The 56792-nt window shown below is 45.1% G+C and carries 60 protein-coding genes (1 of these 60 cut by a window edge); 26 read left to right on the top strand and 34 right to left on the bottom strand.

Annotated features, from left to right (window positions below):
* Both ACF8EG_RS22760 and ACF8EG_RS22755 read right to left on the bottom strand, forming a co-directional pair.
* Positions 1-62, bottom strand: the beginning of a protein-coding gene (locus tag ACF8EG_RS22760) for an outer membrane lipoprotein-sorting protein (RefSeq protein WP_005487829.1). It extends 685 nt beyond the left edge of the window; only the first 62 of its 747 coding nucleotides appear in the window; its start codon is at positions 60-62; its stop codon lies beyond the left edge, outside the window.
* Between the two features lie 116 nt (positions 63-178).
* Positions 179-1621, bottom strand: coding sequence for a diguanylate cyclase domain-containing protein (locus tag ACF8EG_RS22755; protein ID WP_069505821.1), 1443 nt, complete (start codon positions 1619-1621; stop codon positions 179-181).
* A gap of 477 nt (positions 1622-2098) precedes the next feature.
* Between ACF8EG_RS22755 and ACF8EG_RS22750 the strand changes: the two genes are divergently transcribed.
* Positions 2099-3442, top strand: a complete 1344-nt coding sequence (locus ACF8EG_RS22750) for a PAS domain-containing methyl-accepting chemotaxis protein (protein WP_065769646.1) — start codon at positions 2099-2101, stop codon at positions 3440-3442.
* Between the two features lie 28 nt (positions 3443-3470).
* Here ACF8EG_RS22750 and ACF8EG_RS22745 read toward each other — a convergent pair whose 3' ends face one another.
* Entirely contained in the window at positions 3471-3764 is a 294-nt protein-coding gene (locus ACF8EG_RS22745) for an alternative ribosome-rescue factor A (protein ID WP_005498401.1), read from the bottom strand.
* A gap of 367 nt (positions 3765-4131) precedes the next feature.
* On the opposite strand from ACF8EG_RS22745, the gene ACF8EG_RS22740 reads away from it, so the two are divergent.
* The 4 genes from ACF8EG_RS22740 to ACF8EG_RS22725 all read left to right on the top strand — a co-directional run bounded on the left by ACF8EG_RS22740 (position 4132) and on the right by ACF8EG_RS22725 (position 5976).
* The gene (locus ACF8EG_RS22740) at positions 4132-4341 is read left to right on the top strand and encodes a cold-shock protein (protein ID WP_005375625.1); all 210 of its coding nucleotides are present in this window, start codon (positions 4132-4134) and stop codon (positions 4339-4341) included.
* 90 nt (positions 4342-4431) lie between these two features.
* The gene (locus ACF8EG_RS22735; protein WP_005482675.1) at positions 4432-4977 is read left to right on the top strand and encodes a YaeQ family protein; all 546 of its coding nucleotides are present in this window, start codon (positions 4432-4434) and stop codon (positions 4975-4977) included.
* Complete coding sequence (locus tag ACF8EG_RS22730; RefSeq protein ID WP_069505819.1) at positions 4964-5506, top strand: hypothetical protein; 543 nt, start codon at positions 4964-4966, stop codon at positions 5504-5506. The genes ACF8EG_RS22735 and ACF8EG_RS22730 overlap by 14 nt, the downstream gene beginning before the upstream one ends.
* A gap of 110 nt (positions 5507-5616) precedes the next feature.
* The gene (locus tag ACF8EG_RS22725) at positions 5617-5976 is read left to right on the top strand and encodes a glutaredoxin (protein ID WP_020842304.1); all 360 of its coding nucleotides are present in this window, start codon (positions 5617-5619) and stop codon (positions 5974-5976) included.
* A gap of 91 nt (positions 5977-6067) precedes the next feature.
* On the opposite strand, the gene ACF8EG_RS22720 is transcribed toward ACF8EG_RS22725, so the two are convergent.
* Positions 6068-6694, bottom strand: a complete 627-nt coding sequence (locus ACF8EG_RS22720) for an OmpA family protein (RefSeq protein WP_069506022.1) — start codon at positions 6692-6694, stop codon at positions 6068-6070.
* Between the two features lie 290 nt (positions 6695-6984).
* Here ACF8EG_RS22720 and ACF8EG_RS22715 point away from each other — a divergent pair, with 290 nt between their 5' ends.
* On the top strand, positions 6985-7617 hold the full coding sequence (locus ACF8EG_RS22715; RefSeq protein ID WP_005482658.1) for a thiol:disulfide interchange protein DsbA/DsbL: 633 nt from the start codon (positions 6985-6987) through the stop codon (positions 7615-7617).
* A gap of 13 nt (positions 7618-7630) precedes the next feature.
* Positions 7631-8104 (top strand): FKBP-type peptidyl-prolyl cis-trans isomerase, encoded by a 474-nt coding sequence (locus ACF8EG_RS22710; RefSeq protein WP_005461979.1) that lies wholly within the window; start codon positions 7631-7633, stop codon positions 8102-8104.
* Between the two features lie 78 nt (positions 8105-8182).
* Here the strand turns inward: ACF8EG_RS22710 and cyoE are convergent, their stop codons facing one another.
* The 4 genes from cyoE to ACF8EG_RS22690 are packed head-to-tail and all read right to left on the bottom strand — an operon-like array spanning position 8183 to position 11483.
* Entirely contained in the window at positions 8183-9091 is a 909-nt protein-coding gene (gene cyoE, locus ACF8EG_RS22705) for a heme o synthase (RefSeq protein ID WP_020842307.1), read from the bottom strand.
* On the bottom strand, positions 9084-10103 hold the full coding sequence (locus ACF8EG_RS22700) for a heme A synthase (protein ID WP_069505817.1): 1020 nt from the start codon (positions 10101-10103) through the stop codon (positions 9084-9086). Before ACF8EG_RS22700 ends, cyoE begins: the two co-directional genes overlap by 8 nt.
* Before the next feature lie 10 nt (positions 10104-10113).
* Positions 10114-10650 (bottom strand): hypothetical protein, encoded by a 537-nt coding sequence (locus ACF8EG_RS22695; RefSeq protein WP_029795002.1) that lies wholly within the window; start codon positions 10648-10650, stop codon positions 10114-10116.
* Complete coding sequence (locus ACF8EG_RS22690; protein ID WP_069506019.1) at positions 10647-11483, bottom strand: SURF1 family protein; 837 nt, start codon at positions 11481-11483, stop codon at positions 10647-10649. The genes ACF8EG_RS22695 and ACF8EG_RS22690 overlap by 4 nt, the downstream gene beginning before the upstream one ends.
* Here ACF8EG_RS22690 and ACF8EG_RS22685 point away from each other — a divergent pair.
* A complete protein-coding gene (locus ACF8EG_RS22685; protein ID WP_021452551.1) occupies positions 11431-11667 on the top strand; it encodes a DUF2909 family protein in 237 nt (78 codons plus the stop codon). The two genes, ACF8EG_RS22690 and ACF8EG_RS22685, sit on opposite strands and share 53 nt — an antisense overlap.
* Positions 11668-11675: 8 nt before the next feature.
* Here ACF8EG_RS22685 and ACF8EG_RS22680 read toward each other — a convergent pair whose 3' ends face one another.
* The 4 genes from ACF8EG_RS22680 to coxB are packed head-to-tail and all read right to left on the bottom strand — an operon-like array spanning position 11676 to position 15969.
* Positions 11676-12560 (bottom strand): cytochrome c oxidase subunit 3, encoded by an 885-nt coding sequence (locus ACF8EG_RS22680; RefSeq protein WP_015313021.1) that lies wholly within the window; start codon positions 12558-12560, stop codon positions 11676-11678.
* A 51-nt stretch (positions 12561-12611) separates the two neighbouring features.
* Entirely contained in the window at positions 12612-13151 is a 540-nt protein-coding gene (locus ACF8EG_RS22675) for a cytochrome c oxidase assembly protein (RefSeq protein WP_023584661.1), read from the bottom strand.
* A 20-nt stretch (positions 13152-13171) separates the two neighbouring features.
* A complete protein-coding gene (gene ctaD / locus ACF8EG_RS22670; RefSeq protein ID WP_021450720.1) occupies positions 13172-14809 on the bottom strand; it encodes a cytochrome c oxidase subunit I in 1638 nt (545 codons plus the stop codon).
* Positions 14806-15969, bottom strand: a complete 1164-nt coding sequence (gene coxB / locus ACF8EG_RS22665; protein WP_024701413.1) for a cytochrome c oxidase subunit II — start codon at positions 15967-15969, stop codon at positions 14806-14808. Before coxB ends, ctaD begins: the two co-directional genes overlap by 4 nt.
* 329 nt (positions 15970-16298) lie before the next feature.
* Between coxB and ACF8EG_RS22660 the strand changes: the two genes are divergently transcribed.
* A complete protein-coding gene (locus ACF8EG_RS22660) occupies positions 16299-17993 on the top strand; it encodes a phospho-sugar mutase (protein WP_069505815.1) in 1695 nt (564 codons plus the stop codon).
* A gap of 103 nt (positions 17994-18096) precedes the next feature.
* Here the strand turns inward: ACF8EG_RS22660 and ACF8EG_RS22655 are convergent, their stop codons facing one another.
* Positions 18097-18519, bottom strand: coding sequence for a GNAT family N-acetyltransferase (locus tag ACF8EG_RS22655; RefSeq protein ID WP_025574570.1), 423 nt, complete (start codon positions 18517-18519; stop codon positions 18097-18099).
* A 79-nt stretch (positions 18520-18598) separates the two neighbouring features.
* Entirely contained in the window at positions 18599-19231 is a 633-nt protein-coding gene (locus ACF8EG_RS22650; RefSeq protein WP_005498379.1) for a LysE family translocator, read from the bottom strand.
* Positions 19232-19459: 228 nt separating this feature from the next.
* Between ACF8EG_RS22650 and ACF8EG_RS22645 the strand changes: the two genes are divergently transcribed.
* The 3 genes from ACF8EG_RS22645 to ACF8EG_RS22635 all read left to right on the top strand — a co-directional run bounded on the left by ACF8EG_RS22645 (position 19460) and on the right by ACF8EG_RS22635 (position 21388).
* Complete coding sequence (locus tag ACF8EG_RS22645) at positions 19460-20287, top strand: AraC family transcriptional regulator (protein ID WP_015313016.1); 828 nt, start codon at positions 19460-19462, stop codon at positions 20285-20287.
* A 79-nt stretch (positions 20288-20366) separates the two neighbouring features.
* Positions 20367-21077, top strand: a complete 711-nt coding sequence (locus ACF8EG_RS22640; RefSeq protein WP_069505812.1) for an AzlC family ABC transporter permease — start codon at positions 20367-20369, stop codon at positions 21075-21077.
* Entirely contained in the window at positions 21077-21388 is a 312-nt protein-coding gene (locus ACF8EG_RS22635; RefSeq protein ID WP_017447854.1) for an AzlD domain-containing protein, read from the top strand. The genes ACF8EG_RS22640 and ACF8EG_RS22635 overlap by 1 nt, the downstream gene beginning before the upstream one ends.
* Here the strand turns inward: ACF8EG_RS22635 and ACF8EG_RS22630 are convergent.
* Positions 21385-21999, bottom strand: a complete 615-nt coding sequence (locus ACF8EG_RS22630) for a fumarylacetoacetate hydrolase family protein (protein WP_069505810.1) — start codon at positions 21997-21999, stop codon at positions 21385-21387. The two genes, ACF8EG_RS22635 and ACF8EG_RS22630, sit on opposite strands and share 4 nt — an antisense overlap.
* A gap of 202 nt (positions 22000-22201) precedes the next feature.
* The gene (locus tag ACF8EG_RS22625) at positions 22202-23230 is read right to left on the bottom strand and encodes a porin (protein ID WP_021486983.1); all 1029 of its coding nucleotides are present in this window, start codon (positions 23228-23230) and stop codon (positions 22202-22204) included.
* A 613-nt stretch (positions 23231-23843) separates the two neighbouring features.
* On the opposite strand from ACF8EG_RS22625, the gene ACF8EG_RS22620 reads away from it, so the two are divergent.
* The 3 genes from ACF8EG_RS22620 (at position 23844) to ACF8EG_RS22610 (ending at position 26806) form a co-directional block, all read left to right on the top strand.
* Positions 23844-24815, top strand: coding sequence for a porin (locus ACF8EG_RS22620; RefSeq protein WP_069505808.1), 972 nt, complete (start codon positions 23844-23846; stop codon positions 24813-24815).
* 474 nt (positions 24816-25289) lie between these two features.
* Positions 25290-26147 carry a DMT family transporter gene (locus tag ACF8EG_RS22615; protein ID WP_005491704.1) on the top strand — a complete coding sequence of 286 codons (858 nt, stop codon included), beginning with the start codon at positions 25290-25292 and terminating at the stop codon, positions 26145-26147.
* 44 nt (positions 26148-26191) lie between these two features.
* Entirely contained in the window at positions 26192-26806 is a 615-nt protein-coding gene (locus ACF8EG_RS22610; RefSeq protein ID WP_069505806.1) for a glutaredoxin domain-containing protein, read from the top strand.
* An 86-nt stretch (positions 26807-26892) separates the two neighbouring features.
* On the opposite strand, the gene ACF8EG_RS22605 is transcribed toward ACF8EG_RS22610, so the two are convergent.
* The 3 genes from ACF8EG_RS22605 to ACF8EG_RS22595 all read right to left on the bottom strand — a co-directional run bounded on the left by ACF8EG_RS22605 (position 26893) and on the right by ACF8EG_RS22595 (position 28911).
* A complete protein-coding gene (locus ACF8EG_RS22605; RefSeq protein ID WP_005461920.1) occupies positions 26893-27027 on the bottom strand; it encodes a hypothetical protein in 135 nt (44 codons plus the stop codon).
* A 132-nt stretch (positions 27028-27159) separates the two neighbouring features.
* A complete protein-coding gene (locus tag ACF8EG_RS22600) occupies positions 27160-27507 on the bottom strand; it encodes a hypothetical protein (RefSeq protein WP_005461912.1) in 348 nt (115 codons plus the stop codon).
* A gap of 210 nt (positions 27508-27717) precedes the next feature.
* Positions 27718-28911, bottom strand: coding sequence for a multidrug effflux MFS transporter (locus ACF8EG_RS22595; RefSeq protein ID WP_025793915.1), 1194 nt, complete (start codon positions 28909-28911; stop codon positions 27718-27720).
* Between the two features lie 107 nt (positions 28912-29018).
* Between ACF8EG_RS22595 and ACF8EG_RS22590 the strand changes: the two genes are divergently transcribed.
* Positions 29019-29906, top strand: coding sequence for a LysR family transcriptional regulator (locus ACF8EG_RS22590; RefSeq protein ID WP_025633029.1), 888 nt, complete (start codon positions 29019-29021; stop codon positions 29904-29906).
* 248 nt (positions 29907-30154) lie between these two features.
* The gene (locus tag ACF8EG_RS22585) at positions 30155-31975 is read left to right on the top strand and encodes a bifunctional diguanylate cyclase/phosphodiesterase (RefSeq protein WP_069505804.1); all 1821 of its coding nucleotides are present in this window, start codon (positions 30155-30157) and stop codon (positions 31973-31975) included.
* A 53-nt stretch (positions 31976-32028) separates the two neighbouring features.
* Here the strand turns inward: ACF8EG_RS22585 and ACF8EG_RS22580 are convergent, their stop codons facing one another.
* Together ACF8EG_RS22580 and ACF8EG_RS22575 are read right to left on the bottom strand one after the other, a co-directional pair.
* The gene (locus tag ACF8EG_RS22580; RefSeq protein ID WP_011106286.1) at positions 32029-33312 is read right to left on the bottom strand and encodes a peptidoglycan DD-metalloendopeptidase family protein; all 1284 of its coding nucleotides are present in this window, start codon (positions 33310-33312) and stop codon (positions 32029-32031) included.
* Positions 33313-33436: 124 nt separating this feature from the next.
* The gene (locus ACF8EG_RS22575; RefSeq protein ID WP_069505802.1) at positions 33437-34066 is read right to left on the bottom strand and encodes a hypothetical protein; all 630 of its coding nucleotides are present in this window, start codon (positions 34064-34066) and stop codon (positions 33437-33439) included.
* Positions 34067-34226: 160 nt separating this feature from the next.
* Here ACF8EG_RS22575 and ACF8EG_RS22570 point away from each other — a divergent pair, with 160 nt between their 5' ends.
* From ACF8EG_RS22570 to ACF8EG_RS22555, 4 genes are all read left to right on the top strand, one after another.
* The gene (locus ACF8EG_RS22570) at positions 34227-34628 is read left to right on the top strand and encodes a GFA family protein (RefSeq protein ID WP_005487761.1); all 402 of its coding nucleotides are present in this window, start codon (positions 34227-34229) and stop codon (positions 34626-34628) included.
* A gap of 153 nt (positions 34629-34781) precedes the next feature.
* A complete protein-coding gene (locus ACF8EG_RS22565) occupies positions 34782-35453 on the top strand; it encodes a YoaK family protein (RefSeq protein ID WP_015313010.1) in 672 nt (223 codons plus the stop codon).
* Positions 35454-35921: 468 nt separating this feature from the next.
* Entirely contained in the window at positions 35922-37286 is a 1365-nt protein-coding gene (locus tag ACF8EG_RS22560; RefSeq protein ID WP_005462024.1) for a YjiH family protein, read from the top strand.
* Positions 37287-37732: 446 nt separating this feature from the next.
* Positions 37733-39604, top strand: a complete 1872-nt coding sequence (locus tag ACF8EG_RS22555; RefSeq protein ID WP_025503254.1) for a methyl-accepting chemotaxis protein — start codon at positions 37733-37735, stop codon at positions 39602-39604.
* A gap of 46 nt (positions 39605-39650) precedes the next feature.
* Here ACF8EG_RS22555 and ACF8EG_RS22550 read toward each other — a convergent pair whose 3' ends face one another.
* The 3 genes from ACF8EG_RS22550 to ACF8EG_RS22540 all read right to left on the bottom strand — a co-directional run bounded on the left by ACF8EG_RS22550 (position 39651) and on the right by ACF8EG_RS22540 (position 42376).
* Positions 39651-39980 carry a hypothetical protein gene (locus ACF8EG_RS22550; protein ID WP_069505800.1) on the bottom strand — a complete coding sequence of 110 codons (330 nt, stop codon included), beginning with the start codon at positions 39978-39980 and terminating at the stop codon, positions 39651-39653.
* Positions 39981-40195: 215 nt separating this feature from the next.
* Entirely contained in the window at positions 40196-41353 is a 1158-nt protein-coding gene (locus ACF8EG_RS22545; RefSeq protein ID WP_005462067.1) for an amino acid permease, read from the bottom strand.
* 711 nt (positions 41354-42064) lie between these two features.
* Entirely contained in the window at positions 42065-42376 is a 312-nt protein-coding gene (locus ACF8EG_RS22540; protein ID WP_025793905.1) for a hypothetical protein, read from the bottom strand.
* 143 nt (positions 42377-42519) lie between these two features.
* On the opposite strand from ACF8EG_RS22540, the gene ACF8EG_RS22535 reads away from it, so the two are divergent.
* Together ACF8EG_RS22535 and ACF8EG_RS22530 are read left to right on the top strand one after the other, a co-directional pair.
* Entirely contained in the window at positions 42520-42855 is a 336-nt protein-coding gene (locus ACF8EG_RS22535) for a helix-turn-helix transcriptional regulator (protein WP_005462056.1), read from the top strand.
* Positions 42856-42920: 65 nt separating this feature from the next.
* Complete coding sequence (locus tag ACF8EG_RS22530) at positions 42921-43685, top strand: hypothetical protein (protein ID WP_062905396.1); 765 nt, start codon at positions 42921-42923, stop codon at positions 43683-43685.
* A 76-nt stretch (positions 43686-43761) separates the two neighbouring features.
* On the opposite strand, the gene ACF8EG_RS22525 is transcribed toward ACF8EG_RS22530, so the two are convergent.
* The 7 genes from ACF8EG_RS22525 to ACF8EG_RS22495 all read right to left on the bottom strand — a co-directional run bounded on the left by ACF8EG_RS22525 (position 43762) and on the right by ACF8EG_RS22495 (position 51248).
* Positions 43762-44508 carry a phosphatase gene (locus tag ACF8EG_RS22525; protein WP_053815330.1) on the bottom strand — a complete coding sequence of 249 codons (747 nt, stop codon included), beginning with the start codon at positions 44506-44508 and terminating at the stop codon, positions 43762-43764.
* 25 nt (positions 44509-44533) lie between these two features.
* Positions 44534-45268 carry a nucleoside/nucleotide kinase family protein gene (locus ACF8EG_RS22520; protein WP_021450709.1) on the bottom strand — a complete coding sequence of 245 codons (735 nt, stop codon included), beginning with the start codon at positions 45266-45268 and terminating at the stop codon, positions 44534-44536.
* Positions 45269-45277: 9 nt separating this feature from the next.
* Positions 45278-45796 (bottom strand): MltR family transcriptional regulator, encoded by a 519-nt coding sequence (locus ACF8EG_RS22515; RefSeq protein ID WP_005462031.1) that lies wholly within the window; start codon positions 45794-45796, stop codon positions 45278-45280.
* A gap of 59 nt (positions 45797-45855) precedes the next feature.
* Positions 45856-47127, bottom strand: a complete 1272-nt coding sequence (locus tag ACF8EG_RS22510) for a zinc-binding dehydrogenase (RefSeq protein ID WP_069505798.1) — start codon at positions 47125-47127, stop codon at positions 45856-45858.
* 47 nt (positions 47128-47174) lie between these two features.
* Positions 47175-48602, bottom strand: coding sequence for a PTS mannitol transporter subunit IICB (locus ACF8EG_RS22505; RefSeq protein WP_392419814.1), 1428 nt, complete (start codon positions 48600-48602; stop codon positions 47175-47177).
* Positions 48603-48614: 12 nt separating this feature from the next.
* On the bottom strand, positions 48615-49058 hold the full coding sequence (locus tag ACF8EG_RS22500) for a PTS sugar transporter subunit IIA (protein ID WP_005391226.1): 444 nt from the start codon (positions 49056-49058) through the stop codon (positions 48615-48617).
* Positions 49059-49490: 432 nt separating this feature from the next.
* Positions 49491-51248, bottom strand: coding sequence for an SgrR family transcriptional regulator (locus tag ACF8EG_RS22495; protein ID WP_025507446.1), 1758 nt, complete (start codon positions 51246-51248; stop codon positions 49491-49493).
* A gap of 489 nt (positions 51249-51737) precedes the next feature.
* Between ACF8EG_RS22495 and ACF8EG_RS22490 the strand changes: the two genes are divergently transcribed.
* A complete protein-coding gene (locus ACF8EG_RS22490; protein ID WP_031850518.1) occupies positions 51738-52079 on the top strand; it encodes a helix-turn-helix transcriptional regulator in 342 nt (113 codons plus the stop codon).
* Positions 52080-52163: 84 nt separating this feature from the next.
* The gene (gene arsB, locus ACF8EG_RS22485; RefSeq protein WP_069488200.1) at positions 52164-53219 is read left to right on the top strand and encodes an ACR3 family arsenite efflux transporter; all 1056 of its coding nucleotides are present in this window, start codon (positions 52164-52166) and stop codon (positions 53217-53219) included.
* Positions 53220-53261: 42 nt separating this feature from the next.
* On the opposite strand, the gene ACF8EG_RS22480 is transcribed toward arsB, so the two are convergent.
* Both ACF8EG_RS22480 and ACF8EG_RS22475 read right to left on the bottom strand, forming a co-directional pair.
* Positions 53262-54041 (bottom strand): helix-turn-helix transcriptional regulator, encoded by a 780-nt coding sequence (locus ACF8EG_RS22480; protein WP_005482660.1) that lies wholly within the window; start codon positions 54039-54041, stop codon positions 53262-53264.
* 21 nt (positions 54042-54062) lie between these two features.
* Complete coding sequence (locus tag ACF8EG_RS22475) at positions 54063-54596, bottom strand: YbhB/YbcL family Raf kinase inhibitor-like protein (protein ID WP_029843641.1); 534 nt, start codon at positions 54594-54596, stop codon at positions 54063-54065.
* A gap of 188 nt (positions 54597-54784) precedes the next feature.
* Here ACF8EG_RS22475 and ACF8EG_RS22470 point away from each other — a divergent pair, with 188 nt between their 5' ends.
* Positions 54785-55576, top strand: a complete 792-nt coding sequence (locus tag ACF8EG_RS22470) for a PhzF family phenazine biosynthesis protein (RefSeq protein WP_025613129.1) — start codon at positions 54785-54787, stop codon at positions 55574-55576.
* A 92-nt stretch (positions 55577-55668) separates the two neighbouring features.
* Here the strand turns inward: ACF8EG_RS22470 and ACF8EG_RS22465 are convergent, their stop codons facing one another.
* The gene (locus ACF8EG_RS22465; protein ID WP_031850516.1) at positions 55669-56697 is read right to left on the bottom strand and encodes a lactonase family protein; all 1029 of its coding nucleotides are present in this window, start codon (positions 56695-56697) and stop codon (positions 55669-55671) included.
* Positions 56698-56792 lie beyond the last annotated feature (95 nt).

The following is a 56792-nucleotide window of genomic DNA, read 5'->3' as shown; positions in this document are numbered from 1 at the left end:
CTTTCGGCATACGAAAGTGAAGTGAAGAGCAGGAAAAACAGAGCGGCGACAGCTTTTGGCATAACTTTCCTCTAAGTCTTTTAGCTAATCTCAGAAACGAAAAGCGGCAATAAAAACTTGAAATTCAATTGAGTATAGCAAGAGGAAAAATCGAAATAGCGATTCACTACGCAAAAACTTAAGGCACCTGACGAAGAAGAGGCTCAACTTTGCTTTTATCGATCACTTTGAACATCGCGCAGTTTTTACCATTCATTTTGCCGCAGTACATGAGTTGGTCGGCTTCGTGCAAGTTTATGATGCCTTTGAACTCGCGATAATAGGCGCAACCCAAACTCACGCTGACATGGATCGCTTGCCCATTGAGTAAAACAGGTCGATCGTAAACACAGCTGCAAATCGCCTTTGCAAGCGTTTCAGCTTCTTTTTCAGATAGAGAGGCAGTCACCAACGCAAATTCCTCACCACCGATTCGCGCTAAGGTTATTCGTTCGTCAGTCAGCGATTTTGCCGTGTCGGCAACAGCGACAATCGCTTGGTCACCGATTAAATGGCCGTATTTGTCGTTTATCGATTTAAAGTCATCAATATCAAACACCATCACGGTTACGTTTTTTTGCAATGAACTCAGCGTTGCCAATCGCTCGATCAAATGCCTGCGATTATAAAGTTTGGTGAGCGGATCCGTCAGCGTCAGTTCAAGCAGTTGCTGATTTGCTAAGGTGAGCTGCTTTGTTCGTAGAGTCACCATTCGCTTAAGGGCGAAGATATGGTAAAGCGTGGCAATAACCATGATGAAAATGGCAATTGGCAACAGGTAAATGGGATATACCGTTTTGACTAAACTCCAACGATTGAGGATCCGTTCTTTGTCTGAGTCGATGATTTTTTCAAAGTCGTGGGAGATTTTCGTTACTGGAATCGAACTGTGCTGGCCTGTCGCAATGCGCAGATCTTTGCTGTACAGATTGAGGGTAGGCACAAACATGCCTGCATCTGGTGTTGTCGCCATGTGGAAGTTAGCCACTTGCAAATCGGCGACAAAGTACAAGATATTTTTCTCGACGGCAGCTCGGATCATCGCATCGTTATTTACATATTCCACTAGCGATGCTCTTGGGTAGTTGGCACGCACAAATTCCGCTTCATAGCTGCCTTTTACCAAGCCAATAGGAAGCTCTACCTCTCCAGTAAGCACGCCCTTAATATCAACGGCTAGCATATCTTTATTGACGTACAACTTGGTTTGAATAGGCATGATAACCGCACCAAAATCAAGGTACTTATCGCGAGCCTCAGAGTAAATCAGACCAGCGTGAACATCCGCACGCCCCTCCTTAACTGCACGCAAAGACTCTTCCCAATCGAGCAGTAGGAACTCAACACGAACGTGATTTCTTTCGGCATACTCTCGCCAGAAGTCAATCAGAATGCCTTTGGGTTCACCATCTTGTGAGACATATGAGAACGGCTTCCAAGCCTTAGAATTGGTGACAATCAATGTATCGACTTTAGTTTGGTGAGCGAAACTGTACGAACACATGGCAAGCCATAGTAATAACAACGAAGTACACGCCCTGGTGCACTTGTAACCATAAGTACTAAAACTTGTTGATGCCATACCCACTACTCACCAGTCTTTTTTTTTGAAAACAATGTCTGCTGTTTGATTCGAATAAAGATATAGCAGACCTATCAATAACGAAATGAGATGCTTATTGATATGAATCTAAATTAGTACTTTTTAATACAAATTTGGTACTTTTTTGTTATTCTTACTTTGAACACGAAGTCACTAATTTGTTTATATGCACTTCATTAATAAGCTCAATTGAACAATTTCTTAAAAAGAAATTTTCTATACATCTTCTGAAGAAGTGACCTTCCACCCCTTTGTTTTGCATACAGTTATTTCCCAAACGCGAATCAAAGCCATCAAACATTCGCCAAAAACGCGACAAAATTGACTCTGCTGCCATTTGCTTTATGCACATGTACGCCTAAATTTACATACTGACAACTTTATTTACAAATACTTACATCGAACAAATAGCGAAAACTAAATTCTTGAAAAGCTCATTTAGAAAAGGAATTCAAAATGTTTGGCTTGCGAACTCAAAACCAAGAAGCAGAAAGTGAATACAACCGCTTCATCAAAGGCTTATCCGATAGTATGGCAATGATTGAGTTTGATACGAGAGGTATCATTCTCAATGCGAATGATTTATTTCTTTCTTGTGTCGGATACACACGAGAAGCGATTGTTGGAAAACATCATTCGATTTTCTGTGACCGAGGCTATGTTCAATCCCCTCGATACCAACAATTTTGGGATGACTTAAAAGTGGGTAAGCATAAGCGCGGTACGTTTGAGCGTCTAACCTCACAACGTGAAAGACTGGTACTTGAAGCCAGTTACTTTCCCATTGAATCTGAACACGGACAAATTGAAAAAGTAGTCAAGATCGCGTCAGACGTGACACAACAGAGGCTAGAATCAGAGCAAAAAGAAGCCATTTTGAATGCGTTAGATCTGTCTCTAGCCACGATTGAGTTCGACCGTGAAGGATACATTCTGACCGCCAACCAAAACTTCTTAAAAACCTTGGGATACGAGTTGAGCGATGTTCAAGGAAAACATCACAAACTATTTTGCTTTAACGATTTTTACCAAGAAAATCCCGGCTTTTGGAAAGATCTCGCCGCCGGCCAGTTTAAGTCCGGACAATTTTTAAGGCGTTCAGCCTCAGGTGACAAAGTGTACATTGAAGCCACTTACAACCCCATCTACGATCCGTTGGGCAACGTCATCAAAGTCGTCAAATTTGCATCTGACATCACTGATAAAGTTCAAAGGGATTTAAACATCTCTCAAGCGATAGCCGACTCTTCTTTTATCGCGAGAAATGCCAGCGAAGAAGCCACATCAAACGTCTGCGGCGCAGAACATTCTCTGAATGAGTTTCGCACCATGATTGAAGAAGTACTGAGTGCCGTCACCGCTTGTGACGATAAAGTTCAAGAGCTATTTAAAACCTCGCAGCAAGTCACTGAAATCGTCAAAGTGATCGACAGCATCGCCTCACAAACCAATCTCCTAGCTCTAAACGCAGCGATTGAAGCAGCTAGAGCTGGTGAACATGGACGAGGATTTACAGTGGTTGCGGATGAAGTGAGAACTTTAGCAACTCGAACCAGCACGTCGATTGATGAAATCAACCACGTAGTTCTGAGCAACCAATCCCTAACGACCGAAACTCGCTCATTTATCGAGATCATCAACCAAGGCTTTCTCAGTTCGATGTCGAAACTATTGGAAGTGGACGAGTTTATGAAATCAATCGATGAAGGTTCACACCTAACAGTTGAGTCGATCAGCGCGCTGAGAGCTATCGTCAATCAGGATACGCATCTCCATGTGAATTCAGCATCAAATGGTTAGCGCAAACTTGACAGCTAAGTATTGATTTTTATGAGCAATAGGCCTGAACAGAAACTTTTCGGTCAAACAATTCTTTGACTCTGAGCATGAAAAAAGCCCTATTCAAAATCCACTTTGGTGAGAACTTTGAATAGGGCTCTTTGCCTCGGTGCTTCATTTTGCGGTTGAAGCTGCCTTTACCTTTTTTCGCTTTGACGACTCGGGTTCTGAACAACTGACTGGTAACAACTGCCTTTAGCGCATTGTCTTTAATCTCGCCTCTGCCGAATTCGGTGTCTTTGTTAAATTCATTCGGCTGAGGATTACATTTTGCTTTTGCCATAAATCCTCCTTAATGGTCGAACCAGATTGGACAATAATTATATAAAGAAGTCAAATTTGTAGAATTCCTCGTATTTTATGCTTAAAAACTTCACTTCTACGTCATTTATTTGAAATTTAATCAAAAACATGCCGGTTAAATAGTGACTAAATACAAATATTTCTCCATAAAGCACTAATATATGTTGACTCCTACAGGATTTAACCTAGACTCAAACACGGCTAGAAAGAAAGTTCTTTGTTTTCACATTTCGTTGGATTTCTTGTAACTCCGTCGTCCTGTGGTACGCAATAGCAATTTATTTTTCCACGCTATAAGCGCCGTTGAGGCGAAAGATTACACAAATTTAGATATTTAGGAAATAGACATGTCTAACACAGCTACTGGCACAGTTAAGTGGTTCAACGAAACTAAAGGCTTCGGTTTCATCCAACAAGAAAACGGTCCTGACGTATTTGCTCACTTCTCTGCAATCACTGGTGACGGCTTCCGTACTCTAGTTGAAGGCCAGAAAGTAGAATTTGTTATCTCTCAAGGTCAAAAAGGCCCTCAAGCAGAGCAAATCAAAGTACTTTAATTCTTAAAGAATTTGATATGATAGCCAGCTTTTAAGCTGGCTATTTTTTTGCCCAAAGCAAATTTTCGCCCATAAAAACGATATAAACCCATGGCTCTAAAACCAACCATTTATAAATTTCGTATCGCTCTTTCCGATATGAATAACGATTACTACGATTCCAAGAACCTTACTATCGCTCTGCATCCCTCTGAAAAACCTCAACGCATGCTGGCTCGTATCTTGGCTTTCTGCCTCAATGCCCAAAAAGACTTGGAATTTACCAAAGGCCTCTCAACCACGGAAGAGCCAGATTTATGGCATGTTGCAGATGACCAAAGCATCACGCATTGGATTGAGATCGGCGAACCCGAACCAGATCGAATCAAAAAAGCCTCTCGCCTTGCCAAGCAGGTCAAGGTCTATACGTACAATACTAAAGCACCGGTGTGGTGGGAGAAAATGTCAGGTAAGTTTTCAATGCTTCCAGTAAGCGTAGAAAGCTTTGACTACGACGCTATCGATATGATTTGTCAGCACCTTGACCGTGGTACAAACCTTTCTGTTATGATTACCGGCACCTCTATTTTTGTTGATGTGAACGATCAACACGTCGAAGTAACAGTGAAGGAACTGCAAAGTCATGACGCCCCTTAGTGAACTGATTAAACAAATGGGAATCAAAAAGATTCCCTTCGTTGATGAGCATAAAGCCGCCAAGAAGCGTTGGTTGAAAGAACAAGCTCCGTTGTTTGCACGCGTATGTGAAAACAAGCCAGCAACGAATCCAGTACTTCACCTACTCGGGCTCCTGACGAAATCCCATATCGAAGCAAGTGCGTTGTATGAACAACACGCTCATTCGACACAGCAAATGCAAAAGGTCTTGGCAGATACGCTTGGGGATGAGCAGGCAGACAAATTCACCAATCAATCGGCAGAAGATCTTGTTCTGATCACCCATTTGTGGCTCTTCACTCAAGGCTATCTGAACATGGATTTTAGCTTAGCGCACGATCACGCGGAGCAGACGCAAAACACATTACAGCACGAACTTGTGATTAAACGTATTGATGTTGACGCGTTCAGAACAGAGCTAATGCAAAGCTTCTATTTAGGTAAAGAGGCAAACTCAACAACATCAAATGGCTTTTTCGGCTGGTTGAAGCGACTCTTTTCCTCATAAAATACATGGTTTTATCAATCCGAAACAACTGATAGACTGCGTCTCCAATGCAACAAGCATCATGTTTGCATTGTTAAGGACATTCATCCACTGAGCATCAAGGGATCATTATGAAGTTTATCCGTTGGATTTTAGGCAAAGTCATTTTATTGCTGAACGCTGTCTTTTCTCCTCGTGGCATCAAACGCACTAACGAAGCACAGAGCAACGTCGATGACAAAGCAAAGCAATACGCGTTATATCAGTTTGAAGCTTGCCCTTTTTGCGTCAAAGTACGACGTGCGATGAAACGACAATCCGTTAATATCGAATTACGTGATGCGAAGAATGACCCAACTCACCGCGCTGAACTTGAACAAGGTGGCGGTCGCGTGAAAGTGCCTTGTCTTCGTATCGAAAAAGATGGCAAAACGCAATGGCTTTATGAGTCATCAGACATTGTCGCTTATCTTGAAAAAGAATTTGCCTAGTTCCCCCTAAGAACATTGGCGGATGTAAAAGAGGCACCATTTGGTGCCTCTTTTCTATTTTGATGTTTTTGCTTCGAAACCGACTGGCGGCCTACTCATCGACAATCAGCATCAACTCAACACGTCGGTTACACGCTTTACCGCTTGATGTAGCATTGCTACATTGCGGCACATATTCGCCGAATCCGCGAGAGAAAACGCGCTGACGCGGAATGCTACTCGCTAGCATTTGTTTTTCTACTTCACGAGCTCGTTTTTCGGAGAGCGTATCATTGAAACTCGCCGCACCAGTGCTATCAGCATGGCCATCAATCACCACATCCACATCGGTTCTGCCTGCTAAATAGTGCCCCAGCTTTCGTAACCAATCTTGTGAGTTTGACGACAATTGCGCCGACCCCGTCTGAAAATGCACTTGCTCTTTTAAACGAATCATAAGGTGACCACCACTGATCGTCTCATGCGGGATATTGTGTCTATCCAAGAACATTTCTAGTGAGGTCACGTTGTTAGACTTTTTTTCGGCCGCCCTCGCCGTCTGATTAACACGTGGAGCCGTCGAAACGTGAGATGCACTCGCATACCCCCACTCAGGGTGTCTCAGCTCGGTGTTTGTTTTTGGGGCTGTATCCAACATATTCCCACCCGGAACCATGTCTGGATTAAGGCTGCTACACCCACTAAGAATGCCACAGACAATGAAAAACCAATGCTTCATACCGTTACCAACGTAGAAAGAATTCTTGTTCACTATGTCGACGAAAAATACATATTCTTTAGTGTTTTTCGTTGTTTGATTGTTTTATAAGCACCGTTCGTGCCATTCTCAGTTCGAGCTTGTCGCCTAAGCTGCGAAACAGTAAACATCCAATTTGCTAACACCATGTCACTATTCGGTTATATCCACACCAATCTGTTACTAATCGTCTCACTTTATTGTTATTTAATGGTTTTAGTCGCTATCGTTAACCGATAAACTACCGTAAATTTCTCATTCAGAGCGTTGTTATGTTTAAAACTATCTCAAAAGGCGTCGCTTTATTTGCCGCTATTGCGGCTCTGTCAGCATGTGACAGCGGCAATAGTCAGCCACAACAAGGTAAGCAATACGAAGTGTTGCCTGTTTCTCTTCAAGAATACAATCTAGCGCCACTAACCGAAGCTTTTGCCCTAACTTGCGGCCATTGTCGTTCAATGGAAGAGTTTGTCCCTCAAATTGAATCGCTAACAGAGCAAAAAGTTGAAAAGATGCACGTGACTTTCAATGAAAGTGCTCAGATCAGTGCAATTATCTTCTACACTGCTGTTATGCAGCTCGACGCAACACCAGATAAAGCATTCATGGCTGATTTATTTGCAGCGGTTCAAATGGGCGCAGATGCAACAGCAGAAGAGCGTCAACAAGCGGTAGAGAAAGCTTTTGAATCTCGTAACTTGATCAGCCCATACCATCTTGATGAAGCTCAACAAGAAAAACTGTTTGAATACATCACTAAAGCTGAATCCATCACTACTCGTGGCCAAATCAATTCTGTGCCAGCGTTTATCGTAAACGGTAAGTACCAAGTGATTACTGGCGGCCATGACAGCGTTGAGGCAATGGCAGAAACTATTAACTATTTGCTCAAGCAACCTAAATAGACAAGGAGTCAATGTGTCTAAATTTTTGTTTCCTATCATTATTTTTGTTTTAGCTGCATTTTTCATTTACCGCACTTGGACAAACCACAAAGTGGCAGATGAGAACTTTGCAAAAGGCCAAGCTTTCCTATTAGAAAATGCGAAAAAAGAAGGCGTGATCACGACAGAGAGCGGGCTTCAATACTTAGTACTAGAAAAAGGTACAGGTGACGTTCACCCAACCGCAACAAGTAAAGTGAAAGTGCACTACCACGGCACGCTTATCGATGGCACTGTTTTCGATAGTTCTGTAAATCGTGGCGAGCCAATTACATTTGGTTTGAACCAAGTAATTAAAGGCTGGCAAGAAGGTCTTCAATACATGGTTGTGGGCGAGAAAATCCGTCTATTTGTTCCGAGCACACTTGGCTACGGCAAAAATGGAACGGGTCCAATTCCACCTGCAAGTGTTTTGATTTTTGATGTTGAGTTGTTAGAGATTCAGTAATCTCCCCTCTAGTACAATAAAAAACGCCGCAATTTTCGCGGCGTTTTTTATTAGCAGATATACCATTAAGTTATTCGCTTACTGCAACACCATTCCAATATAGTGATCGGCTAGGAGCGCAACAAACAGCGCCAACAGATGATAAATGGAGAACTTAAATGTCTCTATTGCGCTATTAGGCTCGGGGGCAAACTTGAGTTTCCACGCGTGATAAATGAAACCCGCATTTAGCAGCAATGCTGAAAAGAGATAGATAAAACCGACCATCCCCACCAATACAGGCATCACGCACACCAATGTGAGCAATACCGTGTAAAGTAAGATCGATGTTTTGGTGTATTCAATGCCATGGGTTACCGGCAGCATAGGAATGTCGACCTTGCGGTAATCTTCCACTCGATGTATCGCGAGAGCCCAGAAATGCGGAGGCGTCCAGATGAAGATAATCATCACCAATAGCCAAGCGTTCCCATGCAGCTCGCCCGTCACCGCGGTCCAGCCTAAAAGAGGCGGCATCGCACCGGCAATGCCAGCAATCACAATATTTTGCGGTGTCGCTCGCTTCAAATACATGGTGTAAACCACCGCATAGCCCAGTAAACTCAAAAACGTCATCCACGCTGTGAGCGCGTTTACCCAAGCATATAGGAGTACAAAACCAACCACGCCGATTGCCACGGCAAAAATCGCAACCGACAAGGGATTGGTATCTCCCGACGGTAAAGGACGCGTATGAGTACGAGCCATTCTTGCATCAATTCTGCGGTCAATTAGATGATTAAATGCCGCGGCAGAACCAGCCATTAGTCCTATTCCAATCAATCCGATGGATGCTTTAATCCAAGGAAAGTCAGTGACCGGAGCCAAGCTCATACCGACAATGGCGGTGACTAACATTAGCGCGACAACTTTAGGTTTAGTCAGTTTTAAGTACGTTGAGCCGAGACGCTTTCGACTATCGAGTGTTAACGCAATTTCTTTACTCATAGCGAACTCCTTTCACTGCATAATTCCAATCGGCTTTTCCTTGCCACAAATAAAACTGACTGACACAAATCAGGCTCAACATGATTGCAGCACCCAGGTTATGAGCCACTGCGATGTAAATCGGTAACTGAAACACCACGTTGCTAATACCAAGCGTAATCTGGCAAGCCAGCGCCATCCCAAGCCACATGCCGACTTTCTGAGAATGGTGCGAGTCTTGTTTCATTAACACCACACAGTACGTCAACACAACCGCTGCGGTGACTATCGCGCCGATTCGATGAGAGACATGAATTGTCATCCTTGCGGGGTATTCCAACACACCAAATTCATAATTATCGTGCCCTGTTTGCCAGAAAGAGAACGCCTCTTTCCAATCCAAGTAATTCACCCAATCTCCTTCGCAAATGGGCAACGTTGTACACATCAAAGCCGCGTAGTTTGATGAAGTCCAACCGCCGAGCAACACTTGGGAGAACACAACCAAAAAGGAAAACACTGAAAACAACCTAACCGACCGAGAGGAGGGGGAAAAATAAAGATTGTCTCTCGCTTTCAGTTGGCAATAAAACACCGCTTGCAGCGCGAGTAAAGTGAACCCACCAAGCAGATGAAGCATGACAATGACAGGCATCAGTTTTAGAGTCACCGTCCACATACCTAACATCGCCTGCCCCACAACCAAAAAGCTGAGCAGAATAGGAATGGATGGGTTCACGCGTTCAGTTCGAATAGCAATAACGGTAATAGCAAAAATCACCATGCCGAGTGTTCCAGCAAAATAGCGATGAATCATCTCTAGCCACGCTTTTTCATGCTCAATCTCGCGTTCTGGAAAATTGATGCTGGCGCGCAGAACATCGTCTTCATGGTGTGGTACAGAAAAGTGACCATAACACCCCGGCCAGTCAGGACACCCCAAACCCGCATCCGACAAACGGGTATAGGCGCCCAACATGATGACGACTAACGTCAGGCACAAACTTAATCTAACCAACTTTGTTAACGTCATGATGCGCTCCCTATCCGACTCGCGACAATTTGAGCAACTTACGCAAATCCGCCAGCATATCTTTGCTGAGTTTGACCAAATCTTCGTTTGGCTCTGCGGTGTACGACATCACCAGTTGCCCCAGAGGATCCACAATCAGCACTTGCCCTTGTTGCACTTTTGCCGCCACGTTCTCATTCATCGCCATGGTTTCTATCGGCATTTCTATCGTGTCTGATGTTGTAGAAGTCCACAAAACTGGCACAACGCGTTCTTGATACTTGCCTAAAGCAACATGGCTTTGTTTGAGTAAATAGAGCTGTCTTTGACATTGGCTGTCGCAAGAATCAGGCACCACATAAGCCAGTTGCCAACCGTGCACCGCCGATGGAGCAGATTGGCCTAACTGCGCTAACGTTGTGTACGGTTCGATGAGCTTTCCTCGGTTTGTCACGCCCGTTTCGTACCAGCCTTGCGCCAAAATCAACTTTGCAACAATCGCTGGTAAGGCGAATAAGCAAATCAGTGCGATCAGCACAAACCGCCCTTTTGTAACTTGAGATGTCATGCCTCACCTCCTTGTGATGCCGCTTTTCTAAACCATCGAATACACACAACTATTGTCAGCAGTAAGAACACGGCAGCCATCGCAAACCACTGTACGGCATACCCAAAATGCTTCGCGCTCGTGAGTGGAAGTGGATTCCAAGGAAATGGATATGCCCAGTTTTCTAGGTTGTCTGGTTGCAACACTGCCGGCATCAGCTCTACATTCAACAACTCATTGAGCTCGGAAATATTGAGGTTTTGGACTCGAATCCCCTCTCCCATTTCTGGCATCAATTCTGAGCTTAACGGATTCATTGATTTGCGATACAAACGTCCGGTTACGTTTGTGGGGCTCTTCAACGTCGTTACGGTTGGTAAAGAATCACGAGTTCGCAGCCCTTCGACGAAACCCAATTCTAAAAGCGCTAAGGTTATTGGATCCTGACCGACAGAAACCACTTGGTATGCGAGATAACCCACTTTGCCTTGAAAGGTTTGGTTATCGAGCAAAACCACTGGCAACGGCTCTGGCTTTGCCTCCGCTTGCACTTTCACGCCAATCACGCTCTCCTCTCGCCAGTCATTGTTATCAAGGACAGCAGTGAGGGATTGATATGGGGCATCAGCCCGAGCGAGTATCGCTTGTTCAAGCGCTTGTTTCTCCTGACCTCTTTCTAGTTGCCAAAATCCAAGTTTGACCAACAGAGAAAACACAACCACAGTTAAGCAAACTGCAATACCAAACCGCTTCGATAGCCATAACTTGTGCGATAACCAAGACGAAGAAACCGGAGGTACTATGTCCACCGTATTCCTATTCAAATTAACGCTGGTCCTTTTGCTGCTTTTCATTATCTTCAACCTCGCAAAAGCGCTTATCGAAATGGTTCGAGAAGACCCAGACAATCCGAACAAGCCAACAAAACCCATGAGCCACTATCTCGGTCGTCGTGTGATGTTTTCTGCGTTAGTGGTCATCCTTCTTTTGATTGCGTTGAGCTCGGGTTGGCTTGCACCCAATCCACGTCCTTACTGACTCTGTCACTACAACACATAAACAAAAACAAACAGGCATAGCCATACCACATCAACAAAATGCCAGTACCAACTGCCTGCTTGAAATGCGAAATGATTAGTAGGAGAAAAGTGGTCCTTCGCGATTCTAAACAGCAATACGGTTAAGAATATGGTGCCAAGACAAACGTGCATGCCATGAAAACCAGTAAGCATAAAGAACGTATTGCCATAAACCCCCGATTGAAGCGTGAGCCCCATTTCCTGATAAGCGTGAATGTACTCTTTAGCTTGATAGAACAAGAAAAAGCCCGCTAAAACGATGGTGATTTCAAGCCACACGACTAACGCTGTGCGTCGGTTTTTCTCCAAACTGATGTGTGCCATGTGTAACGTGATAGAAGAGAGAAGCAAAATAATGGTGTTAGTGAGCGGAATACCTTGCCAAGGCATCGCTTGGGTGCTTTCCCCACTTGGCGTTGTCGTGAGCGGCCACATAGCTTCAAAGCTTGGCCACAATACTTCATTGGTCATGAGGTTATTATCAGCCCCTCCTAACCAAGGGACAGACACCATTCTGGCGTAAAACAGCGCTCCGAAAAACGCGCCAAAGAACATCACTTCTGAAAAGATGAACCAACTCATCCCCTGACGAAATGATCGAGTGATCTGCGCGCTGTATTTACCCGTCAACGATTCAGTGATGACGTTACTAAACCATCCTGCCAACATGTAAAGCAGAAACAAAAAGCCTACGGCAAGCACAATGCGACCAACAACACCGACCGCACCATCGCTTTGAGTACCTTGCACCGTCATGCCCGCACCGACGGCGACTAAAAACAGAGCAAACGCGCCAATGATCGGCCAACTACTTTGAGCAGGAACGTAATAGGTTCCAGGTTTATTACTCATCAGTTCTCTCCTTACAGACACTATTTGGCCTGTATCTCACTCCTTGAGAGGCTAACTGCCTGTGGGAGGAGGAAGTTTGTAGAGTGTATAAGACAGCGTTAATGTATGTATTGAGTCCGGCAAATCGGGCTCAATATAGAAAATCAATGGCATCTGAGCGTGCTGCTTTCCATCCAGCGGCTGTTGCGTAAAACAAAAGCACTCTATTTTGTTGAAGTAAGCTGCACCGTTGCCGGGAGAAACGGAAGGCACCGCCTGCCCCACGAGCCTTTGTCCACTTTCGTTAAATGCCAAGTATTCAGTTTGCACGACTTCACCTGGATGAACATTCATCGAAATGACTTTCGGCTTAAACTCCCACGGCATATCTGGGTTGACGTGTGCCATAAACTCCACACGAATCGTCCGGCTCAAATCGGGTTGCATCCCCGTAGGTTGAATCGCTGCAACATCACTGGTTTTACCGTTGATGCCTAACGCATCACACATCACGTCATAGAGCGGCACGAGCGCAAAACCGAACCCGAACATGGCAAAAGTGGCCAGCACTAACCTTATCGTGAGCTTTTTGTGGGATGATTTTTCTGCCATGTTCTTCGCCTCTCGTCCCGTTAATCCACTTTAGGCGGCGTACTAAAGGTGTGATGAGGCGCAGGGCTTGGCACAGTCCACTCTAATCCCTCTGCACGCTCCCAAGGTTTGGCCGACGCTTTCTCTCCGCCACGAATACATTTGATCACGACCCACAAGAAAATCAGTTGCGACAAACCAAAAGCAAAGCCGCCGATAGATACGATTTGGTTCACATCCGCAAATTGAATCGCGTAATCAGGGATTCTTCGCGGCATACCCGCCAAACCTAAAAAATGCATCGGGAAGAAAAGGACATTGACGGAAATGACTGAGCACCAGAAATGCCACAAACTCAACTTGTGGTCGTACATATTCCCCGTCCATTTCGGCAACCAATAATACGACGCCGCCATGATTGAGAAGACCGCGCCAGACACCAAGACATAATGGAAGTGCGCAACCACAAAATAGGTATCGTGGTACTGGAAATCCGCTGGCACAATAGCAAGCATCAAACCCGAGAATCCGCCAATAGTGAACAGAACAATAAACGCAATCGCAAACAACATTGGTGTTTCAAAGGTCAGTGCGCCACGCCACATGGTTGCGACCCAGTTAAACACTTTTACTCCGGTCGGTACCGCAATCAACATGGTGCAGTACATAAAGAACAGTTCTGCAAACACGGGCATGCCTGTCGTGAACATGTGGTGCGCCCACACAAGGAAAGAAAGAAGCGCGATACTGCATGTTGCGTACACCATAGAGTGGTAGCCGAACAACTTTTTGCCACTAAATGCTGGAAGAATGGCAGAGATGATCCCGAACGACGGTAAAATCATGATGTACACTTCTGGGTGACCAAAGAACCAGAAAATGTGTTGGAACATCACAGGATCGCCACCGCCCGCAGCATCAAAGAAGCTGGTACCAAAGTACTTATCGGTCAGTACCATCGTTACCGCACCCGCCAACACTGGCATGACGGCAATAAGTAAGAACGCAGTGATCAGCCAAGTCCAAACGAACATCGGCAACTTAAACCATGTCATGCCCGGTGCGCGCATGTTGACAATCGTCACGATGACGTTAATCGCCCCCATGATGGAGCTGATACCCATGATATGCACAGAGAACACAAACAGTGCAGTACTGTCTGGCCCATACGTAGTCGATAGCGGCGCGTAAAACGTCCAGCCGAAATTCGGTGCACCGCCCGGTAAGAACAACGAGCTCAACAGAATGAGAAACGCAAATGGCAGAATCCAAAAGCTCAAGTTATTCATACGTGGCAGCGCCATATCAGGCGCGCCGATCATCATCGGGATCATCCAGTTTGCTAATCCAGTGAACGCGGGCATGACCGCACCAAACACCATCACCAAACCGTGAACCGTTGTCATCTGATTAAAAAATTGCGGATCGACAAGCTGCAAACCCGGCTGAAACAGCTCCGCACGAATGACCATTGCCATCGCACCACCCGTTAGGAACATGGTGAAACTAAACCAAAGATACAACGTGCCGATGTCTTTATGGTTGGTGGAATACAACCAACGAGCAATACCTTTTGGCGCGTCGTGCGAATCGTGGTCGTCTAGCGCAATTGTTGCGTTTGCTGCGGTATGCGCTTCAACGGGTGCCGACTTTACGGCTTTGTCTGCTGGCTTACTCATATTTCCTCCTTGGCACTTTTTTGTGCCTTAAAGGCATTGACGTCGGCCGCTTGAACCGTATCGCCAGTATCATTTCCCCAAGCATTGCGTTGGTAGGTAATTACCGCAGCAATTTCTTGATCACTAAGTTGGTTAGCAAAAGACTGCATCGCCGTCCCTGCGCGGCCATCAACAACCACGCCGATATGTTCGGCGACATCACCTGTCGCGACAGGACTGCCTTTAATTGAAGGGAACGCCCCCGGAATACCCTCACCATTAGCTTGGTGACAAACAGCACAACGCGTCGAGTAAATCGCTTCGCCTTGCGCCATGAGCTCATCCATCGACAAGTCTTGAGTTAGCGCCTCTTGCGCCGCGGCTTTTTGCATCGCTATTTCTTCTTTCTTACCCGAGAGCCACTGATCGAATTCATCTTCCGGCATGGCATGGACTACGATTGGCATAAAGCCATGAGCTCGTCCACAAAGCTCTGCACACTGACCACGATAAACGCCCGGCTCATCAATTCGCGTCCAAGCCTCGTTGATGAAACCCGGGATGGTGTCTTTTTTCACGGCGAAATCAGGCACCCACCAAGAGTGAATCACATCGTCTGAGGTCAGTAAAAATCGCACTTTACGATTCACAGGGAGCACGAGTGGATTATCCACTTCAAGCAAGTAATGCGCTCCTTTCATCTCTATACCGTCAATCTGCTTTTGGCTGGTTGCGAGCAAGCTGAAGAATTCCACATCTTCGCCAAAGTAGCTGTAATGCCATTTCCATTGCGAACCTGTGATTTGAATGGTGATATCCGATTGGCTAGTGTCTTCCATTGCGACTAAAGTTTTCGTTGCGGGAATCGCCATCGCGACAAGAATGATGATAGGGATAACAGTCCAAATAATTTCCACTTTGGTGCTTTCGTGGAAATGTGCGGCAACTGCACCTTTTGATTTGCGATGACGGATGATGGCATAGAACATGACACCAAAGACAACCAGAGCTATCGCGCAACAAATGTAGAAAATGAGCATATGTAATTCATACACTTGCTCGCTTATCGCCGTGACCCCTTTGGTCATGTTGAGTTCATTGTCCTTTGACCAACCGTAGGAGGAGAATGTGATTAAAATCACACTCAGTGGTATGGCTAGAGTAGTCGCTAATCTTTTCAAAAGATCTCTCCTCTGCTCAGCCGCTACGCTTGCGCGAGCTTCCTTGCGTCCCATTGCAAATATCGAACAACTTTACGAAAAATCACAAAAAATACGATTTCGACACAGTTTGTTATATTTATGTTAAAGGCTAGTTATAGTTCCAAAGTTCTTCAAGAAATTAAATGTGATTAAATTTTGTTCAGACAGGAAAAATAAGTTCGGTTTATCGATTGCCCTCTTTGAAATGGAATTGAGAACCATTTACATTAAAGTAAAAGAAAACATTGGATACTTTTTCAGAAAAAGTGTCCAAACAAGTAGGCTCCCCCTGCTAAGGAATGAAAGATATGACAGCACTAATTACTCAATGGCTAGCGCGAGATCCTGACCCTAAAACTCGTGAAGAGCTTCAGCACCTCGTTGATACGAATAATGAACAAGAACTTTCTGACCGCTTCGGCTCCCGTCTTGCCTTTGGTACCGCGGGTCTTCGTGGCAAAGTGGGCGCAGGTCCAAACCGAATGAACCGTTTGGTGATTCAAGAAACTGCCACAGGTCTCGGCCACTATTTACTTGAACAAGTACAAGATGCAGCGAGTCGCGGCGTTGTTATTGGTTACGATGGCCGACCAGATTCTAAACAGTTCGCGCACGATACTGCTTCTGTCTTAACAGCACTCGGTATCAAGGTTTACCTAACCTACCAAGTCGCGGCAACGCCTATTGTTGCTTTTGGTGTACGCACAATGAATGCTGCAGCGGCCGTTGTTGTAACCGCTAGCCACAATCCACCCGAATACAACGGCTTCAAAGTGTATTGGGAAAATGGCGCGCAAATCATTCCACCTCGCGACTCGGGCATCGCGGCAAAAATTGATGAAGCGACCACAAAGCCTCTGCCGTTGATGTCTTTAGACGATGCTAAACAACAAGGCTTACTGGTTTGGTTGGAAGATGATTACTACCAAACTTACCGTAAAACCATGAACGAAAATGCTCTGCTGACTCCTGATAGCAACACCGATATTTCTATCGCTTACACTGCGATGCACGGTGTTGGCGCAGACATGGCAGAAACGTTACTTGCTGACGCTGGCTTTAAAAAAGTGGCCAGTGTTGCGGAGCAGCGCGAACCTGATGGCACATTCCCTACAGTTAACTTCCCAAATCCAGAAGAAGCAGGGGCAATGGACATGGTCATGGCGCTCGGTAAATCCGTAGATGCGGATATCGCCTGTGCAAACGACCCAGATGCAGACCGTTTCGCCGTCGCCGTAAAACGCCCAGACGGTGAATACCAAATGTTAACTGGCGACCAAGTTGGTTCATTGTTTGGTGATTACTTGCTAGAGCAACAGCCGAACTCACTGGTCGGTAACACCATCGTGTCATCTCGTCTCTTGAGCAGCATCGCAAAAGCGCATGGCGCAGAGTATTACCAAACGCTAACAGGCTTTAAATGGCTAACCAACGTCGCGATGAGCCAAGAAACCGAGCAACATCCGTTCTTGTTTGCTTACGAAGAGGCGCTTGGCTACACCGTTGGCAATAAGGTGTGGGATAAAGATGGTTTGTCCGCGATTGTTGCGTTTTCGCAATTAACCGGAAAGCTCAAAGCACAAGGCAAAACACTGTGGGACAAGTTGGAAGCGCTTTACCGTCAACACGGTTTTTACTTTAACGCTCAGCGTAGTATTGCGTTGGATCCAAACTCACCACCAATTGGTGACAAGTTACGTGCAAATCCACCAAGCGAAATTGCAGGCAAGAAAGTATCGGTTACTGAGGACTTGAAAACTTCCGTTCGTACATTTGAGGATGGTTCAGAAGAGACGATTAATTTACCAGCAAGTGATGTGCTGATTTATCATCTTGAAGATAAATCTCGCGTAATCGTTCGTCCTTCTGGTACTGAGCCAAAATTGAAATGTTACTACGAAGTCATCAGTGACTTCCCTGCTGACATGAGCTACGAGCAAGCGCAACAAACTGCCGAAGCCAAAATGAACGCGCTGATCGACGCACACCAAAAAAGCTTGTAACTCTCTCAACAAGTTGTCATGAAAAGCTCATGACTACATACTAAAAGAGGCGCTGTTCGCGCCTCTTTTACTGGATTCCTAACAAGCTAAACATCAGTAGCGACTATTCTGCGATTTCTTTTTGGAGGAAGTATTTGTGGATTCCCTCAGCCGGATAACCGGAATACTGCCCTACTTTTTCAAAGCCCAATTTGAGGTAGAAATCGAGCGCCTGGAAGCTGTAAGTATCTAAATAAATATGAGTCACGCCATACGGCTTCACATACTGCTCTAACATTGCCATCAGTTTACTGCCTAAGCCCGATGTTCTGCTTTCTGCGTCCACCCACAAGAACTCCACAAAAACCGTATTTTTAAACATTTCCCCAGTAAGGCCGCCAATGATTTTGCCGTCTTCATCTTTTGCAAAGCAACCCACCGCATTCACTTCTCCTTCAGGTAAGTGCTTGCAGTTATATGATCGAATGCCATCACGAACGCAATCAAGAGCGGCTTGGTCTGGGTTTAAACAAAATTCAAGTTTCATACATCCTCTCCTTGGAAAACGTTTCTATCCTAAAACAAAAAGCCAGCAATTGCTGGCTTTCCGATTGAATTTGATAGGTTTATAGCACGAAGCTGCTCAACATCCACAAAGCGAGGATCACAAACACCAACCCCATAAGTTTGTGTTGGTAAGTGCGGAACTTCTCATTCTCCAGCAACCCTTTCCCTAATGTACCAGCCAACGCTACCAATAACAGGTTGAACAAAAGGCCAAGAACGTTCAACAACAAACCAAGCGCCAGCATCTGCTCGCCGGATGAAGCGGTAATATTGCTCGAAACGAACTGAGGCAAAAACATCACAAAAAAGACCAACGCTTTAGGGTTGAGCAAATTGCTCATTAATGCACGTTGATAGTAGGTCGATGCCATCTTATTTTTTTGATCAAGCTCTGGAGCAGATGACGCTTCTGCTCTCAAGCAATCCCAACCCATTTTAAGTAGGTACGCACCACCTAAAAGGTGAAGTACTTTGAGTGCCACAGGGCTCATCGCAATCAGGGTTGAAACCCCCATCGCAGCAAGTAAAGTAAGGATAAGGCCAGACGTCGCGTTCCCCAGACTGGCAAATAGGCCAACCTTTTTGCCGTAGCTCATACTTGAGCTCGCAATCAGCAACATATCAGGGCCAGGCAAAAGCAATAAGGCGATAACCGCCGTGAGATAAATAGGAAGTACAGCTAAATCGATCATGATGGAACAGGTTTTCTACAACAAGGTGGCGAATCTTATACCAATAAATCAAACTCGACCAGATTAAATACCTTTAAATCCAGCCATATTTAGAAAGGATAAATCACCAATTCACTCATATAAAAACAATTAACCTTTTTAACGATACTGAATAGCAATTTTGTACAAAAATAAGCACGATGGATACGTTACACTCGTATGACGGACTTCTCGAGCAGATTGGAAACAATGAAAGAAAAGAACAAGGAAATCGCGACATTCAAAATTGCTCAAGAACTTGGTGGCTTGGAGCTGCTAGATGCTAAGTATGAAAAGCAGAACTTCTCTCGGCACAGTCACGAAGGCTACACCATTGGTGTGATCGAAAAAGGCGCTCAACAATTTTTCCGCACTGGCGGCAACCACATTGCACCACAAGACAGCATTATCTTAGTTAACGCTGATGAAGTGCATAACGGCCATTCAGCAACCGAGGGGGGCTGGGAATACAAAGCAATGTATCCTGTGCCAGAACAATTTCAAACCTTGGGGCAAGAGCTTGGCTCACCTAATATCGCGCTGCCCTATTTCCCTCAACCTGTGGTTTATGATCCCGAACTGGCAAGCCAATTGCGCTTGGTGTTTGAGACTCTAGAAAAATCGGACAATCGACTGCTGCGAGAAACTTTGGTGTACGGCACGTTGATCAAATTGGCGAGTAAACACAGCACTCACCGCGCACCACTAAAAGAATCCACCAAAGCGCAACGACAGTTACAGCTTGTAAAGGAGTTTTTAGAAGACTTTCCACAAACCGATGTGTCGCTGGAAGAGCTCGCGAAACTGGCTGGGCTGAGCCCTTTTCACTTGCTGCGCGAATTTCAAAAGCAATTTGGCTTTCCGCCCCATGCTTACCAGATCCAGCAACGTTTACGTATGGCGAAAAAACTGCTCAAACAAGGGCAGAGAATCTCTGATGTCGCACAAGAATGTGGTTTTCATGATCAAAGCCACCTGCATCGACACTTTAAGAAAGCCATGGGCGTCACGCCGGGCCAATATCTTCGCTTTAGCTAAATCCGCAATATCGTACAAGGCGAGATGCCTCTACCACGTTACGTTGATAGCCTGACTTCAAAACAATTAAGAACAAACAATGGATAACACTTTGCCGTTACAAGAAGAATCAAAAACCACTTTATTTTGGCAAGGCACACTCGCAATGATGCCGTTGAGTATTGCCGTACTGCCTTGGGGACTGCTGGCAGGTTCGTTCGCGATCGATACAGGGCTTCACCCACTAGAAGGACAAGCGTTATCCGCGATTCTTTTCGCGGGCTCCGCTCAGCTCGTCGCGATGGGAATGATAAAAGCGGGCGCGGGGTTAACCACTATGTTGCTCACCACGTTTTTCATCACCTCACGACATTTTCTCTACAGCGTATCCATGCGCAGTAAAATTGCACCACTTCCGCTTAAATGGCGGCTATCGCTTGGTTTTCTGTTAACCGACGAGCTGTTTGCCATTGCAGGCCATCATTCTGACGAACAATTTAATCGCTGGTACACCCTTGGCGCCGGATTGAGCTTCTATCTGTTCTGGAACCTTGCGACGCTGACAGGCATCGTGGCAGGTAGCCTAATCCCAGAACTGAATGAAATGGGGTTGGAATTTGCAGTAGCCGCAACCTTTATCGCGATTGTCGTACCCACGATTAAAAATGCAGCGGTACTTTCTAGCGTCTTAGTGGCTTTGGTAGGCTCAGTCGCGTTAAGCTATTACCAAGTGGAAGGAAGTTTGATGATTTCGAGCATTTTAGCCATGTTAACAGGCTATTTTGTCGAACAAGTACAGGAGAAACGCTAATGATTATGCTGTCAATTTTACTCATGACGCTGTTGGTGTTCACAAGCCGATACTTGTTTCTCGAGCCGAAGTTGCCATTAAAGCTCGGCACGCGCACACAAAAGATTCTCAACTACGCAAGCCCGGCCGTTTTAACCGCGATCTGGGCGCCGATTGTCTTCATCCCCGAAGGGGAACTCAGTGTCAGCGTACAAAACCCGTTTTTATTGGCTGCGACATTGGCTGCGTTGATCGCCTATTTGACAAAAAACGTTCTCTTAACGACGGTTGTCAGTATGGTGGCGTTTCTTCTTTTGCGCATTTGGCTTTAATCAGCCATCCACTCAATTTCTAACAAGGTGACGTCGCCACATTTTAAACGCCCAAGGAAGATGTCGCCTTGATGGACTTCGCCAACCCCTTGCGGCGTTCCCGTCATTACCACATCACCGTCTTGTAAAGTTGTGTAGCTACTTAGCTCATCCAAAATCGCAAATGGCGGATACAGCATCTGTTGTACGTGGCCTTTTTGCACACGAACACAGTTAATCAATAGTTCTAAGTTAAGGTCATGAATATCAATGCCTTCAAGAGGCACAAAGCGGCTAAAAACCGCAGAACCATCAAATGCTTTTGCTCGCTCCCAAGGCAAGCCTTGCTTTTTGAGAGAAGATTGCAGACCGCGTTTCGTCAGATCTAGCCCCAAACCCACGGCGGCGTATTGACCGTCTTTGATTAGAAAGCAGATTTCCGCTTCATAATGCAAAGGTTCTTGATGAAATGAGCGTAAGATCGTCGATACAGAGGTAGAAGGTTTATTAAACACCACCATTTGTTCTGGAATAGCATTGTCCAACTCATGGATGTGCTCAACGTAATTACGTCCAACACACAGCACTTTTCCAACTTCTACTTTCTTTTCTTCAACTTGAATGACGCTCATTGATCTTCCCTGCAAAACAAAAACATCATCATAATCTAACCTTTTGATGGAACAACACTAGAACGCGCTCTGAAGTATCGAAAATAAGACATTCAGCCCGTTTTATGTTTTGTGTCATCAGTTTGAAACGCATGTTGATTCTTCGAAAAAACGAAAAAAGCCAGCATCATGCTGGCTTTTGAATCGATAACTGTAACGACAATTATAGGTAGTAACGTGCACCAAGTGCCCATTTGTCATCAGTTTTGCGGTCGTTAGCGTCGTTCAAGTCAAACTGGTAACCCGCATAACCCACAAACTTAGGTGTGAAGTTGTATTCTGCTTGCAGCGCCATTTCTTCACGAGCCGTTTCTGTCTTCGCGCCTTTCACGTCTTTGCCTTCAACCATTTCGTAGTTGATGCTCAGATTTAGGCTATTAGGCAGTGCATAAGCGATCAACGCTTCGTACGCGTCGCTTTCAGCTAGACGAGTTTTACCGTCGAAGTTCATGTTTTCGTTCGAGCCGTAAACCGCTGCTAGGTACAAGCCTTGACCGTAAGAACCGTATGCCGCAGAGACTAGGTGAGATTCAGCTGAATGCTTACCGATGTACGCTGAATCTTGGAAGTCGCCACCGTTGTACGTGTAACCGACTTTTGCGCCCATGATCGCGTAAGAAATGGCAACTTGTACGCGGTCATCGTATTTGTGCGTAGCCGTCGCTTCGTTCGTACCTTGCCAACCTAGACCAACGTTAATTTTGCCTGCTTCGCCAAGTTCGATTGCGTTGCGGTAAGAGATCATTTTCTCTGCGCGGCCAGTGCCTAGGTTGCCGTGGTCGTCATAGATAAAGTCGTTCGCAAATGCAATCGGCATATCTGCTACGCCAGCTACGTCGTAGTAAGGTGCCCATTGCGTACCACCCACTGCACGACCGTATGTATCGTGAGTCAGACCTAAGTAACCAAGACGAGTTTTGAATGAGTTTTCGCCGCCATCTAGGTAGTTAAGTGCCCATTCACCACGAGCGTCAGCAGTAAAGCCATTACCTAGATCCTGAGTTGCTGTGAAGTTGATACGTGGAGAGTTTGTGCCTACGTCAGTATCACCTTGCTCTGAACCGTTCAGGTTAACAGACACATGGCCACCAATAGAGAACGTAGTGCCATCGTTATTGTAAAGTTCCACTGCTACTGCTTGAGTACCGAATGTTGCAGCTGCGATTGCTGCCGCTAGGAATTTTTTGTTCATTTATTAAGTCCATGTATTTATTAGTCGGTTAGTCGATTTGCACCTTGAGCATTTGGATTTATGTACGAATAAACGCCAAATGCTTCGGGTGTATACAAAGGCTTTTTGGGGCATCTTTTCCGCCAAAACTGAATTACCTTTGCGCAACAACTGCCGCCACTTTATTTGAAGACTCTTCGGCAACCGAGTGAAAAATTATAAGAAACCGAATGAAAGCAAACATTTAGATTGCTAACTTATCATTCATTCAGTCGATAACCTTACAAATTGAAATGTTTTGTAACGCGCAAGTTCACGAAATCTCATAACCCTCTGAAACTTAAATGATCGAGCCAGATGATTAAGAAATATTTGCTTACATTTGTGAATTTAAAACACCTTCAGGAACTTTTTGGAAAAATTGTGGTCAGTAATCAAGCACGAAAAAGCTAAAAAAAGCTAAAACCCTTCTAGTTATGCACCTTTTCTAAAAAGGCGCTTAAACGTGCCAGAAATAAAAATGCAATAAAATCATAACTTAATAGCAATCTATCTTTCATTTTCGCGGTTTACCTTAGCGTCATCAACACATCGGGCAAGTAAGCCCATCGATTACAACTAGGGTAATAAGAAAATGAAAAAGGCAGCACTAACTACTGCAATTCTAACAGCATTGGTATCAGCACCATCTTTCGCAGCAACAGTTTACAAAAACGACGGCACTGAGCTAAAAGTTGGCGGTCGCGTTGAGTTTCGTGGCGACTTCATCGGCTCAGATGGTGCGGAAGTAGAAGGCTCAATGGAAGACCAAAGCCGCGCTCGTCTTAACCTTAAAGGTAAAACTGACATCGGCAACGGCATGTCTGCATTCGGTGTGTACGAAGCAGAACAAAAGACAGGTAAAAGCGAGTTCAAAAACCGTTACATGTACGCTGGTGTAAATACTGACGTTGGCGCATTCTCTGTAGGCCGTCAAGACATGGCTGCCGTGATCATCTCAGACATGACGGATATCACTGAGTTTTCTGGCATTCAGCAAGTGATTGATTCTTCTTCTGATAAGCAAGACAGCGTATTCGCATACCGTGGTGAGTTTGATGCACTACAACTTCAAGCAACTTACCAAGCAAACTCTGGTGATAGCCAAGACAAATACAGCATCTCTGGTATGTACTCTCTGCCAATGGGTCTAGATTTGGGTCTGGCTTACTCTGGCGGCGACGTAGATAAGAACAACTCTGAAGACCAAATCCTAGGTGGTATCGCTTACTCTCTAGATAACCTATACCTAGCGGGTACGTACTCTCAAGGTTCACTAACAGATTCTGAAGACTTTACTGCTTACGAGTTGGTTGCAAGCTACAAAGTAGCAAGCAAAGTAACACTGGCAGCGCTTTACACGGCACAAGAAAACGATCCAGACAACGGCTCAAAATACGACTCAGTTGAAGGTATCGAGCTAGTTGGTTACTACAAACTAAACAGTAACTTCCGTACTTACCTTTCTTACTACATCAACCAACTTGATGAAGTGAAAGACGCAACATCTGGTCTAGTGACTGAAGGCGAAGATACGCTACGCCTAGGTGTACGTTACGACTTCTAATTCACTCTTGTCCTAAGAGCGAGTCCACTTGGCCGGCACTTTTGTCGGCCATTTTTTGTGGTTCTCACAGATAAAGCAATGAATTTTCATCTTTATTCTGTTACCCCTTCACTGCTCCACTAAAAAATACGAGCCTCAGAGCCACCACTTCTGCCCTCTTTTAATGCAATTTATCACTGACTTAGTGCATACCTTCTAACCTTGGCATCGCCATAAAATAAAAACACTTATAAATCATAAAGATAAAAATTGGCACGTGTTCTGCAATACTAGAAATGCAAATGCATGGCAGCGTTTGTGCTTCTCGTTCTTTGTACCTGTAATGACAGGCACGTCCTTTGAATTGGTAATGTCGCCTCCCTCTGGGAGGCATTTTTTTATTTGCGCAAAAAGCTTTAGGACGTATTATCCGTCTACCTCTTTCAAACCGGAAATATTCAATTGAATCATCATCCTGTTCAAGGTGCTTCTTGGATGCTAACTGCAGGATTGGCATTCGCCATCGTGAATAGCTTTGCCCAAATCGCAAGCATTCACTTTGGTGTGTCTTCCACCACTTTTGCATTGTTTCAATACGCGATCGCGTTGTTCGTTATTCTTCCTTATCTAAGAACGCTAGGCATTCGACGCTCTTTGAGAACTCAACATTTTGGCTGGCACGCTTTTCGTATTTTTCTCTCTGTTATCGGTATCCAACTGTGGCTTTGGGCGCTCGCTTACCCTGTTCCGATTTGGCAAGGCATTGCGCTGCTAATGACTTCTCCGCTGTTTGCGACCGTAGGCTCAGGGCTTATCTTGAAAGAGAAAGTGGGCACCGCACGCTGGCTTGCCACACTAACTGGCTTTATCGGTGCCATGATCATCTTAGAGCCGTGGTCAGACTCCTTCACTTGGGCAACTCTACTGCCTGTTGGGGCGGCCTTCTTTTGGGCGGCGTATTCTTTGATGGTGAAAAAGATGTCGGTAAACGATCCACCGTCTACCATGGTGGTTTACTTGTTGTTACTGATCACACCTTTCAATATTGTGCTAGCGATACCAAGCTTTACCATGCCTAGTGACTGGACTATTTGGCTGATCCTTCTTTTTGCTGGTGCACTAACAGCATTAGCGCAATGGGCGATTGTGAAAGCTTACGCAGTTGCGGACGCTTCCTTCGTTCAACCCTTCGATCACGCTAAACTGCCTTTAAATGTGCTGGCTGGATGGATGGTCTTTGGATGGGTGCCTCCTGGTCGTTTGTGGCTAGGCGCTGCGATTATTGTGGCGTCGATTGCATTCATCACGCACTGGGAAGCAAAAAAGACAAAGTTAGTTGAAAGAAAAATCTAGCTTTTGAGTTCTATATTTTCAGGAAAGGAAATGAGGAACATTCTATGACACAACCAATCAAAATCACACTTTATCGCTGGGCTGGCAGTTGGGGGCCGTTCAAAGTGAACATCCCATGCGGCGAATGTACGCTAACCAAAGATATTTTAGTGGACACCTTCGCGAACGAATTGGCGGATGTACCAGTCGAACTCGAAGTGAAAGATTGGTTATCTCACTGGTGGGAACCTTTGAAAGTCGGTGCATGGCACGCCCCTATTCTTCTGGTTGAAGGTAAAGTCGTGAGCCAAGGGGAAGCGCTAAACCGAGGCGTGCTCGTGCAATCGGTCATTTCGGAGTGGGTAAAACGTGATGAACTGAAAGGCAACATCGTTTACGGAAAAGCCACTTGTCCGTATTGCGTCAAAGCTAAACAGTTACTCGACGATGCTGGTATTAAGTACGAGTATCACGATGTCGTCAAAGACAGCGCTGCCCTGTATAGAATGATCCCAGAAGTTAAAGCGGTCATCGGTGAGAAAATACCAGTGACCGTGCCGCAAATTTGGTTAGAGGGAAAATACGTCGGAGGCGCAGATAACCTAGAAAAGTGGTTAGCCGCAAAGGGGTTAGACAAGGTACCGAATAACGTCGTAGAAATACCAAGCCAATCGGCATAGTCGTTATCGCACTAGCATAAAGACCGTATAAATATTTGGTTGATAGAAACAAAAAGCCCTGATTTTTCAATCAGGGCTTTTCTGCATTAATTCGCCAGTTTTTTCATAACACGAGCAAAAATAGAAGCTTTTTTCTTCTTCGCTTTACCGTAAAGCGCTTTGTGCATCGCGTCTTTTGCAATCATCTGGCCAATGTAAGCACCACCAATTTCGTTACCCATGACCTTCTCCTGAATGTATTGACTTAACTATGTTGTAATTTTACACCACAATAAGACAAAAACAAGATGCACGTCACGTTTATTTTGTAATTTTCTTTCAGGAAGTGCTTTTTGATTTTTTAGAAAGTCTGTTTATCGCTTCGGTTGCTGGTAAGTTTTACCTGCAGCCATGTAGGTGTCTTTCTGCTTGATCTCAAAGAAAGTTTCGAAGAACCAAGCTGCAAACTTAATCATGTTGTCTCCTTCATTCATGACATGCTCAACATATTCTTGCTCTACACCGGACTCGTCTTCTTGTAGAGTGATGTGGTAAATACGTTTTTCGCCATCAACTTCTGCAAGACCAAACTGACCAGTTAGGGATTCTGCCGCTTGTGCAACTTCTTCTTCCTCACACGCTTTAAGTAGTTCTAGCGCCTTTGGCATGTTTTCTTGCAAGGTAATTTCTTTTACCAGTGTTTCAAATTCGTTTTGTTGCATTCTTTCACCTAACGATTGGAGAGCGAGTTGTCAGTTTGCAGAAACTACTGCGCTAGCTTGAATCAAAGTACCGCGCCAAACCTTGTTCCCTTGATTGAAACAAGTTCAGTGCGATTTCCTCAAGTCATTCACTAAGCCTGACTTAATTTAGCTGCGCATTTTAGAAAGGAGCCACTAACCTTGCAAGTACATTTCCCTACGCTAGAACATTCAACTGGAAGCTTCCGGTTGCGCAGTCTGACGAGGTGCCCTTCGATATTGGCTAACCACCAGTACGATGCAAGAAATTAAAGCGATAAAAAGATAAAAGATGCCTAGCTGATGCTGATCCGTCACCCACTTTTCAACCAAGTAGCCACCAAACAAACCCGCTAAACACATTTGAATTGAGCCAGACAATGCAGACACTGCCCCAGCTTGCTGCTTATGCGGAGACAACAACAAACTTATCGAAACAGGAAAAGACATCCCCTGCGCAAAACTCAAACACGTGAATGCAACCAGCAACGATGCAACCGTAAACGGCGTCACCAACAGTAAACACCCAGAAAGCGCGACAATCGCAAAGCTCATCAACAGTATTTGCTGTGCTTTATAACGGTTATTGATCAAATTGAGGACGACGCTCCCCATCAACAAACCAGCTGACGGGATAATCATCAAAGAACCATAATCAGCTGCGGTTAAACCCAATTCTTGCTGCATCAAAAATGGATATAACGACAATGTTACTAAACCAGATAGGTAGCTTAACCAGTTATAACTGGCGCTCCCGACAACTTGCTTGTTCGTTAGCAAGTAGAAGTAATTCACCAAGACTTGCCTTACCTCGAACTTGCGTTTTGGATACGGCAGCGTTTCTGGCAGAACCAAGTAGCCAAGGATAAATATCGCCAACAAGTAAAGCAGCACAAAGACAAATACCGCTTGCCAGCTAAAGTGATACGCAATCCATCCGCCAAAAAGAGGCGCAACAATCGGCATGACAGAAGCAGTGACAGAGATATACGACAAAGCTTTCGTTAACTGCATACCGTCATAACTGTCCCGTAGCACTGAACGCCCTAAAACAGAGGCACTGCCGGCTCCTAATCCTTGCAGCAATCGCCCTGCCTCAAGTGCAGAAATGTTATCGCCAAAGACAATACAAATGACGGTACCGATTAAACAGATGCTTTGTCCGAGAATAAACACCGGTCGTCGTCCAATGGCATCAGAAAGCGGACCGTAAAATAGCTGTGACACACCGAAACCAACCAAAAATAACGTCACCAAACTCTGAATCGAAGGTTGTGGCAAGTTAAGGTCATGGCCAATGAGCGGTAAAGAGGGAAGATAGATACTGACGCCAACCTGGCCAGTAGCAATGATCATCATCGCAAGTAACAACGGTGTTTTACGCACTAGTCCCCTCCCACTTGTATTACAGACTTATTGCAAACAGTGTATATTTGATACTCAACGATGATAATCAGCTAAATTGGAAAGGAATTATTTCCTCGGAGGACCTAATGGACTGGATTCAAAGTGTACAAAGTTACATTCGAGTTATCGAAGAAGGCAGCTTCAATGCAGCCGCCCGGAAGCTCAACACGACAAGCTCCGCCATCAGCAAGCGTATCCAGTGGTTAGAGGACAAAATTGGCGTCCAGTTACTCAAGCGTACCACTCGTTCAATAAGTCAAACCGAAGCTGGCGCCCTATTCTACGAACGAGCCAAAGTGCAACTTGACTCTTGGCAGTCCGTGTTAGACGAAACTCGCTCAGTAAACCAGTCTCCGGCCGGTCTGTTAAAGATTGGCGCAACGTTGGCGGTAGGTTCTAAGTTTTTAGTCCACTACCTTGATGATTTTCTAGAAAAATACCCCGATATCACTCTGCAACTCACCACGACGCTACCCGGTCAACTGCCGGAACTGAGTTTGGATCTCTTCATCAGTCGTCATTTAGAACAGCTCAATTCATTAAGCTTTAAAGCCACCCCGCTGTTCGAACACAAAGCTCAGTTTTATGCAGCGCCGAGTTACTTAGAAAAATACGGCACGCCACAAAATGTTGAAGAGCTGACAAGACACAATATTTTGATTTGGGGAGAAAAACCTGCAAGAGAGATCAAAACCAACCGAGGGAAAAGAGTGAGCTTGTCAGGCAACTTCGCAACGACCAATCCTGAAGCTTTGTTTCATGGTGCAAAACGCGGAATGGGTATCTTGATGACCAACAACGTAATGATCAAAGACGATTTAAAATCCGGGGCGCTAGTGCCTATTTTGCCGGATGTTACAGCCGACGAGGCTACGGTGTATGCGTATTACCCAAAACTGGATTATCAACACACACGCACCCAATTGTTCCTCGACTATCTAAAATCCCGTTTAGAAGAAGAAAAACGCATCTAATTTGATAGTTTTCTTGTTAAATGTGTGAGTAAGCGACTACTTTGAAATTAATGCCTCAAACTTTGATAACACTCTAGTCTTACTAGACTCACCTATTAGTGTTAATTCCTTGTCTGTTGGGATTCAAAGTTTGAAAAATCTCCTTAAGTACACGATAGTTTACTTGATGCATATCAAATTATAAGTCGTCGTGTCGCACAACTATCAAAGCACGATATGAAATTAATAACGGCTAGGTAACGTGTTTAATGGATCATGTACAAATCAGTGTCCAAAAGCTTGATGAAATATTGAAGCTCAATGGGAGCGCTCTGCTCAACAGAGTGACTTTAGATATCCATCAACAGTTGAAGAGTCATTGTACATGCGTTGTTGAAGTGGCTCATCTTCAACATGCTGTGCACACCATTTCCTTTGCAGGTGGCGGAGAGATCTCAGATAACCTCAGTTACCACCTGTCAGGCACGCCATGTGAAAAAGTCGCGAAAGACATTGGCGAGCACATCTTTTACCAAGATCAGGTTTATAAACGCTTTCCTGAAGACCAGATGTTTCAGGATGATGGCGTTCAAGCTTACCTTGGCCTCCCGTTGAAAACACAAAGTGGCGAAGTGCTTGGGATTTTGCTGTCTACTTTTACGCGAAGTATTCACGCGAAAGAAGCACAAGATGCGCTCGAACTTCATCGCTTTTATGCCAATGTGATTATCCATAGCCTTCGTGAAAAATGGGTCAGCGAGCGTTCGGACAAACTCCTAAACCAACTTAGCTACGAAGTCTCCCATGACAACCTCACCGGTTTGTTGAACCGCAGCTGTTTGGCAGATACGCTCGAAACATTAACGCAGCAAGCCACCCGCCCTTTTAATCTGGCGTATTTAGATATCGACAACTTCAAATCGATAAACGACATCAACGGGAACTACATTGGTGACCAGATCATCAAGTTTACTGCAAATGCGATTCAACAGAGCTTGTCTTCCCCAAATAACGCTTTTCGCGTCGCTGGCGACGAGTTTGCCTTTATTATTTACGATGAAGATCCCGTGGCTGTATGTCAGGAAGTGCTCAATAAAATTGAAGCCGGTTACAGTGACAAATCCAATCGTATTTCTTTTACCGTGAGCATTGGCATTGCACGAGCGCCTGTTCACATGCTCAACAGTGATGAACTGATCCTAAATGCCAGCTTAGCGTTGAAAGATTGCAAAAAACACCGTGACACACGAATTCAACATTACGACACACACTTAAGTGCGCTTTATCATCGTCAAACGCAACTGATTGAAGCAATGCGCATTCAATTAAGCACGAGCATTACTGAAAGTCATGAGCTTTACGTGGTGTTACAACCGATTGTTGATGTAAACAATGATCGCTGGGATTACTTTGAAATACTCGCTCGTTGGAACAGCAGTGTGTATGGCAACATCTCCCCTGCGGAGTTTATTGAAGCGGCTGAGCAATCGGGATTAATCATCGAATTAGGTGAGCGAATCATAGAGTTAGCATGTATTGCGAAGCAAGAGTTAGAGGCTCACCTCGGTTATACCGTGAAGTTATCCATCAACTGCTCTGCACACGAACTGGTCGATTCAAACCGCTACATCAACCACCTAACAACCTTGCTCGAGCGATACGGTCACGATGCTTCGGACTTTGTTATAGAGCTCACTGAAACTGTTTTGCTTTCACAAAGTGGACGCGAGCAGATGGTTTTGAACTCGCTTCGCTATCTTGGTTTTAAAGTCGCACTGGATGACTTCGGCACTGGCTATTCGAGCTTAAATTACATTCATAATTACCCTATCGACAGCATCAAAATTGACGCCACATTTGTGCGCAATATGCTCTCGAACAAAACGTCAGAGCAAGTGGTGTATCTGATAGCCCAGTTAGCTCAACTGTTGGATGTCGACTTAATTGCAGAAGGCGTAGAAGACGACAGGGCGTTAAATAAGCTTATCGACATGGGTTGCCATTATATTCAAGGCTACTTCTATTCTCGCCCACACAACGTCGATGAATTGGTACACATGATTAACGATAGACAAGTCAAACGCGCATAAAAAAGACCAAGCAATTAGCTTGGTCTTTTTGTTTCGATTAAGAGCCTAAACAGCTATAAAACCGCTTTCTCTTTGTTTTTTAGCAGCTTATCCATTTCATCTCGATTCGCGATGAAGGTTGCCATCTCCTTCTTAGGAACAGAGCTCGCCATCGGAATATTCGCGCGCATCGCGTTTACAGGGCGTCCGTACTCGATCAATTCATAGTGAAGGTGTGGACCAGTAACTCGGCCTGTTTTACCAGACAAGCCGATACGCTGACCGCGAGAAACTTTTTGGCCTTTCTTCACTAAGATCTTGCTTAGATGCAGGTAACGCGTTTTGTATTTGTTACCGTGCTCAACAACAACGTAGTTACCCGCATATGGGTGCTTACGGGTCATAATCACAGTACCATCACCCGTCGACACTACTGGTGTGCCAGTTGGCACAGCAAAGTCAGTACCGTTATGCGGTGCAACACGGCCTGTTACTGGGTGTAAACGATTCGGGTTAAATCCAGAACTGATACGCCAACTACGGCTCACAGGATAACGTTGAAACGCACGCTGTAGGCTTTCACCTTTCGCGTTGTAGAACTGACCATCCGTATGAAGATACGCGGTTATCTCACGACCACGATTGTAGATTTTGATCGCTTCGATTTCATTCTTGCCAGTTGAAACACCGTTGATAGTTTGTGAACGACGAACCACTTCAAATCGGTCACCCGCACGAAGATCACGTCCAAAGTTCACCTGCTCTTTTAGCAAGCTCACCACTTGGCTGATTTCTGCAGAACTCAGACCTAAACGATTCGCAGAAGAAGAGAAACTGCCTTGAATTACGCCAACTAGCGGCTCCTGACGCCAAACACCAGGAATGGAAATATCGGTAAAGTCATAGCCACCATCGCTGTTCAGCTGGTAAACCACTTTATCTGCAATCGAAAATTGCAGTTCCATTTTTTCTAGCTCGCCTGTGGCATCATTGCGCCAAAAACGCAGCGTATTACCAGGCTTTAAGGTATCAAGTGCGAGGTAGTTCAAATCCGTTTCCATTACTTTCATTAATGAACTGTAACCGAAACCGAGTTGGCTAAAGATAGTACTTAAATTATCGCCAGCTTGGATTTGATACTCAAAATTAGGTGGAGTGACGACTTCCGCAGTCGTCGCATCAAGAATTCGTTCAACAACCTGCGATTCTGGCAGGTTTAATGCGATGGTTTTAGTTAAAGATGACTCTTTGAGAGAGTGAGAAACACCTATCGCAACTAAAACTGGCAAGGAGTATAACAGTAGCGCTCTACGACTTGTCAGATTCGGCAACCGTTTTGTAATTTCATTTGTAGACACGGGAATTACTATCTCCTTTCAAACAAGGCTCATAGCTTATGCATTCCCGTATAAGAAATCACTATGAAATTTCGAGATCTAGCGCAGAAAACACTTAATTTTTACAGAAGTCAAAAAAAATTCATCACTGTTGCATATGTAGGTTATTACCTACACGGGTTAGAGTGGCTGAATTTGATTGATTTGGCTCATCTGACATGGATTGACTTTCGCCATGCGTTAGGAATGAAATAGCGATTTTGGTATCCGTTTGCCAATTGATTTGAGCAAATTTAACTCGATCACCAATAAACACGCTGTCTAGCAACACCACTCGGCTCGGGATCGGATCAAACTTAAATAACCCAACATAATAAAATGCCCCTGAGCCTTGAGTCGTAACAATCATCGGCGCCGCAATCCAAAATTCTTTGTTGATTTCACGTTTAGCGATAAACGCGGTCGGTACCAAAATCTGCCCCTTTGTCGCGCCTGCATCATACTGACCAATCAGGTAGCCATTCTCCTTGTCCCACTCTTCTAAAAAAGAGACGGCATTTTGCTCTGGTACTTGAATTGTCCACGGATTCTTCGCTTGCACTCCCAATACTTCGGCAACGATAGGATTAGATTGCACTTCTGATTGCGGAAACTTGGCCATGATTTCATCATCAGACAAGCTAAAGCGATACACACCAGCAATGATAACAATCACTAATAGCACGATAGGAATAAGAAGAATGAGTGGAATTGGCAGAATTCTGCTGCGAGCCATGGCGACTTCCTTGTTTTTGTTCTAAAAATTGTGTTCGGAGTATATACCAATTCGAATAGGATCACCGCATACACTCAAATCTCGATGAACCAAGTATCGTGAAATCACTCGAGCGGATTTAGGTATAAACTGTTTAGTGGGCAATCGATAGGTAATAACGATGACAAACATAATTCACACCGGAGAGTGCGCCTGTGGCTTAGTTCAACTTCGCTGTAAAGATGAACCTCTGCGAACCTCTATTTGTCACTGCTTTGAATGCCAGAAACGAACAGGCAGCGTTTTTGGTGTCCAGGCCAAATTCGATAAGGAGCAGGTCATTTTAGATGGTGACACGACCAACTACACCAGAATCAGCGACGATGGTAATGAAGTGAAATACGAATTTTGCCCTGCTTGTGGCACGACGATGCGACTGTTGTTATCCGCAGCTCCCGAAATCGTTGTTGTTCCCGTTGGAATTTTCAATAACACCGAATTTCATGAACCAAAAGTTTCGATTTATGAGCAAAGGAAACATGGCTGGGTGAGTTTCGAGTGCACAATGGAACACATTCAATAGAGGGGAATCCCCCTTTATTGGCTTGTTGTTATCTGAGCAAAAGCTCTATAAATGAGATTTTTTTGAGAATGATCAACCGAGTTGAACAGGAAAAGGTTTCGTAACTCAGTGTGAGCGTTATAATCTGCTCCTAACATTTGGTGGGGTTTTATTGTGATTTCCAGACTTCCTCGTTGGGTGGAATATGGCGCGTTTCTACTTGCCCTTCTCGCGGGCTGCGTCAATGCCGTTGGTCTTCTCGGCTTTCAACATCAAGCGATAACGCATCTTTCCGGAACCGTAACTCAGCTAGGGAATAGCCTATTAACAGGTATGGATAATTCCATTCACCTGCTCTTTATCGTATTCAGCTTTTTGATTGGCTCTGCGTTTAGCGGCTTCTTTATTGAGAGTAGCGCTTTAAAGCTTGGCCGACGCTATGGTGTGGCACTTTGTATTGAAGGGAGTTTGTTACTGTTAAGTTTAGGCTTCTTGGTCGAGGGCGACTCCTACGGCCAATACTTAGCGTCAGCAGCATGTGGTTTGCAGAATGCGATGATCACCACTTTTAGTGGCGCAGTTGTCCGAACGACACACATGACGGGGATCATTACCGACCTTGGCATTATGATTGGTGAGAGCTTACGAGGACGTCAATTTGACCGCCGTAAAGCTAAGTTGTTTCTATTCATCTTCTTTGGTTTTTTACTAGGCGGGAGCGTCGGCGCTGCCTTATTTATGGCTTATGGCTTGTACGCTCTGGTATTTCCTGCAATTTTAGCCTTTGGTATCGCGCTAATTTACTGGGCTTACCTTTACTCCATCAGTCGCAACCAAAACGCTTAATTTCAAGCAACGGATTCAGCCATCAATGCATGAATCCGTTGCGACTCTGCTTCATTCCAATCCACCTTCGACTGTCTCAACTTTCTTTATATAACACTCAATACAGCCTTCTATAACCCTTAGTACTACTAAGGTTAAGCCTAAAAACCAAGGTAATTTACGTGAGATCGTAATCACATTTGCCCGTCTTTTTATTATTCCAGTCACACTGCACCCCATAAGAATCTGCACAGCACGCCTCTCGTGCTACAATTTTCTAACACGCGCAACATTTTCATATACACAATGGCGTTATTTGGCAATTTATCCGATAAATCGGCTGAATAACTACATGTATTTAATGAATAGTATTGCAATGGATGCAGTTTGCGGGTACCCTCCGCATTACTGTGATTAAATACGGATGTTTAGTGAATATTTATGTCATGGAATATGGCGAGTATTGACTAGTAGTAACACGAGAAAACTATGCATAACAACACCAATGCTACTGAAGCACCTAAGGGCAACTTTTGGATGTTCTTCATTCCATCCCTAATCGGTCTTCTGCTGTTTATGGCGCCTATTTCTTACAATGGCGACCTCACTATCCCTGTTGCAGTCATGGCAAAAGTCATTCCTGCCTTACTTGGCGATGCACTTATTGCTATCGTTACCGCTATTATCGCTTTCATGGCTGTCGCTTCTGTTCTTTGTAAAATTTTCAAGCCAGCAGCGATCCTTCGTAACGGTTTCTTAAACGGACTTTTCAACCCGTCTCCACTTTGGCTTGTTGTTCGCCTAATCGGTGGTGCTGCGGTATTGATGACGTTCTTCCAAGTAGGTCCAAAAGCGATTTGGGAAGAAAACACGGGCGGCCTTGTTTTAACTGGTCTTCTACCAACGCTATTCGCAGTATTCATTTTTGCTGGCCTTCTGCTTCCTCTACTACTTAACTTCGGTCTTCTAGAACTATTTGGCGCGCTATTAAGTAAAGTAATGCGTCCGGTATTTAACCTACCTGGCCGTAGTGCGATCGACTGTATGGCATCATGGTTGGGTGATGGCAGTGTGGGCATCCTACTGACAAGCAAGCAGTACGAAAACAAGTTCTACACTCAACGTGAAGCGGCAGTTGTTGGTACAACGTTCTCAGCGGTATCGATCACATTCAGCTTAGTTGTTATTGCTCAGGTTCAACTTGAACACCTGTTCCTACCTTTCTACGGAGCTATCTGTTTAGCAGGTATCGTGGCTGCGGTTATCATTCCTCGTTTACCGCCTCTAAGCCTGAAAAAAGACCGTTACATTGACGGCAGCAAGCCAGCAGAAGATGTAGATGCAGTGCCAGAAGGTCACACGACATTCTCATGGGGCATGGACTTAGCTCTAAAACGCGCTGCAGAAGTAAAATCTGTTCAGTCTGTATTCAAAGAAGGCGTACACAACGCTATCGATATGGTGTTTGGCGTACTGCCTGTGGTTATGGGTTTGGGTACCGTTGCACTAGTGATTGCTGAATACACGTCAGTGTTTGAGATCCTTGGTCAGCCATTCATTCCTTACTTAGAGTTGCTACAAATTCCTGAAGCAGTACAAGCATCGCAAACTATCGTGGTTGGCTTTGCAGATATGTTTATCCCTGCGATTCTGGCGGCATCTATCGACAACGAAATGACTCGTTTTGTTATCGCAGCAATGTCTGTTACTCAGTTGATTTACATGTCAGAAGTTGGCGCACTACTACTAGGTAGCAAGATTCCAGTTAACATCGTAGAACTGTTTGTTATCTTCATTCTGCGTACGCTGATTACACTTCCTGTGATTGCTGGTGTTGCGCATCTGATTTTCTAAAATCAAAGCATACACAAAGGCTCCGCTCCGTCGGGGCCTTTTTTACAACTAAAATTTGGCTTAGTTCCCCACTTAACTTCGCCCCCCAACGTAAACTCTATAATTTACAAAGAAAAAACCTCAATAAATGCTTATTTATAATACATAAAACTTTACTAAACTCCTCAATCAAACCTGTTAACAACAGTACTCTTTAAGCAGTTCCTTTCATTATGACGCTTTCATTAAGATGGCTCACTAATCAGATCAAACTCACAAGTTTTAACTCAAATCACCGTTTTGTTTAATTTTGGTTAAAAAAGACAACAAATGGATTCATGTTTTTGATAAAGATGTCGATAAGAAAGTAATCAAACACAACAGGTTTCTTTTTCTGCCGAATTCACCCGAACCAAAAAAGAGGTGGAAGCAGAAGAAAACTATCCGGGAGACTTAGAGGAAAACTCATGAAATTCAGACATAAGGTTGTCACCGCCTCTTCAATTTTGCTGCTAATTACTGTGTCGCTACTATCGACGCAACAAGTTATGACGATTCGTTCTCAAACTCAGGAGCACATCAATTCAAGCGTTAAAGAGATTTTGACCAGTGTGAGCAACACCGTTCAATCCGAAATGAACGCGAAGAAAGATCTCGCACGCTCGATCACAGAGATCATAGAACTATCGCCAAACGACCGCACATACGTAAAAGACATTCTTGAGAAGCCAACTCCGAAATCGAGCTTCCTAGCGATTGGTTTTGGTTACGAAAGTAATGGCTTCGTGATTGAAAACGACGACGGTTGGGATGCAGGGCCTGATTATGATCCTCGACAACGCCCTTGGTTTATCGCAGCCAAAAACAAAGGCGATTTGGTGGTTACCGACCCTTATGTTGATGCATCATCTAAGAATGTAATCATCTCTGTTGGTACGCCAGTAAAACAAAACGGCCAGTTCTTGGCGGGCATGTTTTACGACCTAGAGCTAACTACCCTTTCCGACCTAGTTAACCAAGTGAACCTGTTTGATGCTGGTTACTTGTTCTTAGTCACTGACGATGGTACGACGATTGCGCACCCGCAAAGTAAGTACAACGGTGAAAAGCTCAATAGCTACCTACCGCAAGTTGACCTAAATAAGGCGACTCAACACATCGAAGTTGATGACAATCCTTACATGGTTAGCCTTACTCATATCCCAAGTGAGAACTGGTATGTGGGCGCAATCATTGATGAAACGGCAGCTTACTCAGTGGTTGGAGAGCTACGTAATAGCGCGATCATTTACTCAATCATCGCTGTACTAGCTTCAGTTATCGCATTAACACTTCTGATCAGAACCCTAATGCGCCCGCTAGATACACTAAACACAGCAATTAAAGACGTCGCATCTGGCAAAGGTGATTTAACGCAACGCCTAGAAACTGACACCGATCAGGAGTTTTCTGAGCTAGCGAAAAACTTCAACACCTTCATGGAAAATCTTCAGCAGCAGATCATTGAATCGAAATCGATCTCTGATCAGATTCTTACTGGTACTCAAATCACGGCAGAAGGCGCCCGCGACTCCGCTGGTGCCATTCAAACTCAGCTTCAAGAATTGGAGCAACTGGCAACCGCAATGCACGAAATGTCTGTCACCGCGACAGAAGTTGCGAACAACGCACAAGGCGCCGCAAGCGCTGCGAAAGAAGCCGATCAAGCAACCATTGAAGGTTCATCAGTGGTGAGCGAATCAACACAAACCATTAATATGCTCTCAGACAGCATCGATTTGGCTGTTGAAGAAGTTCAAGTGTTAGAGTCAGCAACAGCAAACATCGAAACGATTCTTAAAGTTATCAACGATATTGCAGACCAAACCAACCTACTTGCATTGAATGCTGCAATCGAGGCTGCACGCGCAGGTGAATCTGGTCGTGGTTTTGCTGTAGTGGCAGATGAAGTTCGCACACTGGCACAGCGTACACAGGAATCGACAACAGAAATTCGCAGCATGATTGAGCAGCTACAATCTGGTGCTTCTTCGGTGGCAAGCGCAATGCATCAAAGCAAAGGCAGTGCTGTAGAAGCGGTAGAAAAAGCTGATTTGGCGAATGATGCGCTACAACGCATTCGTGATGCGATTCAACGTATCTCAGACATGAACTTGCAAATCGCCTCTGCGGCAGAAGAGCAAAGCCTTGTTGCGGAAGAAATCAACAACAACACGGTCAATATTAAAGACCTATCCACTCAAGTTGCTGATTCTGCAAACCGCACTAACGAAGCGATGCAATCTCAACACGACAATGTACGCAAGCAGGATGAAATCCTAAATCGCTTTACGGTTTAGACCTTTCATCAACAAAAACAGCGAGCCTAGCTCGCTGTTTTTGTATCTATAGTTTTACATAGATATATCGGTCACTTGAACGACGATAATAATGGTCATCCACTTTTAAATACGTAAAGTTACCAATTTGAATGTAAGTGCTATTACGAGGAATGCGGTCGTAATAGTAGTATTGGTGCCTTGGCGGCCTTGGGTTCACCACAATCACATCATGATGTCGGTGTTTATGCTTGTGCTTACGTTTATGGTGGTGATGGTCATGATGATGCTCGTGTTTATGACCGTGTCTGTGTTTTGGATCTGCCATCGCTTCCGCACTGAACACACCCAAAGACAGCATAACGCCAACCATGGCAACAGATAATTGCTTTGACACAACGACTCCCCTTATCGATACAACTATCACTATATTAGTCAGCATCTGCTTACCACATGTCAGTTGTTCGCTAAGGAGTATCACCTCTCGGTCAGAGCTTATGAACAATTATCAGCACGACGTCAAAGCCGTCATCTCTCGTAAAACTTATGTCATTGCCATTAAAAAAGCCGCTCGTTTCTCAACGGGCGGCTCATGTATTCAATGTGCTTGTATTACACAGCTTGTGCAAATAGTAGGAAGCAGCCAAACAGGAAGATCATACTCATGCCCATCACACCGCCACCAGCTTCGTAAACGCTGTTGTCTTCGACAGGTACACGGCGCACTTTCATTGTCATCGACAATGGAACAAAAACTGCCAAGAACACAAGAATAATGCCTGCGTAGCTTAAAATTGCTAAGAAATGTTCCGGAGCAAATACAGCACCAAGTAGCGGCAGAATAAATGTGGTGACGAATACCACTGGCTTGCTGGTTTTGAGCAAGTCCGCGTTTTGGTCGTAAAGCGCCATTGCCACACCCAAGAATGAAGTTAGCAATGCCAAACCAGTAAACATGGACAGAATAAACTCCAAGCCATTGTACTGTTGACCAAGAACCGAGATAAGTTCAGTGACGTTTGAGTACTGTACCAGCTCATGTGGCGGCAAATTACCCACAACCGCAAACAACCACAATAGGTAACAAACCAAAGGAATCGTAGAGCCGACAACGATCATGTTGCGCAGCTGAGTTTTGCTCGCTTCTTTGTTGTAAGTCACCAACGAAGGAATGACGACCATAAAGCCAAAACTGGTGAATAGCACAGAACTGGTTTTGATCAGTGCCATTTTGTCGCTACTCACGACTTCGTTTAGGCCTTCGAATGAAACACTAGGAGCAAGAGCAAACAGCGTTAAAACAAGCGCAACAATCATACCGATAAACAGACCACGGTTCAGCTTGTCGACCACACCAGTGCCAGCAGAAACAATCAGACCCACTAAGATAGTAAAGCCAACTTGGCTAGAAACAGTGGAAACAGAAAGGCCGACTGATGCCGTGATTTTTTGCACTAAATCGCCAGCGCCAATGATGTAAGCCATCAATAGACAAACAAGCAACGCGTAAAGCAGACCATTGGTCACTAACTGACCGCCTTTACCAAGTGTTTCGCGGGCGATTGCGTTCATACTTACGCCACCACCGACTTTGCAACTCGCTTCAAGTAGAAGCAAAGCGGCATAAGTCGTTCCAGCCCAGATGAACAACATAAGAAGAGTGCCCCAAAGGAGGCCAAATTGAGCAAGCACCATAGGTATGGCAAGCATACCAGCGCCAAGAGCAGTACCTGCAACGATCAGGGAACTGCCGACAAGTTTTAGGTTCACGGTTAATACCTCTAAATTCAATCCGTTTATCTCTCGCCTGCTGTGCAGCATCCAGAGCACAGACACAAAACGACCCTACTTCTCTCTTAGCCAGAAAATGGATACAAGAGCCCCAGTCACAAGAAACATGCAGCAAAAGGTGGTTAGTTCAATTGCACATGAATGAATCGGGAGTCGTTTTGGGCGATGTTAATGGTTGATGAGATGTGACAACTTTGGGTTCGAAGCAAAATCGTTCATCTGGAATCATCAACCCCATTCTTTATGAATGGATTTGGTTCGAAAAAGATTGTAAGGCATAACTAGGACGATTGAAAAGCAAAAGGTCAGTCTTACAGCGATATATTTTAACAACCCTTTGATGGAGCAATAGATATGTTGCTATTTTCATCGCTAGTTAGTCTTTTATCGCTTAATGAGAAAAAGAACGTGCTGGAGCGCTCAATTATTGGCATGTGTACAAATTAATTTACAGTTTAGATTAAGGTATTAGATTCCAAGGACGTAGCCTAGATCAGACAATATCGCTATTATTCGCTGCGTACCGACTCGCTTCGGTTCACATACCTCTAAACACTGATTTACGGTTCGAAAATTTAGGTAAATGAGTGTCCGAATGCTGGGTGTGGTTCCCCAGCATTTGCATCTCTTCTTTGTTTATTATTCCCTTTATTCAACACAATCCAATCGTTGACGATATTGTGCAATGCGTTAGCACGCTCTATCTAGTGCTTCAATGGCATAAGTTAGTTCTGATAGCCCCATATCAGCTATCTGTTTCTCGGTATCACTCATGCTTTCATACGCCAACAGCAGTTCACTTTCGGCTATAGCCTCACGGTGAAGATAAAGCTCTTTATAGCTCATCAGACGATGCTGTGACTGCCGAGTCAATGTCACAACATTCTCTTTTGAAGCGCGGTGTTTCTCATCAATTTCATTCAGCAGCTGAACTAAAATGCGTTGCATTTTGCGAATAGAGACTTTTGCTGTAATTGATTTATATGACTGATGCTTTTCCATTTTTATAAGAACGGACTGAAATAATTGCACATTTAATTAGAACGCCATTCTTATACCCTTTTTAAAATCGGGTAAAGATAGGGTGGTTAAAGTGGTCCACTTCTTGCGTTGATTAGGTCAAAACTGTCCTATCTGGAGAAGCCATGCACGTAGACCCTATCGTTGAAGCGCTCATTATTAGACGAAAAGAGCACGGTTTGTCGCGTGAACAAATGGCAAATATTGCAGGGATGAGCGTCAAAACCTACCAACGCATCGAGCGAGGCGAATCGGATCTCAAACTTTCGCAATACCGCTCTATTTTGCGCTCTCTAAATCTGACTGACCTCGATATCGCGCTCGATATTAGGGGGATAGAACACGTAACCGCAGAAGATTTGGTGACGGTTGCTCGGCTGCTATCACCTGAAGCGCAGTCCCTACTGGTGCGCCTCTTATCTCTAGTACTTGAACAACGCTCAGATCCTAACGCTTCCTAATTGTTTCGCTCTGTTATACTTATGTTTTGAGCACCCTACTCTCCAATATCAAGGGGAGGCGTTTTATGAACTGCATATCAATTTTCAGAGGGCTTGCGACCAGTGTGTTTGTCATGATACTTGGCACAACAGCATTACAGGCAAAACCTCATCCGCAACATTCGGTGAAACCCATTACGCAACCGGGCAATAAGCACCACAGTCACCCTGTAAATCGTCCGGTGCGACCGATTCGGCCGCCGCATCACCATCGCCCTTCACACGACTACAGACCGCCTTACTACCATCGTCCACCCGTCGTAATAAGACCGCCGCGATACCATTCCTCTTTCATTTATGTGCGACCTGGTTATTGGTATCCACCTTATCGTGGTCGTTATTACTATTACCATAACGATCTGGTTGGCATCGCTACGTTTGCGATTTTCGCTGGAGTGACCTACGCCATTGTGCAAGACGCCTATTATCAACAGCGCGGCAGTCGTTACGTGTATGTCCAAAACCCACCAGCCGGAAATTACACAGTCATCAGTGGTAGTGATGTTTTACCTAACTCAGCGTCAACAACAACGAGCTTAAGTACTGTGACAACCTCACCCAACTCTTATTCTGCCTCTCCTAACCAAGTGAGCACTACGACAACAGAGGCAAGCAAAACCATCACTAGGAAAACCCCAAGCCCTTATAAGCTTGGCGAAATTGTTGACTCACTTCCCCACACCAAGCAGACGGTAGTGATAGACGGGCAAAGCTATTTCAAATACCAAGACACATGGTTTGCGCCACTTAGGGCAGATCGTAAATATGTAGTCGTTGAGTCACCTTTGTAAGTAAGCAAGTTTGTACATAACTAATACAAACCCCGCCGATTGGCGGGGTCTACTTTTGATTATTCATGCACATACATCAGTAAAACGCGTCGAACTCAGGAATGCGTGGTTTACCTCTGAGTAGTAAGAACTTCAAGAAACGACGGGTTGAAGTCGTTAGGATTTTGTCCTTCTCCACGCCATGTTTTTCCAGCAATTCGATGGCGAGATCCAGTTTTGAAATCTCTTCGCAAAAGTGCGCATCAGAGCCGGTACTGAAATACACGCCAATCTCTTTTCCTAAGGCAACAATTTGATCACAGCGCGCATCACTGCCCTTTCGGCTCTTGCCTGTGAGAGACGTATTGTTCACCTCAATCGCCACATTTTGGGATTTAGCGCAACGCAACACTTGCTCCATATCAAATGGGTAATTGGGATTACCTAAGTGCCCTAACACGTCCACTCTGCCACTTTTAATGACGTTAATTAGCGCGGCAGTGTGCTCCGCTTCGGTTGCGGGTCTAAAAACGGGCTCATGAAAGCTAGCAATTACCCAATCAAGATGTTGATCAGAGGAAAGCGGAAGATCGATCTCGCCTTTGACGTTTAAAGTGTTGGCTTCAACGCCACGGAGAATACCGACCTCATGCAAAAAGCGGGGCAAAATTCTTTGATTATTGAAGTGCCAGTAGTGAGGGGCTCCTGGCATTTCGGGAGCATGATCGGTGGTACAAAGAAGTTTTAGCCCCTTATTCTTGGCTGCCAATGCGTTCTCTAAAATGGTGCTGTAGGCATGTCCACTGGCAATAGTATGGGTGTGGCTATCAACGACGATATCCATGGTGACCTCCTAAATTGTGGACAAATTATCGAATTTCGAACGAACCGTTTTGATTGAGAAACAGCGTGAGATCCGCGGGAATTGAATGATTTAAAACCTTATCTACATTTACGGCATCTGAGTTTAAATAAAACGCTAATGCGGCTTCTGGTGCGGTGCCACCACGAATCTTACGGTTTACTAAGCGTTCTTGCAGAAACTCAGGCTGTGTATTGACGAAGACGGTAAAGTCTGCCAAACGATGCAGTTCATTCCACACCGGTTCATTAAGCAGTAACCAATTCCCCTCAACGACAACAACATTGCGATTCACTAAAATGGCGTCGTCGACTGGATCATGCAAATTGCGGTCGTAGTAAGGCCATTTCGGATCTTTCACTTTGAGCTGTTTGAGCTTGTCGATAAGCTCCGTCAGATTAAATGTTTGATAGGCCCCCTTAATACTGCGCAGAGACACGAGCTCACCATCTCGTTCAATCGTATTGTTGTCGAGGATCTCATTTGGATAATGGAAACCATCAAACGGCAGCACTTGTAAAGGCTCTTGGCTTTCATCTTGTTCCGACAGGTATTCCCAGAACGCAGCGAGTGTCGACTTACCGCTGCCCGGAGGTGCACACAAGAACACCACTATGCGTTCCTGCTTCTCATGGTAGAGGCGAGTAAATTTTTCGATAAGAGGCTGATGGATTCGTTTTACGTCGGCATCGGGAAAGGTTGCTTCGGTTTCGAAGCCACTGACGTTTAAATTCACTTTCATGGTGAACCCTTACTGATTGATTTCCTCTTCGATTCTTTCTATCAACATTTCACACGACAGCTTGAGCACTGTTTTGATGAGAGATTCGTATCTCATTTGCGAAAAGGACTCAAACGAAGAGAACTTTAGCTGATTGATCGACTCAAGATAAAAGCAGTCTTGCTGAGAAGAGAGTACAGCTTGGTTTTTGATGAAGTCATAAATCACATCATCTGTAAACGCGATCTTTTCAGGCTGAGTAACCACATACTCCAATACCTGATCGTACAAGCCAATGTCTGCATAAGTTTGTAATGAGATTTTCCCCATCGCAAACATCAACTTGGAGACAACATCGGTCGTGACCAATGGCCCATCTTCTCTCAATAAAGGATCCACAGCATACTCCTTCACTAAGTCGTCTTGGACGAACACACTCGGAAGTAATGCTTTTAACTTGAGGTTAATTATTTTGTTAGAAACCTGAAGAAACGCAGTAGCATTTTCACACTCATCCAATTTCTCCAGTAATTCGTCTTCACGTGACAACGTCTTATGACCTCTCCATTATGTGGCAGCGCAAAGGCTACCACACATGTTCGTTGCAACTAAACCGTTAAGCTCACGTCATAAAACTCAAGTAACGCTTTTTCTGCATGCGCGTTCCACACATAGTTGTTCGCGCACAAAATCGCATCGAGCTCCGCAAAGAACGGGTCTTGGTCTGCCAACGATAAAAAGTCATCAATCGCCGTCAATGGCAGGTCAATATGTGGGTAAATCAACTTCTTACCGCCCGGAATATCCAACTGATTCAGAATCGTATGTGGCGCAGCTTGTAAGCCACCAACATGTGTGATCATGAACGATGGATTGATCTTGCCTTGCGAGGAAAGCTCAATAGATTCCACCATGTCACCCTTTGAACCACCAGACGTTCCTACAATATGGGTTGATTCGTAATGCACGTTGTAGAAGTTAAACGGCACTTTGAAATTCTTATCCGTTGGGCCAGCAAAGAAGTTGAGGCAGCCATCATTGCCAAGTAGCTCATCGGCTTGTTCTAGCACTTGAGCAACCGCCGCGTAGACCATTACATCGTCATAACCATTGCCACCGTTGAGTGCTTTGAGATACGCGACCAGATCGTCTATTTGAGCGGTATTCACGTAGTGCAGTTCTATGCCCTGCTCTTTAGCTTTTGCAACCGGAATGAGGCTTTCAGCTCGGTCTAAACGCGCAGCGTCGATGTCCGTCACCACGATCAGTTTTGGCTTTACAGGGCCGTTAATCGCATAGTCAATTGCACCAATCCCCATTGGGCCAGCACACGCCAAAAGCGCTAACGCACCACCTTCTTTGATGCCCATATCGTGCTCGTACACGTATTGCGTGGTGTGGTAGCTCGCATGGTACGCACCAATAATGCAAGACATTGGCTCAGCAAGCGACGCATCAGCAAAGTAATCGCCGTGGTAAGGCAGCACGCAGCCTAGGTCGATAGCGATTTTAGGAATAATGGAATACGTCGCGTTGCCACCAAATGTCTCATAGCTGTAGCCCGCTGAGTAGCCTGTTGGCAAGCCCATGGCAGGTTGCAAAACAAAGTAGTCACCAGCTTTGAATTGATCTTTTAGATTCTCACCGACTTCAACAATCACACCTGCGTATTCATGACCTGTCATCACTGGCACTTCGTCAATGTTTTCAGGAACGCGTTTGTGTTTGCTACCTAACAATGCTGCTTTGTAAGTGGATAGACAAATGCTGTTTGAAATGTTTTTAACCAGAAGTTCGTCGGCTGAAATGTTTGGTAAATCAAAGGTTCTTAATTGAACGTTTTTCTCACCACAGATAACCGCTGCCGTTGTTTGTACCATGATTTCTCTCCTAATTGGGGCGATACCTGCCGCCCCAAACTGCATTGTTAGGCTGGTTGCTCAGTCGCGACCGTTTGTTGCTTAATCTTATCCATCAGCTCGTCAAGCGCTGGGTCGTTGAGGAAGTTCTTGATCGTTACGACTGGTAAACCTGTCGCGTTGACCGCGCGGCTTTCTAAGCTCTCGTGTGTCACGACGATATCGGCTTCACTCGGGACTTTCTCGATGGCGAAGTTCTTCACTTCAATCTCTATCCCAGCTTGTACCAGCTTGCGTTTGAAGGTCGATGCGCCCATTGCACTAGAGCCCATACCCGCATCACATGCGAATGCGACAAATGAAATTGGCTTGCTCGGTTCTTGCGTCGTCGCAGCTGCCGCAACTGGCTTAACTGCGCCTTCCGCTTTCATCTCTTTCATGTCAGAAGCTGATTTCTCAAACTCGCTTTCTTTTTCTTCTGATTTGCTCACTTTCAAAATCGCACTTGCTACTAAGAAAGAGACAATCGTTGCACTTGTCACACCTGCGATGGTCGCGATGAAGCTACCTTTCGGAGTAAGAGCAAGGTAAGAGAAGATAGAGCCTGGACTTGGACCCGCGACCAAACCAGCATCAAGTAGGTTGAAGGTTGCGATACCTGTCGCCGCACCAGCAATCATTGCCACAATCATGATTGGTTTCATGAGTACGTATGGGAAGTACAGCTCATGAATACCACCAAAGAAGTGAATGATGATGGCGCTTGGCGCAGAGCGTTTAGACAAACCCTGGCCAAACTTCGCGTAGGCCAGCAGCATACCAAGACCAGGGCCTGGGTTAGACGCCACCATAAAGAAGATGGACTTGCCCGTCTCTGCGGCCGCTTGCAGGCCTAGTGGGTAATAGATACCTTGGTCAATGGCGTTGTTCAAGAACAACACTTTTGCTGGTTCGTTAATGATCGCTAACAGAGGCAGGAAACCCGTCGCAACTAAGGCTTCGATGCCTGATTTCACAAACAAGTTTGCTGCGGTGACTGAAGGGCCAACAATCTCGTAGGCGAACAAACACAACAACATACCGACAATACCCAACGAGAAGTTGTTGACCACCATCTCAAAACCAGAAGGGATGCGGTGTTGAATACGTTTATCCACTTGCACCACAACCCAAGCACTCAGTGGGCCCATGATCATTGCGCCAACAAACATCGGTATGTCAGCCCCGACAATCACGCCCATCGTACCGATAGCCCCCGCTACCGCGCCGCGTTTTTCACCAACAATCTGACCACCGGTGTAACCAATCAAAAGTGGCAGCAAGTAAGTGATCATTGGCCCCACGAGTTCGCCAAAGGCTTCGTTTGGCATCCAGCCCGTAGGAATAAAGAGTGCAGTAATAAAGCCCCAAGCGATAAAGGCTCCGATATTTGGCAGCACCATGGCGGTCAAATGACCTCCGAAGGCTTGCACATTGGCTCGCATGTTTGCTTTCACGTTATGTTCCTTTTAGTATGCTTTTATTATGTCCAGCACTTGTTCTTTGGAAGAAGCTTGTGCCAGTTTTGCAATGTTCTCTTCATCCACAAACATCTCGCTCAACGCTTGAATCACCTCAATGTGGGTATCAGAGTCTTTCGCAGCTAAGGTAATAAGAATATTGGCCGGACCGAGATCCGATCCAAAATCAACAGGTGATGGGAAAATATGAATGCCTAAGCCTGTTTTTAAAACACCAGTTTCAGGTCGGGCATGAGGCATTGCCAATCCAGGGCATAACACATAGTAAGGACCGTTTTCTTCCGTTGAACGGATGATTGCATCAGCATAGTGCTGGGAGACGTAACCTTTATTTTCTAGGTATTGAGTGGTCTTTTTAACCGCATCTTGCCATTGGTAAGCGCGATCATTAATTACATCTACTAGTTCGTGGTCGATTAACTCGTACAGCATATTTAACCCTATCAACAGTTCGTCATCTGATGGGTTAATTATCAATAACAGAGTCCTAGCCGCGCAACCGCGCTGCTTTTGCGCTTCGAATCACACTTTAAAGCCTGTCAATTTGTTTAAATGGACAGTGCTCAAAAATTTCACACGTAAAAAATCTACAAATTTTATTTGAGCAACAAGTCAATAGACGAATTTTGAATACAATCACTTTCTCGACAATATTCTTAAAGTTACATTATTTAAATCAGATCACATTAGACCTATTGACTCGATATAATTCGTGATTAATTTCAAAGTTCATTTCGAGCTATTTCTTGATGGCTCGCACTCAAACGTAGATAAACATCACATTTGTTGGCTAGAAGAAATAAAAACGTCACTGGCTTTCACCAAATTGCAGACACAAAAAAACCGCCACTCAGGCGGTTTTGATCAGTCCGCAGACCAAACGGATCGTATGTCTGGCCATCCCCAGTTTGTGAGTGCGACATCTTCCAAGACCCCTTGAAAACGTAGCGTCTGAGTATGGTGGAACATCGGTGCAATCCAATATTCGCTGATCAAAGTGGACGCAATCGGCTCTAACGCGCTCAGGTAATCTTCAAGCGGTGAGAATGCGCGGACATTTTCCATTTGAGCATCCAACCACGCCGCATTTTGCGCCCCTAAGGTGTGGTAAAGCACAGCGTTGCTAAAGAAGTTGCTAAACGCAGACGCATGACGGTTATCGTCCAAGTTGATATTGGTGACAACCAGAGTCTCATCTAGCGTGCCGTTTTTGGCTTTCTCGCTCAGTTCTCGGTAGGAGTACATAACGATCTCCACTCGGCTGCCAGCACGCTCTAAACGCGAAGAAATCGCTCGCGCGCACCGGCGTAGCGCCGTGTAATTATACCCTGCGATGGTGATCAGCTTTGGTAACTTGACCGCATCTCCAAAGGGGCGCAACACCGGTTTCCAGTTTGGCAACAAGTTATAAGCAGCGACGCTACCAAAATTGATCTTTTCGCTCTTCATCACTTCGGCTAACTGCTCCGGTCGAATCAAATCACTGATGTATCGGCGCTGAGCCTGAGACAAAGCGTGCTTCGCATGATGGTTAAACAGTGCGAACAAACAACCGTCTTCCGTTCGACTGCGTTTGCTCGCTGGGGACGTTTCACTGTTCGGTGTCGACATGTAGTGACCGCACATGTCATCAACAAGGACTGGCTGTGGTTGCAGAGTATTCGCAGCGAGCGATGGGTTCTCCATCTTTTCATCGTTAACGATCCAGATCGTCACCAAATCCGTTAATACTCGACACGCGTAATAGCCATCAAACGCTTGCAGTTTCAAACGGTTTTCACTGTGCTCAACGACGGAAAATGGACCACTCCCTACCACCAACTTGTTGTTCGCAACGTTCACCTGACTCACGGGCTGAATGCCATATTTCACACCAGAAATAAGCCCAGCAAAACCCAAGTCAGGTCGGTTAAGTGTAAACACCACTTTGAGAGGATTTGGCGCAGTCACGTTTGCCACATGCGCGAGTTCTTTCTCGTAGTATTCTAGTGAGCTCAATTTGGCAAACAAACTCACCACCGTGTCGGCATCGATTGGGTTGCCATTATGGAAGGTAAGCCCGGGGCGAAGGTAAAACGTCCATTCGAATTTTTGCTCATCGTATCGCCAATGGTGCGCCAGCTCTGGTTTTACGCGCCCGTAATAATCACTTGATACCAAACAGCAATAAATTTGGCGTAGCAAAAAGCGCTCACTGCTTCGCTGCAATTGATGAGGAACAACACGCTCGAACATGCGTTTGTAGGTCAGCTGAATATTGAGCCGCCCCTCTTTTACCGATGCGCCCGACGTTGTTTTGAGGAGTCGCCCAAATGCAGCTTCATCTTCATCCAGAATCGACAGCGCTTTCTCGTACTTACCAAGCTTGATCCGCTCTAGTGCAAGGCTTTCTTTTAGCGCGCTGAGTTCAACATTTAACAACAATGTTGAACGTTGGTTCCGTCCCGGTTTTGGTCGCCAACTTAACCACGCTATCTCTTGCATCTGCGCCAGCAAACTGCGCGCATGACGAGGCGAAGTAAACAACAAATCGGCGATTTCTTGCAGCGTAGTTTTTGCTTCATTACCAACACCAAAAGAGAGCAAGCGTTGGTAATAACGAAATAAGTTGAGATCAGACACCGCACGTACCTTAACTCTAGGAGGTCATTGAATAGGCGTATTTTACTGAACTTGGCGGCAATAAAATAAGAAAACTTCCAAACACTTTGTTCCCCTTTTACTAGCATTTCGTCCCTATATTGTAGGAAAAACCCACCTATTTGGTCTTATCAGGAATAAAGCGAAGAAATCTACTCTCTTTTTTACCTCCCCTTTTTTCACCATACTGATTTGGCTCGCAGGAAATATAGAAAATTGCTCACAACCTAACCCCCAAGCAGAACTTAGCTCCTGATACCACACCCCCAATTCGTCGTATCTTTAAGTTCTGCTTCTTTACTTGCTGCCATTTGACCGAATTCTTTGTTAGTCCGCCAAATATTTGCGAGACATCATCCCTTCCCATTTTTTGACGTCGCTTATCTTCAATTCTCCTTTCAACAGTTGCGCCTTAGAAAAAGCACACGTACACTTAATCGCAATTCGACGATTAACTATAAAGGTCTGCTCATGAGCAACAAATGCAACGAAACGTGCCAAATTGCTTTTGAAACCACGCAACAACAACTCGATAAAGAACAAGCACTCGCCGCTCAAGCGAAAGCGCTGTCTCATCCTGCTCGCTTACGCATTCTGCATATTCTTCACACTTTAGACACCATGGGCGGCTGCTTAAATAGCGATTTAGTCTCTGAGTTAGGTTTAGCGCAATCGACTGTATCAGAACACTTACGCATTCTAAAACAGGTCGGGTTTATCAGTGCAGAACCCAACCCGCCAAAGGTTTGTTACCGTATTCAACGTGAAAAACTGAACGCGTTTAACGCTCAGTTTTCCGATTTATTTAGCTAAGACACGTTGCGCGCTTTCCACGCGCGCAAAGATAAACTATAACTTAATACATCGCCTTTCGACGATAAACGAATAGAGACCACTATGACGACTGAAGTTTTAAATAGTGCCAGTGAAAAAATGAGCTTTCTTGACCGCTACTTAACGGTCTGGATTTTTGTCGCAATGGCCATCGGCGTGGGGATAGGCGCAGTCTACCCGCAAGTAGCAGAATGGAACGAAGCAATGTCCGTTGGTAGTACGAACGTACCGCTCGCCATTGGTTTGATTTTGATGATGTACCCACCACTCGCCAAGGTGAACTACGGTCTATTGGGAACGGTAACGAGAGATAAAAAGGCCATCACACTGTCTCTGGTTATGAACTGGATCGTCGGTCCAATCCTGATGTTCGTTCTTGCATTAACCTTCCTTGGTGATCATCCGGGTTACATGGTTGGCATTATTTTGATTGGCCTTGCACGCTGCATCGCTATGGTTTTAGTGTGGAATGATATTGGCGGCGGCAACAAAGAATATGGCGCGGCCTTAGTGGCATTAAATAGCGCATTTCAAATTCTGACTTACAGCGTTATGGCTTGGCTATTCATCACGGTACTTCCACCGTTCTTTGGTTACGAAGGTTTTGTGGTTGATATTTCCATGGGTGACATTGCAGAAAGCGTATTGATTTACCTAGGAGTTCCTTTCCTTGCTGGTTTTCTCAGTCGTAAGTGGTTAGTCGCTGCAAAGGGTGAGAAGTGGTACAACGATGTGTTTATTCCTCGAATTTCACCCATTACTTTGATCGCTTTGCTCGCCACCATCGTGCTGATGTTCAGCCTCAAAGGAGAGATGATTTTACAACTGCCAATGGATGTATTCCGCGTGGCAGTCCCACTAGCGATCTACTTCGTAGTGATGTTTTTTGCCAGCTTCTTTATCGGGAAGAGAATGGGCATCCCCTACGATAAAAATGCCTCCATCGCATTTACGGCAACGGGTAACAACTTTGAGTTGGCAATTGCGGTTTCCATTGCTGTATTTGGCCTGAATTCCGATCAAGCATTCGCTGGCGTAATTGGCCCGTTGATCGAAGTTCCGGTTCTGATTGCTTTGGTTAACGTCGCACTGCGGATGAAAACCAAATACCAAAGCTAAAATGGGAAACATTGAGACCGAGCAAAATAGCAGTGTTAGGTACTAACTGGCAACGGTTTTGATGTACTCGCTGGGCGTTAAACCAAACTTGCCTTTAAAGCGTTGGCTAAAACGCCCTTCCGATTGATAGCCACACAACTGCGCGAGCAACGCAACGTTGTATGAACCATTTTGCATCAGGTAGAGTGCGTGATTTAAGCGCACTTCTGCCAGCACTTCGCGATACTGAGTACCCTCTTGCTTGAGTTTGCGTATCAACGTTGCTCGGCTCATAGCAAAACGCTCAGCCACCCGTTCCAAAGGATGGTCATCGCCCGGAGAGCGTGACAAATAGCGGCTGAGTTTTTCGCTAAATGAGGTATTCGAGCTGGTAAAAAGTCGATGCAACAATCCCCTTTCCGCTAACTGCTGATACAACCCCAAAACCCAATAACGTTGCGTCGCTTCACTCAAGCTTTCTTGCTCAAAAGAAAACAGCGCATTCAGCGTCGCTTGCAATGCTTTATCTGTCTCCACCGCGGGTACATTTTCGCCAAGCGCATTGCTCATACTCAGCTCCAGCATGTCATCACTCGGCACGCAGTGAAAGCTGAACATTCGAGAGAGAAAACGCCCTTGCTGAGGAAGGTTTTCAAAATTCAGCGAAGCGTTTGCTTCACAAAGCATGATATTAGGATGAAGAATATCGAACGCTTCGTCTTTCCAAAACAGACGCTTACTCCCTTTAATGATCTGGATAATACTTGGGGAGTGAATCCGAACGTTACGCAGCTTTTGCTGCTGCTCCGCACGAAATAACGTGACTTGATATTGGTGGCTCATCTTCTCCCCTTTCTTATTCAATTATCGTGTGTAAGTGGCGGTTAACTTCGCTTTGTCCAATGCGACACTATTCAACGTGAATCCCACAACCGCCGCTGGCGTGTTCTCATCCAAGTTCAACTTGTCACTTGGCAAGGCCCAAACGGTAAACTGGTAGCGGTGCATACCATCTTTTTCTGGAGGACATGCGCCGCCAAAACCAGTAGTACCGTAATCGATACGAGACTCCTTACCGCCGAGCTTGCTGATATCAACGCCACGAGGCAATTCGTTAACTGAGGCTGGAATATCAAACACTATCCAATGCCAAAAACCACTACCTGTTGGTGCATCAGGATCGTACGCGGTAATCGCAAAACTTTTTGTACCCTTTGGAACGTCTTTCCACATCAGTTGTGGAGACTGGTTCGCACCATCACATCCCCAACCTGAATATTCAAATGTCTTCGCCATTGGATGACCTTCTTGAATATCTTTGCTCGTTAGTTCAAAAGCATGGGCAGAGCCGATAACCAAAACGCTAAGGGCCAAAACAGACTTGTGAATCGCTTTCATGTGTTTATTCCTTTCAATGAGTTCAATTCAAGTCTATTCATCAACACAGACCAAGGTGCATCAATAAGTATCACAAAATATAAAATCATCGTCCATTTTGACACTTTAAGATTCAAGAATAAATTTCTTATTCTCTGAGTTGCATCTGGTTTATGCTAACTAATTGCTCAAAGAACAAGGAAGACAAAATGGAACTGGATATCTACGTCGTTGACGCATTTACAGACACGCAATTTAAAGGCAACTCAGCCGCAGTCGTACCCTTGCAAGAGTGGTTAGAACCAGAGCTAATGCAAAACATTGCAGCGGAAAACAACCTCTCTGAAACCGCGTTTGTTAAAACGATTGGGACGAATCAATATGAAATACGCTGGTTTTCACCACTTACAGAAATCGACTTTTGTGGACACGCAACGCTCGCCGCGTCCATGGTGTTGTTCGATCAACTCGGCGTTACAGGAAGTATTGAGTTTCACACATTAAAAGTGGGCACCTTAACCGTAATTAAGAACGCACTTGGCAAGATTGAAATGACATTTCCGACAAGAGCGCCACAACCCGTCAACGCCATTCCTACGCAATTAATTGAGGGATTAAACTGCGAAGTAACAAACGTACTGCTTAGCCCGCAAGCTTACTTCGTCATCGTGGAAGATGAGCAAACCGTTTTTGATGTTCAATATCGATCCGACCAACTGAAACAACTCGCCCCTTACGATGTCGTCGTCACATCAAAAGGCAGTCAATACGACTTTGTATCTCGCTACTTTTGGCCAGCGAACGGCGGAAATGAAGACCCTGTCACAGGATCAATCCACGCAGGCTTAGCACCATATTGGGCGCAAGAGCTCGGCAAAGCATCTTTAGTGGCGTATCAAGCATCAGCGCGTGGTGGCGTTCTGTACTGCGAAGTCAAGGAGGATTGCGTCAAAGTATCTGGTGATGGTGTGTTGTATATGAAAGGCAAAATTTACGTCTAACTGTACGTTGAAAATTGGCGTTAACTGTTTTTATCCTGAAAGCCTAGCCGCCCGCTAGGCTTTTCTATTTCCTGCTGCTTCTGCGTTAATCGTTACAAAGGTTGTTCGACAATACACACTGGAGAGCCTATCTCACAGTCATAACCCGTTGGGGTAATTTCACCGGTTTGAGGATTGCGACGAAAGCTCACCACATTGTTGGAATGTTGATTGGCAACCAGCAACCACTTTTGATCATGAGACAACACAAAATCTCGTGGAAAAGCCCCTTCACAGTGAATGGCTGCTCGCCTTTTTGGCGTATCGCCAGACACATCAAACACACTGATTTTGTTCTGAGCTCGGCAAGAGACATACAAAAACGTTTCATCTTGCGAAAGACGAATGGCCGCTGCCGCTTGCTGATTCTCTTCCCCTTCTAATAATTCTATTTGATTCGAGATAAGCCATTTATCTTGGTGCTTCACCAGTACAATCAAGGTTTCTGACAGTTCGCAAACCACATACGCTGTCGACTCTTGTTGGTTAAACACCAGATGGCGCGGTCCCGAACCTGCGGGTAAATGAATCACTTGCGACAGTGAAAAATCCGGCGACTGGGCATCGTAATCATAAATAAGGACGCTATCGCTGCCTAAGTCTACGACAACCAATTGATCACTGTGCTTTAAAAACGTGACTTGATGAGCGTGAGGAGAAGTTTGGCGCTCTAAATTCGGCCCGCATCCATCAACGTATAAATCCGCCAATAAACCAAGCGGTTTACCATCGCGATCCAATTGAAATACGCTAACATTTCCAGAGCCATAATTAGCCACCGCCAACAACGGTTCTTTGATATCCAAATGACACGGATAATCACCATTAATCGGCAAAGAGACGGATTCACTACCGCGAAAAAACGCGAGCTCTGCACCTTCATTTCTATCCATTTCGCTAAACGTATACAGCCCGTGTTCGGTGATCGTGAGATAGGATGGATTACGTTGAACTACAACATCGTCAAGCCGAGTCAGTTCACCCGTTTCAGTGTTCAGCGATACACGCGCAATGCCCGTGCTCGAACTCGGTGGGTTGGTGTAAGTGCCAATATAAAAATGCACGTGACCAGTTGTTGTCATGGATGGCCTTATATGAGTGATTCGTATTATTCAACACCTTGCCTATTGTCATGGCAGACCGCAATCCATTTTACAAATCAGCCACTTAAAATGTG

The sequence above is a fragment of the Vibrio sp. YQ_11 genome (assembly GCF_043103065.1).
In the GTDB taxonomy this organism is placed as follows: domain Bacteria; phylum Pseudomonadota; class Gammaproteobacteria; order Enterobacterales; family Vibrionaceae; genus Vibrio; species Vibrio parahaemolyticus.
The sequence above is the reverse complement of the archived record's forward strand: the minus strand, read 5'-3'. Positions and strand labels throughout refer to the sequence as shown.

Excerpts from the sequence above, each read along its gene's own strand:
- ACF8EG_RS22655 (WP_025574570.1), bottom strand. The coding sequence starts at position 18,519 with ATGAAACTTGAATTTTGTTTAAACCCAGACCAAGCCGCTCTTGATTGC.
- ACF8EG_RS22615 (WP_005491704.1), top strand. The coding sequence starts at position 25,290 with ATGCTAACTGCAGGATTGGCATTCGCCATCGTGAATAGCTTTGCCCAA.
- ACF8EG_RS22640 (WP_069505812.1), top strand. The coding sequence starts at position 20,367 with ATGGATAACACTTTGCCGTTACAAGAAGAATCAAAAACCACTTTATTT.
- ACF8EG_RS22605 (WP_005461920.1), bottom strand. The coding sequence starts at position 27,027 with ATGGGTAACGAAATTGGTGGTGCTTACATTGGCCAGATGATTGCAAAA.
- ACF8EG_RS22645 (WP_015313016.1), top strand. The coding sequence starts at position 19,460 with ATGAAAGAAAAGAACAAGGAAATCGCGACATTCAAAATTGCTCAAGAA.
- ACF8EG_RS22490 (WP_031850518.1), top strand. The coding sequence starts at position 51,738 with ATGAGCAACAAATGCAACGAAACGTGCCAAATTGCTTTTGAAACCACG.
- ACF8EG_RS22560 (WP_005462024.1), top strand. The coding sequence starts at position 35,922 with ATGCATAACAACACCAATGCTACTGAAGCACCTAAGGGCAACTTTTGG.
- ACF8EG_RS22535 (WP_005462056.1), top strand. The coding sequence starts at position 42,520 with ATGCACGTAGACCCTATCGTTGAAGCGCTCATTATTAGACGAAAAGAG.
- ACF8EG_RS22620 (WP_069505808.1), top strand. The coding sequence starts at position 23,844 with ATGAAAAAGGCAGCACTAACTACTGCAATTCTAACAGCATTGGTATCA.
- ACF8EG_RS22480 (WP_005482660.1), bottom strand. The coding sequence starts at position 54,041 with ATGAGCCACCAATATCAAGTCACGTTATTTCGTGCGGAGCAGCAGCAA.
- cyoE (WP_020842307.1), bottom strand. The coding sequence starts at position 9,091 with ATGAGTAAAGAAATTGCGTTAACACTCGATAGTCGAAAGCGTCTCGGC.
- ACF8EG_RS22735 (WP_005482675.1), top strand. The coding sequence starts at position 4,432 with ATGGCTCTAAAACCAACCATTTATAAATTTCGTATCGCTCTTTCCGAT.
- ACF8EG_RS22740 (WP_005375625.1), top strand. The coding sequence starts at position 4,132 with ATGTCTAACACAGCTACTGGCACAGTTAAGTGGTTCAACGAAACTAAA.
- ACF8EG_RS22730 (WP_069505819.1), top strand. The coding sequence starts at position 4,964 with ATGACGCCCCTTAGTGAACTGATTAAACAAATGGGAATCAAAAAGATT.
- ACF8EG_RS22715 (WP_005482658.1), top strand. The coding sequence starts at position 6,985 with ATGTTTAAAACTATCTCAAAAGGCGTCGCTTTATTTGCCGCTATTGCG.
- ACF8EG_RS22525 (WP_053815330.1), bottom strand. The coding sequence starts at position 44,508 with ATGGATATCGTCGTTGATAGCCACACCCATACTATTGCCAGTGGACAT.
- ACF8EG_RS22530 (WP_062905396.1), top strand. The coding sequence starts at position 42,921 with ATGAACTGCATATCAATTTTCAGAGGGCTTGCGACCAGTGTGTTTGTC.
- ACF8EG_RS22600 (WP_005461912.1), bottom strand. The coding sequence starts at position 27,507 with ATGCAACAAAACGAATTTGAAACACTGGTAAAAGAAATTACCTTGCAA.
- ACF8EG_RS22570 (WP_005487761.1), top strand. The coding sequence starts at position 34,227 with ATGACAAACATAATTCACACCGGAGAGTGCGCCTGTGGCTTAGTTCAA.
- ACF8EG_RS22675 (WP_023584661.1), bottom strand. The coding sequence starts at position 13,151 with ATGGCAGAAAAATCATCCCACAAAAAGCTCACGATAAGGTTAGTGCTG.
- ACF8EG_RS22500 (WP_005391226.1), bottom strand. The coding sequence starts at position 49,058 with ATGCTGTACGAGTTAATCGACCACGAACTAGTAGATGTAATTAATGAT.
- arsB (WP_069488200.1), top strand. The coding sequence starts at position 52,164 with ATGACGACTGAAGTTTTAAATAGTGCCAGTGAAAAAATGAGCTTTCTT.
- ACF8EG_RS22470 (WP_025613129.1), top strand. The coding sequence starts at position 54,785 with ATGGAACTGGATATCTACGTCGTTGACGCATTTACAGACACGCAATTT.
- ACF8EG_RS22680 (WP_015313021.1), bottom strand. The coding sequence starts at position 12,560 with ATGAGTAATAAACCTGGAACCTATTACGTTCCTGCTCAAAGTAGTTGG.
- ACF8EG_RS22750 (WP_065769646.1), top strand. The coding sequence starts at position 2,099 with ATGTTTGGCTTGCGAACTCAAAACCAAGAAGCAGAAAGTGAATACAAC.
- ACF8EG_RS22690 (WP_069506019.1), bottom strand. The coding sequence starts at position 11,483 with ATGAAAAGCAGCAAAAGGACCAGCGTTAATTTGAATAGGAATACGGTG.
- ACF8EG_RS22635 (WP_017447854.1), top strand. The coding sequence starts at position 21,077 with ATGATTATGCTGTCAATTTTACTCATGACGCTGTTGGTGTTCACAAGC.
- ACF8EG_RS22720 (WP_069506022.1), bottom strand. The coding sequence starts at position 6,694 with ATGAAGCATTGGTTTTTCATTGTCTGTGGCATTCTTAGTGGGTGTAGC.
- ACF8EG_RS22590 (WP_025633029.1), top strand. The coding sequence starts at position 29,019 with ATGGACTGGATTCAAAGTGTACAAAGTTACATTCGAGTTATCGAAGAA.
- ACF8EG_RS22540 (WP_025793905.1), bottom strand. The coding sequence starts at position 42,376 with ATGGAAAAGCATCAGTCATATAAATCAATTACAGCAAAAGTCTCTATT.
- ctaD (WP_021450720.1), bottom strand. The coding sequence starts at position 14,809 with ATGAGTAAGCCAGCAGACAAAGCCGTAAAGTCGGCACCCGTTGAAGCG.
- ACF8EG_RS22660 (WP_069505815.1), top strand. The coding sequence starts at position 16,299 with ATGACAGCACTAATTACTCAATGGCTAGCGCGAGATCCTGACCCTAAA.
- ACF8EG_RS22575 (WP_069505802.1), bottom strand. The coding sequence starts at position 34,066 with ATGGCTCGCAGCAGAATTCTGCCAATTCCACTCATTCTTCTTATTCCT.
- ACF8EG_RS22520 (WP_021450709.1), bottom strand. The coding sequence starts at position 45,268 with ATGAAAGTGAATTTAAACGTCAGTGGCTTCGAAACCGAAGCAACCTTT.
- ACF8EG_RS22610 (WP_069505806.1), top strand. The coding sequence starts at position 26,192 with ATGACACAACCAATCAAAATCACACTTTATCGCTGGGCTGGCAGTTGG.
- ACF8EG_RS22475 (WP_029843641.1), bottom strand. The coding sequence starts at position 54,596 with ATGAAAGCGATTCACAAGTCTGTTTTGGCCCTTAGCGTTTTGGTTATC.
- ACF8EG_RS22725 (WP_020842304.1), top strand. The coding sequence starts at position 5,617 with ATGAAGTTTATCCGTTGGATTTTAGGCAAAGTCATTTTATTGCTGAAC.
- ACF8EG_RS22755 (WP_069505821.1), bottom strand. The coding sequence starts at position 1,621 with ATGGCATCAACAAGTTTTAGTACTTATGGTTACAAGTGCACCAGGGCG.
- ACF8EG_RS22700 (WP_069505817.1), bottom strand. The coding sequence starts at position 10,103 with ATGACGTTAACAAAGTTGGTTAGATTAAGTTTGTGCCTGACGTTAGTC.
- ACF8EG_RS22585 (WP_069505804.1), top strand. The coding sequence starts at position 30,155 with ATGGATCATGTACAAATCAGTGTCCAAAAGCTTGATGAAATATTGAAG.
- ACF8EG_RS22650 (WP_005498379.1), bottom strand. The coding sequence starts at position 19,231 with ATGATCGATTTAGCTGTACTTCCTATTTATCTCACGGCGGTTATCGCC.
- ACF8EG_RS22745 (WP_005498401.1), bottom strand. The coding sequence starts at position 3,764 with ATGGCAAAAGCAAAATGTAATCCTCAGCCGAATGAATTTAACAAAGAC.
- ACF8EG_RS22555 (WP_025503254.1), top strand. The coding sequence starts at position 37,733 with ATGAAATTCAGACATAAGGTTGTCACCGCCTCTTCAATTTTGCTGCTA.
- ACF8EG_RS22630 (WP_069505810.1), bottom strand. The coding sequence starts at position 21,999 with ATGAGCGTCATTCAAGTTGAAGAAAAGAAAGTAGAAGTTGGAAAAGTG.
- ACF8EG_RS22510 (WP_069505798.1), bottom strand. The coding sequence starts at position 47,127 with ATGGTACAAACAACGGCAGCGGTTATCTGTGGTGAGAAAAACGTTCAA.
- ACF8EG_RS22685 (WP_021452551.1), top strand. The coding sequence starts at position 11,431 with ATGTCCACCGTATTCCTATTCAAATTAACGCTGGTCCTTTTGCTGCTT.
- ACF8EG_RS22465 (WP_031850516.1), bottom strand. The coding sequence starts at position 56,697 with ATGACAACAACTGGTCACGTGCATTTTTATATTGGCACTTACACCAAC.
- ACF8EG_RS22625 (WP_021486983.1), bottom strand. The coding sequence starts at position 23,230 with ATGAACAAAAAATTCCTAGCGGCAGCAATCGCAGCTGCAACATTCGGT.
- ACF8EG_RS22695 (WP_029795002.1), bottom strand. The coding sequence starts at position 10,650 with ATGACATCTCAAGTTACAAAAGGGCGGTTTGTGCTGATCGCACTGATT.